This window comes from Bacillus cereus group sp. BfR-BA-01523, from assembly GCF_022662615.1.
GTDB classification, from domain to species: Bacteria; Bacillota; Bacilli; order Bacillales; family Bacillaceae_G; genus Bacillus_A; species Bacillus_A mycoides.
In genome coordinates this window covers 461372-516034 of record NZ_JAKUDX010000003.1, presented here as the reverse complement: position 1 = coordinate 516034, position 54663 = coordinate 461372, and the positions used below count along the sequence as shown (strand labels likewise).

The window sequence follows — 54663 nt, the reverse complement described above, 5'->3', positions numbered from 1 at the left end:
GAGCAATGCCTTTATGCAAAGGAAAAATAAAAAAGAAGCGGGATTTACATTAATAGAAATGATTGCATGTTTGTTGCTTTTATCAATGTTCTTTTTACTTTTACCGCGTCTTCATATTATGGGGATAGAAAATACACATTCAAAAGGATTAAATGACTGGGAGTGGGATGTGTTTTTAGGACAAATGCAATTAGAGTTTCGTGAAGTATTAAGTGGGAGGAAGATAGAGCTAGAAAACGGTGGGAATATTTTACGCTTCCAACTTCGTAATGGTGATCAGGTGACGTATGAAAAGTTGAATAGTAATTTAATAAGAAAAGTAAATATGCGCGGAAGGGAATTTATATTACAAAGGATTGAAGCGATTTCGTATAAATTAACACCTCATTTGTTATATATATATGTGAAAGATATAAGTGGTGAAATATATGAAGGCGTGGCTGTGCGCTATAGTGAAATTGAGATAGAAACATGAGAAAACAAAATGGATTTGTAATGCCAGGAACAATTATTTTTCTTATTTTATTCATTTCATTTTTGATGTACGAAACGAATATGTTACTTTCGGATAAAAAATTTTATTCTGAAATAGAACAAAGTTTTTTCATGGAGGAACTTGTTGATCGAGCTATTTCAGATATAAAAAGAGACTTACAGCAAAAAGAAAAAGAGGATGTTTTTTTATTTCAGTATGAAAGAGGAGAAGTGAGTGGAAAGTACGTCTTTGAAAATGATGTTATTATCATTTCGTTGCAATGTGTTACAAAACAGAGAGTTTTCTATACAGTGAGCTTTCACTATAGGAAAAAGGATAATAAAATATTTGATTGGGTAGAAGGATAATATGTAAAATATATGGAGAAGAACCATGAGTTTCTATTGTGGAGGGAGTCAATTTCTTTGAGGAAAGGGATAAGAATGATGTTCAAAAGTTTAAATTTTCTCAAAAAAGAGAAAGGTAGAAAGAATATGATATATTCATGCTATCCAATCATTTTTTCTAGGGAGATAAGAAAATGACAAATAACAATCAAATAGGTGAAAGTAAGGAACAAACTATTTTTGATCATAAAGGAAATACGATTATGACAGAGGATAGGGAAATACAAATTATTTCAAAATTCGAAGAACCTCTTATTGTTGTATTAGCAAATGTATTAAGTGATGAAGAGTGCGCTGAATTGATTGAATTGTCTAAAAATAATATGAAACGTTCTAAAGTTGGTTCATCACGTGATGTAAATGATATTCGAACGAGTAGTGGTGCATTTTTGGAAGAGAATGAACTTACTTCGAAGATTGAAAAACGAATTTCATCTATCACGAATGTTCCTGTAGCGCATGGAGAAGGATTGCACATTTTAAATTATGAAGTGGATCAAGAATATAAAGCGCACTATGATTATTTTGCAGAACATAGCAGGTCAGCTGCTAATAATCGTATAAGTACTCTTGTGATGTACTTAAATGATGTAGAAGAAGGCGGGGAAACATTCTTTCCGAAATTAAATCTTTCTGTACACCCTAGAAAGGGAATGGCAGTATACTTTGAGTATTTTTATCAAGATCAATTACTAAATGAGCTTACGTTACATGGAGGAGCACCTGTAACGAAAGGTGAGAAATGGATTGCAACGCAGTGGGTGAGAAGAGGTACTTATAAGTAAAAGTGAGCCAGCTTGTTTGATTACGAGAAAATAGTGAGTATGTTACGTTTTGTTCTTCATAGCATAAGAAGAACAAAACGTTTTTTTATTAAATAAAGTAACATCTTTCGTTATAATAACAAATAATAACGGATGATTGAGAGGAACGAAAATGAAATCTATATACATAACTGGCTATATGGGAGCTGGGAAAACAACAATTGGAAAAGTGTTAAGTAAAGAACTTCATATGGATGTTGTAGATACAGACCAAAAAATTGAAGAGAAGCAAGAGAAGGCAATTCGTGATATTTTTGCCGAAGAAGGCGAAATGGCTTTTCGGGAATATGAAAGTGAAATGTTACGTTCACTACCGGTTCAGAATGTAATTATTACAACGGGTGGAGGGATTATTGAACGAGCGGAAAATCGAAAGTGGATGAAGGAAAATGGAACTGTTGTGTATTTATATTGTGATCCACATGTAATTGCAGAAAGGCTTCGTGAAGATACGACACGTCCACTATTTCAGAAGAAAGATATAGATGCATTTATAACGAAATTTGAATCGCGCCGAGCTTATTATGAAGAGGCTGATATTCATATCGATACGACAAATAAGTCGGTAAAGCAAATTATGAATGAATTAAAGCAAAAGATTAATGAATAAAAAAGTGGACATACTAATCAAGTAGAGGTGATGATAATATGTCTACTAATGATTATGTACGCTTTGTGACACAGCAATTTGTGTCATATATGGATGCTCCAAAAGAGGATCGAAAACAACAGAAACAACAACGTCGTGCGGAGAAAGAGCCATTCTTAAATAAATGGTTTGGTGTTATGCCACTGAGCGCTGCTTTGTTTTATCGAAATGTAAAAAATAAAAGAAAAAAATCAAGCTAACTTTTTCGTAATATGTTTAGCAAAACAAAAATCCCCTAGTATAACAAGATGCTAGGGGATTTTTGTTTATTGCACAGACTCTTTTTCCTCAGTAACCGCATGTATTTTATTGTTTACCCATACAAATCCAATTCCGATACAAATAGAAATCCCCCAGCCAACAGCGGTCATAATAGCTCTCATTTCACCATATCCATCTACACCGAAAACAGAGATGAAATAGATTTTCAAGAAGCTTTTTAATATAAATTGAAGGCCGAAAAATAGTGTTAAATATTGCAGTGCTGGATATATACGACTATCACGATAAAGCTCACGACTTTTATCACGATCATGACCTTGCAGTGCTGCGATATCAGCTGCGAAATATAACATGAGTGGTTTTTTTATAAAGATTGTACATATAACGATGCAGCCAAGTACGATATGATAATATGCATCATTCCATAGCATTCGTTCAGCCGACCCAGATATTAAGTCTACCGCTGTATTAGAAATAAGTGTAATTAAAATAAAGAACCCTGTAACGTTAAGCTGTTTTTCTTTTTTAAAGGTATACAGTGTATAAATAATCCCCGGAACAGAGGAAATTAACATTGCGTAATAAGGATCGATATAAGGTTTTGCAAATTTCCAAATGAGGAATGGGAATACGAGATAAAAGACAAGATCTAATATAGCTTTTTTATTTTGATTCATACATGGCCTCCTTAAGTCATACATATATTTTATAATATAATTTCTGAAAATTGTATAAGGTTAATGAAAAAAAGAAAAGTAGATGATTAGTAGATTAAAAAATTGCCCCTAGCGTAGTAAGTTTTTTTAGTATATAATAAAGGAAACGCTTTCATTTTTGGTTTGTTCACAAAATGGACGGAAAATCACATATTTACTATTGATATGTTGCTTTATAATGAAACCAATTAAATATACATGCATACAATATTGTGAAATAAATAACATAAATAATCTATATAAATGTAAACGTTATCAAAGAGAGAGGTGGAGACAATGAGTAAATTTTTCTTCAATCATAATCCAGCAACATTAGAGGATGGAAGACTTGTTAAGTATGCTGAAATTATTTATGGAGAAGGTGGCCGTTCTGTATTAGAAAATTTAATGGTGAAGGCATCTATCAGATTGCGTGATCGTTATCCGAATAAATCTGACGAACAGATCTCGAACCTCGTAAATCAAGGCATCCATGATATGTTTCAAAAATACGTGAATGAGTAAGAGCAGCTACTGGCTGCTCTTATTTTTTTGTATAAGGATTGTGCCTCTAGCTGAAAATAAAGATGTATTTTGAAACATGCAAAAAGGAGGCGAAAAAGATGAGTAATGGAATTGGTCGTTCAAAAGAGAATCTTCCAACTGATGCAAACCATGTAAGTGCAAAGGATCGTGCATATCAGAAACGTATGACAGAGAAAAAACAGCAAGAGCGCAATGAAGATAGAGAATAGGCTGGGAACATATTTTAAAAGAAGCTCCTTCAATCTGAAGGAGCTTTCTTTAAGATAGAAAATGATTTGCGGTAACATAAAAGAGACCACCGTTTATAATTTGTATTGTAATGCGTGGTTCGTATTGTTCTTGTAATGCTTGCTTTTCAATTTCATAGCTTTCTGGAAGTTCATCGCTATCTTCGTAAAATCGATTTAAAAGGTCTAAATCGTGATTCCAACGCACTCTCGCTTCTTTTGCCCACGTGTGGTCATCTTCAGCGATTATACTTTTTAAAGCATCCTCTATACGTTGTAAGCCACTTTGTGGCTTAATGATAGGTGAGAGGGTAAAACAAAAGTCAGGTATTTTCGGTGTGAGTTTGATCTCTGCTAAAGTGTCATGAAAGTTTGCAATCATTGTCCCGGAAATAAGATGAATACCGATGGAATGAAGTATGTCTTTTTTTCGGTCGCATTGATAAGATACTTTTATATTTACACCAAGCCAAGGATGAAGGGGAGTATGAGTTGCCCCGCTATGTTTCACTTCCTCATATAAACGTATGTATGAACCTAGTTCTTTTGTTGTTTCAAATATTTGATGCAAACGGGGTGAACCGTAATGAATAAGTTCACCGTCGTTTTCTTCGTTTTCTGGATTTGTAATAAGAGTAAGGCGCATCGGGTTCGGAACGCCTCCTGTTTTTTCAAGATAGTGCCAATAGAAAGGGCGGTTCATTAATAATTTATCCATTTCAATTGTTAACTGCACGTCTAATAGGTGAGGGGAACGTTCTAAAATTTCGCAGTTATTCGCCTCAAAAAAGTTATATAAGTAATTATGAATTTCATTTTGCTGCATAGTCCTGCACCTCTGCTTCATTGCGCTTCGCAAAATCGATAATAGATGTTAAATTTTCCATCTTGATTCGAATTTCACCTTCGCTTTTTGACTGCGCGAAAATTTCTTGAATATGCGCATCAATATTTTTCATGTTGATTCTCGTTAAAATTTCATCGAGTTCACCGATTACACGTTCAAATAAATTAATTTTTTCATATAGTAGTTTTAAAATGTGCTCTTCAACAGTGTGCTTTGTTGCTAAATTATAAATATGAACATCATTTTTTTGTCCAAGGCGGTGAATACGTCCAATCCTTTGCTCGAGTCGCATTGGATTCCACGGTAAGTCGTAATTAATCATATGGCTACAAAATTGTAAGTTAATTCCTTCACCACCAGCTTCGGTCGCAATTAATACTTGGGCACGATTTTGGAAAAGCTCCTTCATCCAATCTTTCTTCCCGCGCTTAAATCCACCGCGAAATGGAACAGAGGAAATGCCATGTTGTTGTAAGAACCATTGTAAATACATTTGTGAAGCTCTATATTCAGTGAAGATAATGACTTTATCGTCAACTTCTTTTATAAGCTCTAGTGCTTTATTTGCTTTGGAGTTGAACGGAATATGATTAATTTTGTCCATCAGCACATCAATATGTGGGTCCTTTATGTAGTGCTCATTTTCTTTCTGTCTTTTTTCTACATGTTTTTTTAATGAATAGTAAACAGCTTCACGACTACTACATGCTTCCCGTTTTAAAGTTAAGGATGAGAAAGCAGATGTGACGGCATCTTGTCCACGCCAATTTTCAATTTCATTATACAAAGCTTGTTCTTCTTCATTGAATTCAACGAAGATTGTTCGTACATGCCTCTTCGGCCAATCAATGCCAGTGTTATTGCGTCTATTTCGAACCATTACTTTATTGATAAGAGCTTTTAAATCTTCATCGGATTCAGTGGAACGATTTTTTGAAGCGTAATATTCTTCAAAATTAGATTGATTGCCTAAATGACCTGGTTTTAATAAAGAAACGAGGTTGAAGATTTCATCGATTTTATTTTGAACAGGAGTTGCAGTTAGTAATAAACAAAACTTCTTTTTTAATCGCTGTGCAAATTCATAGTTTTTTGTTTTATTATTTTTTAGTTTATGTGCTTCATCGATAATAATAAGGTCATACTCTAGGTTTAAAACGATATCGCGATGCGGTGAACGTTTCGCAGTATCGATTGATGAAACGATGACATCAGCTTGTTCCCAAGAATAACTTTTCTTTTGAGCGACCGCAGGAATAAAAAATTTTGTGTTTAGTTCATACGCCCACTGAGATACGAGAGAAGCTGGAACGAGAATGAGTACCTTTTTTACAAGTCCTCGAACCATATATTCTTTTAAAATAAGTCCAGCTTCAATCGTTTTTCCAAGTCCGACTTCGTCTGCTAGAATCGCTTTACCATTCATTTGTTCAATGACATTTTGAGCGACCTCTAATTGATGTGGAAGCGGCGTGAAATGTGATAAATGTTTCGGTGCTTGCAATCCATCAAAAGTAGGGACGAGTAACGATTTCTCTGTTTTATAAGCTAAATGATATAAATCCCAATTTGTCCAAGGACCATCTTCATCAATTCTTTTTAAAAAATTGTTTTGCCACGTTCGATCTACGGAAATATCGACATTCATTAAGACTCTCCCACCTTTTATAAACTAAAGTGATTATTTAAAAAATCTTTATTATAAGCCTCGTAATAAGGCGCTATCACAATTACTAAAAGTTAAAGAATAGGCAATGATAAAGGGCTAAATTTCAAAATTTGTATTTAATAAGATTAAGAATGAAAAATTCTAAATTATTTTTTATGCTAGAATATTGATGAAATATAGCGAATAATGTTAGGATAATGGTGTGAAATGTGTGGAATCTTTCGTATTTTATCCAAGAAAGTAACTTTTTATTTACGCTTTCATAAAAAAATATACTGAGATTCCGTATAACCTTATCTTTTCAGAATGAAAATGTTTAGATATGGGAAGCAACTTTTATTGATTTGTCAGAGCATAAGGGGGAAAGAGCATGATTACATTACAACGTACACCGTTATTTGATGTATACGCGAAGTATGGTGGGAAAACAGTCGACTTCGGTGGTTGGGAATTACCAGTTCAATTTTCAAGCATTAAAGAGGAACATGAAGCTGTACGTACAGGAGCAGGTTTGTTCGATGTATCTCATATGGGAGAAGTAGAGGTAAAAGGTGTAGATAGTTTAGCATTTTTACAACGTGTTGTTACAAATGACGTATCTACCTTAAAGGTAGGGGGCGCACAATATACAGCTATGTGCTATGAAAATGGTGGCACAGTAGATGATTTATTAATCTACAAACGTGGTGAAGAAGACTATTTATTAGTAATCAATGCATCAAATATCGAGAAAGATTACGAATGGTTAGCTAGCCATGTAATTGGCGATGCGAAAGTAGTCAATGTTTCTAGTGAAGTTGCGCAGCTTGCAATTCAAGGACCAAAAGCAGAAGGCATTTTACAAAAAGTTGTGTCAGAAGATTTGAAAGAAATTAAGTTCTTTAAATTTAAAAATAATATTCTTGTAGATGGAATTCCTGCACTTGTATCTCGTACAGGTTACACAGGTGAAGATGGATTCGAAATTTACTGTAAGAGTGAAGATGCAGCAAAACTTTGGGAGAAACTTCTTGAAGTGGGAGCAGAAGAGGGCTTAAAACCATGTGGCTTAGGTGCTCGTGATACACTTCGCTTCGAAGCAACACTTCCGTTATACGGACAAGAGTTATCAAAAGATATTACACCGATTGAAGCGGGAATTGGCTTTGCGGTAAAACCAAATAAAGAAGCAGATTTCTTTGGAAAAGAAACGTTAAAAGAGCAAAAAGAAAACGGTGCATCTCGTAAATTAGTCGGCATCGAAGTAATCGAACGCGGTATTCCTCGTACGCATTACCCTGTATTTATAGGAGAAGAAAAAATCGGGGAAGTAACGAGTGGTACACAATCTCCAACGTTAAAGAAAAGCATTGGTTTAGCACTAATTGATGTAAAATACGCAGCAGTTGATACAGAAGTAGAAATTGAAATTCGTAATAAACGCGTCAAAGCAGTAGTTGTTCCAACACCATTTTATAAACGTTCAAAGTAACGGGGAGAGGGGTAGATTTCATGTTGCATCGTTATCTTCCAATGACAGAAGAAGACAAAAAAGAAATGTTACAAACAATCGGCGTTCAAACGATTGATGAGTTATTCTCTGATATTCCAGAGAGTGTTCGTTTTAAAGGGGATTTAAAAATTAAAGAAGCAAAATCAGAGCCAGAGCTTTTAAAAGAGCTATCTCAAATGGCTAGCAAAAATGCGAACTTAAAAGAATATGCTTCTTTCTTAGGAGCAGGTGTATACGATCATTACGCTCCAGTAATTGTTGATCATGTTATTTCTCGTTCAGAGTTTTATACAGCTTACACACCATACCAACCAGAAATTTCACAAGGGGAATTACAAGCAATTTTTGAATTCCAAACAATGATTTGTGAATTAACAGGAATGGATGTAGCAAACTCTTCTATGTATGACGGAGGTACAGCTTTAGCTGAAGCGGCAATGCTAGCAGCTGGTCATACTCGTAAAAAGAAAATTCTTGTATCTAAGGCAGTTCATCCAGAATCAAGAGCAGTACTTGAAACATATGCAAAAGGTCAAAATCTTGAAGTTGTTGAAATTGATCATAAAAACGGTGTAACAGATTTAGAAGTATTACAAAGTGAAGTAGATGATACAGTTGCTTGTGTAATCGTTCAATATCCAAACTTCTTCGGACAAGTGGAAAAGTTAGCTGATATCGAAAAAATCGTTCATCAACAAAAATCATTATTTATCGTTTCTTCAAATCCATTATCATTAGGCGCATTAACACCGCCAGGAAAATTCGGTGCTGATGTTGTAATCGGTGATGCACAACCATTCGGTATCCCAACGCAGTTTGGTGGACCGCACTGTGGTTACTTTGCAACAACGAAAGCATTTATGCGTAAAATTCCAGGACGTCTTGTCGGACAAACTGTAGATTCAGATGGTAAACGTGGATTTGTATTAACGTTACAAGCACGTGAACAGCATATTCGTCGTGATAAAGCGACGTCTAACATTTGTTCAAACCAAGCGTTAAATGCATTAGCAGCTTCTGTTGCAATGACGGCACTTGGCAAACAAGGTGTAAAAGAAATGGCACGTCAAAACATTTCTAAAGCACAATATGCAAAACGTCAATTTGAAGCGAAAGGTTTCACAGTAACGTTCGCTGGACCATTCTTTAATGAATTTGTTGTAGATTGTAAACGTCCAGTTAAAGAAATAAATGATGTATTAATACAAAAGAATATTATCGGTGGTTACGACCTAGGCCGTGATTATAAAGAGCATGAAGACCATATGCTTGTAGCGGTAACAGAGCTTCGTACAAAAGAGGAAATTGACACACTTGTAAACGAAATGGGGGCTATCCAATGAAGAACCAAGACCAAGCACTTATTTTTGAAGTGACTAAAGAAGGACGCGTAGGATATAGCTTACCCAAATTAGATGTAGAAGAAGTAAAATTAGAAGATGTGTTTGAGAGTGATTATATTCGAGTAGAAGATGCAGAGCTTCCAGAAGTATCTGAACTTGATATTATGCGCCATTACACAGCGCTTTCAAACCGTAACCACGGTGTGGATTCTGGATTCTATCCACTTGGGTCTTGTACGATGAAATATAATCCGAAAATTAATGAAAACGTAGCTCGTTTCGCAGGCTTTGCAAATATTCATCCACTTCAAGATGAAAAAACAGTGCAAGGTGCAATGGAATTAATGTATGACTTACAAGAACATTTAATTGAAATTACAGGTATGGATACTGTTACGTTACAACCAGCAGCTGGTGCACACGGAGAATGGACAGGATTAATGTTGATTCGTGCATATCATGAAGCGAACGGTGACTTTAACCGTACGAAAGTAATTGTTCCTGACTCTGCTCACGGAACAAACCCGGCGTCTGCAACAGTAGCTGGTTTTGAAACAATTACGGTGAAATCAAATGAACATGGTCTTGTTGACTTAGATGATTTAAAACGTGTTGTAAACGAAGAAACAGCAGCACTTATGTTAACAAATCCAAATACATTAGGCCTATTCGAAGAAAATATTTTAGAAATGGCAGAAATCGTCCATAACGCAGGCGGTAAATTATACTATGATGGTGCAAACTTAAATGCGGTATTAAGCCAAGCACGCCCAGGAGATATGGGATTTGACGTTGTGCATTTAAACCTTCATAAAACATTTACAGGTCCGCATGGCGGCGGTGGTCCAGGTTCTGGTCCAGTAGGTGTGAAAGCTGATTTAATTCCGTACTTACCAAAGCCGATTTTAGAGAAAACGGAAAATGGCTATCACTTTAACTATGATCGTCCAGAAGCAATTGGGCGTGTGAAACCATTCTATGGTAACTTCGGAATTAACGTTCGTGCATACACATATATTCGTTCTATGGGCCCAGATGGCTTGCGTGCAGTAACTGAGTATGCTGTATTAAATGCGAACTATATGATGAGAAGATTAGCACCATTCTATGATCTTCCGTTCGATAGACATTGCAAGCATGAATTCGTATTGTCAGGTCGTCGTCAAAAGAAACTTGGTGTACGTACATTAGATATTGCAAAACGTCTGCTTGATTTCGGTTACCATCCACCAACAATTTACTTCCCATTAAATGTGGAAGAATGTATTATGATTGAGCCAACAGAAACAGAATCAAAAGAAACATTAGATGGTTTCATTGATAAGATGATTCAAATTGCTAAAGAGGTAGAAGAAAATCCAGAAGTTGTACAAGAAGCACCACATACAACAGTAATAAAACGTTTAGATGAAACATTGGCTGCTCGTAAACCAGTTTTACGTTATGAAAAGCTAGCACCTGTACAAGTGTGATTGGAAAAAAAAGAACTCGCTACATGCGGGTTCTTTTTTTTTGCAAAATTGGTGTGGCTAGAATGAAAAAAATGTTAAAAATTTATATTTTTTGTTTCATATTGCTGTAAAGATGCGGTTTTATAGGTGATTTTGTTGAAAAAGTCGGTTTGATAAAAGTATTTATTTTTGTTAGAATTTTATTGAAATTAAGAAGATGTGATGAGGTAGAAATTACTCATTTTTATGTATATGTGAAAAAACGAGCAAGACGGGGGTGGAAGCGTGGGATATCGATGTTATAGAATGGTATACCATTTAGAAAATGGAGAAACAATTAAAGATGTAAAAGAATTTTGTTACCGAGACCAAGGGAAAGTGTTAGAAAGAGTAGCACACCGTGTAATGGATAATAGAGAAGTGACAGCGATTGATAAACAAGGAACAATCATTTCAATAGCGTGTGAGGACATTGTAAAGGTAGAACTTGATTACATAACAGAAAGTTAACCTTGAGTCATATCGAATTATTCGATACAATATACTGTTGAATGGTGAAGAGAGAAGAGAGGAGTTTATCATGGGTAATACACGACACTTTTATATGTTTATTTTAGCGTTTGTTCTTGTTGTGGCGTTAACGATTTATTTAATTGTTGATAGCAGCTGGTACAATACAGTTCATCCAGCATTCCTTCTTTTTATGTATGTAGGAATTGCGGTTGTTAGTTTCGGAATGAGAGACGAAATGTTAGATCGCTTTGAAAAGTGATACATATACGAAAGACCAACAGGAAAATGTTGGTCTTTTTTTCTTGCCAAAAATAGGATGTTGTGTATATACTGTGTATATAAAGTATATACAGTATATACACAAACTGGAGGAAAACATGAATATTATTATTTCGAATTCTTCCCAAGACCCTATTTATGTGCAAATAAGAAAACAATTAAGCCGGCTTATTTTAAATGGTGGTTTAAAGGGTGGAGACCAATTACCGTCTATTCGTAGCTTAGCGAAGGAATTACAAATTAGTGTAATTACAACGAAGCGTGCATACGAGGAGCTTGAAAAAGAAGGATATATAGAAACTGTTGCTGGGAAGGGGACCTATGTTTCACGTAAAAATAATGAACTATTAAAAGAACAGCGGCTACGTCTATTGGAAAGTAAAGTAGAAGAGATTGTGAATGAAAGTAAAGTGTTGCAGCTTTCACTTGAAGATTTACAGCAGATGATTGCGTGTTTATATGAGGGGGAATAAGGGATGTTAGAGCTAAAAAACGTTTGTAAAAGTTATCAAGATTTTGCAGTGAAAAATGTAAGTTTTACATTACCACGAGGATATATTATGGGATTTATCGGACCGAATGGAGCTGGGAAAAGTACGACGATCAAAATGATTATGAATTTAATCAGAAAAGAGAGCGGTGATATAAAAATTTTTGGTAAGGACAATAAGAAAGCCGAAAAGGAAATAAAACAAAATATTGGTTTTGTATATGATGAAAATCATTATTACGAAGATTTAACGTGTGAGCAAATGAAACGGATTATTGCACCGTTATATAAAAAGTGGGACGAAAAGCAGTATCAATCGTATATGCAGAGATTACAAGTTCCAAAGTCTAAAAAAATTAAAGAGTTATCCAAAGGGATGAAAATGAAATTTGCGATTGCAATCGCACTTTCACACCATGCGGAATTCATTATTATGGATGAACCAACAGCAGGATTGGATCCAGTTGTTCGAAGTGAATTACTTGATATTTTGCAAGAAATTGTAATGGAGGATGAAGTATCTGTATTATTCTCAACGCACATTACAACTGACTTAGAACGCATCGCAGATTATATTACGTTCATTAATGAAGGAGAAATAATATTTACTGGTGAGAAAGATGAATTAATGGAAAACTACGTAATCGTAAAGGGAAGTAATGATTTATTAGATCAAGAAGGAAAAGAGCTATTTGTTGGATTACGAAAAAATAAGTTTGGTTTCGAAGGTTTAGCGAAGGATAAACAAGCAATTATCGATTGGTTTGGAAATGAGGTTGTAATAGAAAAGCCTACATTAGATGATATTATCGTTTACACCGCGAAAGGGAGAGGTGCTTATGCGTCAGCTCATATATAAAGATTTGTTCTTTTTTCGGGTAACTTGGTTAGTGAATCTTATTGTGCCCCTTGTGTTATTTATGTTAGATCCAAGTGGTGAATTGTTAGTTCCGATGAGTTGTCTATTTATAACTCTTTCCTCCGTTATGACGTTAATCTTTATGGATGAAAGGAATAAAAGTGACATTATTATAAATAGTTTACCGGTAAGTCGAAAGGATATCATTATTGCTAGATATATTTCCAGTGCAATATTCATTGTAGGTGGCATGATCTCTACTATGCTAGTTGTTTTTCTTATAAGAGGTATTGTAGTCATTGGTGATATCGGTGCATATCATCCTAATCTATACATTGAAATTCCATGGTATGAAGTAATAAATGGAGCTGTTTACGCCGTATTTTTTGTTGTAACATTCTTTCCTAGTTATTATGTTACAAGGTCAAAGATAGCACGAAGTATAGTGTCAGGAGCATCAATGGTAGTTGGTGGAATTGCTTGGATATTCATAGGAGATGGATTGGATGAAACAACACCTTCATTCATTGAGTGGATTATGAATCCAGTGCATATCGGTGTATTTATAATTGGATTCATTACATTAGTTAGTATGTATATCGCTTCTATGTTTCTTACAATTAAAATTTATGGAGCACGTGATTTGTAGAGAGGAGAATTCATATGCAACAGTTGATTTTGAAGGAGTTTTTCTTACATAAGAAGATGTTTCCTTTATATTTTTTAATACCTATTTTCTCTGTTTTTAGGAATCCCGTCCAACCAATGGGGATTGCAATAGGATTATTTATAACATGTAGTACGATTATATATATTTCTTTTTATTATGACGAGAAAAGTAAAGCAGAAAAAGTATTAGTGAGTTTGCCTATAACGAGAAAAGAGATAGTTATAGCTAAATATATTTCAAGCTCATTATTTATTATGGCTGGTTTGAGTACAACTTTTATAGTCGTAATATTAGGAAATATTTTATTGAACAGAGACATAGCTATTCCTGGATATGCAATATTTTCGGCAATAGTAGCTACTTTGATCTATTGTGTTGTAACGATACCTGCTAATTACGTTGGAGGATATAAAGCTACTTCTGTTTTGAATGTTATTATGGTTTTGCCTTTAACGGGTATGATTGGCCTTATGTGCAATGTTTTTGGTGATAAAATAATTATGTCAAAAGTACTTCAATCTGAAGATGCTACACTAGCAATGGGTATGCTTGGCATCGGAGTGTTAGTAAGTATGGTTATATCAATGTTTCTCTCAATGAAAATGTTTCAGGAAGCAGAGTTATAGAAGGAGCATTTTCATATTAGGAGGTGTAATACATGATCAAGCAATTAATTTTAAAAGATTTCATCATTCAATGGAAATTTTTAATTTGGTACATACTCTATCCTATTCTCTTTTATATGGCTTTAACAGATACGGAAAATCTATTCATAATTATGTCAGTAATTATTACAATTGGGGCAACAGTAAAAACATTTGAAGCAGATAGTAAAAATGAGAGTGAAGTTATAGTAAATAGTTTACCAATATTGAGAAAACAAATTGTATTTGCGAAATATATAGTAGCAATTATTATTCTTTTTATAAGCGTAACGGTCGGTTGTTTCACGATGGGAATGAAGAATGGGGTTAACCTATTTGAGTTTATTGAAACGACAATGGTTGCTAGTATTAGCTTTATTTTAGTGTATTTAAGCTTTGTTTTACCGATATCGTTTTGGCTAGGGTATAAAAAAACTATTTTTATTACGATAGTAATATTCATGGCGCCAATTGTTATTTTAGAAACTTTGTTTCAAATCAACCTGGAACAAATTCAACTATACAACAGCGTGTTATTCGTTAGTTCAATTTGCATGTTCATAGTATCTATCTTCGTTTCAGTGAAATTGTATGAGAAGAGAGAATTTTAAAAGGTGCCTCGTAAAAGGCACCTTCTTCAATAACGGCAATACGAGAGCAAAAGTTTATAAACAGAAAGGCTATTAGGCACATCTTTCGGAGTATGTAATATAAAGCTGAAAACGATAACGAAAATGAGAAAGAGGAAAAATAAAAATAGGATCTGCTTATGTATAGAATTTTGCATATAACCCACTCCTTTTTTAGGTAGTATGTCCAAAAGAAAGAAGGATATGAAAAATTTTAGGAGGGAGAATGATGAACAAAAGAAAGTGGTTATATAGAATTGGGGTACTTTTATTTTCAATTGGTCTCATATTAGCAAATTTTTACTCGGATATACCACCGCCATTTCCTAATTTGCATAAAGGGATTGGTATAAGTATTGTCATAGCTGGTCTGCTTTGTCTGATCGCATCAAATTTCTATAGAAAATCAGAATGAATATAAAGTGAAACTTTAATCAGTGGGGGTCTTACTGCCCGCGAATAGCGGGATAAAAAAGGACAGTTACTTCTTTTCAGAAGAACTGTCCTTTTTAAATAACTTGTTCCATAGCTTGGCGATACTCCATATAATCACGATTGTAATGGAGGCAATAATTGACCAAGCGATAGATGCAATTTCAAGTGCCATGTTAGGAAGGAATGTAAGAATGGATAATACTTTATGAAACAGCCATTCTATTATATGAAAACTGATTTGTAATAGAATGACGATCCCGAGTGTAATCCATGCTAAGATTTGTTTTCCTTTTTCTTTCCACATGACATTCACCTCACGTTAGCCTAATAATTTTAAGCCAACAGCGCCGCACAGAATGCAGCTTAAGAAGGCAAGGCGACGCCAATCCGCTGACTCGCGGAAAATAAGAATACCGAGAAGTGCACTTCCGGCAGTTCCGATTCCAGTCCAAATTGCGTAAGCAGTTCCCATCGGTAATGTGTTCATTGCAAGAGATAAGAAGAAGAAGCTTACGCCAAAGTTAGCGATTAAAATAATTTTTGGTGCCCAGCCTTTCTTTTCAGTGGCTACTTTCATAAAGAGTACACCAACAATTTCACAAATACCAGCTAGAATTAAAAATACCCAAGCCATTTTATGCGGCCTCCTTCGCTTCTTTTTCTTCTGTTACTCGTTTTAAACCAATTACTCCGAAGAAGATTAAACCGATTAATAATACTTTTACGATAGAGAAAGGTTCTCCGAAGATGAAAATCTCTGTAAGAACGATTCCACCAGCTCCAATTCCTGTAAAGACTGCGTATACAGTGCCGACAGGTAAATCTTTATATGCTCTAAATAATAAGACGAAACTAATTGTAATTAATAGAGCAACACCAGCCCACTCAAGTGGTGCCTCCGCTTTTTTAAGTCCAATAACCCAAAAGATTTCAATAATACCAGCTATGATTACATAAATCCATGCCATATGTCATTTCTCCTTCCTACCAGTCGTTAGGTAAAGGGCTTAAAAACGACGCATTGCAAAGGAGCAATCCGTCAGTTTGAAAGGCCGCGCCAAAATACTTTCCAAGAAGCTTCTAAACGTGTCTCAAAACGATTTAAACCTGCATATAGTAGTTCAACCATAAGGCCGTCAAGTAAGCATAAAAAAGCCTCCAAAGCATCTTTTACTTCAATGTTATGCAGTTCATCTTGTTCGCTTGCTCTTTTAAACACAGGGAATAAAAGTTTTCCGACATTTTCAATGTGTACATTCGCTTTATCAATAATTTGTTCGCGAAATGCATCCGGCGGAAAATAAGAAGTTCGTAACCAAAACATTGATTCTTCACTTTCACCAAATCGTTTTGCATAACCTTTTAACAAATTTACTAGCAATTCTTCAGTAGACGCTTTTGAAAAATTTTCGATATCGTCAGTGAAGCTTTGTAAATCTTTTTGAAGAGCGGATTCTAAGCATGTAAAATATAGCTCTTCTTTTCCTTTAAAGTGTGCGTAAATCGATGGTTTTTTAATCCCAACTTCTTGAGCAATATTTGCTAATGAAGTTCCTTCGTAGCCGTAGCGCGCGAAATGAGAAAGTGCTACAGCTTTAATGCGGTTTGCTGTCATTTTCATCCCCTACCTACCGTTCGTTAGGTTCATTATATGAGATAAAAAATATAAAGTCAATAGGTGAAGAACTGAAAAAAGAGTGCTATGGTTGGCACTCTTTTCTAGACTGTTTTTCGCTCAATTAAATGGAATGAAAGTTCTTCTGAGTTTCCAATAATGTGTTCGTTTTGTATCTGTTTATGAAATAAAGAAAAAGCACGTGATCCCATTGTGAGCCCGGGATGCTCAATAGTTGTAATTTCTAATGCTTTTGAAATTTCATGGTTATCAAATCCCAGTATAGCGAGGTCTTCAGGTATGCGAATGCCATGTTTTTTTGCCTCTGTTAATAAACCAGCAGCTACTTGATCGTTCGCTGTGAAAATAGCGGTTGGACGATTTTTCATGTTTAAAATACGATGAAGTATTTTTGCCCCGTCCTGCATCGTATAACATTGATGAAAAACCCAATCAGGGTGCACTGTTTTTCCTTCGTGACGAAGAGTATCGGCGAAAGCTTTTTCACGCTCGATTGAATTAACACTTGTTTTTCTTGCTAAACAAATGCCGATTTTTTCATGACCTTTACTGAGTAAATAGGAAGTACCAAGGCGGAATCCTTCGTAATGATCTACATAGACAGATGAAATGAGGGGATGGTTCATTTTTTCACATGAAATAATAGGGGCAAATTTTGCGAACGGTTCAATTTGTTCCCATGAACTCGTGCGAGAGCAAATAATCATCCCGTCAAATTGTTTCATTTTCATCATTTCAAGAACGCGAATTTCTTCAATACCATCGTAATTCGTTTGGCATAAATTAATATGATATCCAGCTGCTAACGCTTCGTTTCCGATTCCTTCAATGATCGTGCTAAAGTACGGAAGATTAATAAAAGGTAGCATAACGCCAATTGTATATGTTTTACCCTTTATTAAATGGATAGCATTTATATTTTTTGCATAGTTCAATTCTTCAACTGCATCTAAAACACGCTTACGCTTTTCTTCTTTTACGTAAGGATGATTATTAAGGACACGAGAAACAGTTGATATAGATACACCAGCAGTTTTTGCAATTTGTTTTATATTGGCCATATGTATCACCTCTTTCCTTAATTATAAGGGGAAAATAATAAGAATGAAAAAAATCTTGACCTGAAAAGCTTTTCACAATCTATGTTATAAGCATGACTTCTGTTGTTCGCGTAACCTTTTTATTTGGGCGTAAGAATAGTGGGGTCTTTTTTGTATGTCTGCAAAGAATTTTTGTCAGAATGTGTGAGAATAACGTGGAAAGTTTTCGGAGGAGGCGTTTGATAACGAAGCGAATAGTAGAGAGTATAAACGCTTCACTCGTTAAGAGAGCGGTATGAAAGGGCGGAAACAAATTGAAAAAAGGAATCATTTGTTTCGTGTTTTCTAGTGTAATACTTAGCTCATGTTCATTTCAGCAAACGATGCAAGAAGAAAAAACATTTGTAGGAACAACAGGAGGGGCTAAGGACCGTGTTACTGATCCGATTCCGCTAAAGGAACTTCCAAAATATTTTCCGGCAAAGTTTAAAGTTCCAACGTTTTTACCTTATGACATTACGAGTGATGTGCAGGGAGAGGTAAGAACGATGGGAAAGAAGAATGCTGTCTTAACGATTAAATATAAGCAACAAGAGAAAGGAAGGCACGATTATATAGAATTAACAGTGGCCAACTTTTCTTACAGTTTTCCATACCTCGTAGAAGAAAATCGATTTCAAGAACAAATGAAATTGAATAATGGAGCACCTGCTTATTTTAAAAATAAGGATGATTACGAGCGAGGGGACGAATTTGCTACGCTTATATGGAAAGAGAAGGGGATTGAATATCAGCTATTATATCGTAATGTAGATGAGAAAGATGAAGATGTGATTAAACAAAATCTACTGTACATTGCGAACAATATGGAATAAAAAACTAGCTGTATCGTGCAGCTAGTTTTTGTATGTTATTTCTTTTTAATTTTTCCTGACCAAGATTTAAATCCACCTTTTAATTGGTAGAAATCTGTGTAGCCTTGTTTTTTTAAGTATTGAGCTGCACGACCTGTACGGAATCCGCTTTGGCAATATAAATAAACCGGTTGATCTTGGCGAAGTTCTTTGTGGCGAAGGCGAATTTGTGATAATGGAATGTTACGCGCACCTAAAATATGTCCCGCGTTAAATTCATCTGCTTCGCGAATATCGATAAGCTGTGCTTTACGGTAGCCAGCGCGAAATTCTTCTTCTGAAAGTGTTTTAATTAATTTTTTCTGATAGAAATACATCCATACAGTGTAGCCGATGAATGCTGCAATTGCGGCTAGTATAATAATCAAGTTTGTTGACACGATTCTATCGCTCCTTTTTTCTTATCCTACTTTCAATATTATAATGCCCGTATGTATTTATGCAACAGATTCATTTGTATATAAGAAGAAATTTCGTATTCTTTCACAAATTTTGTCGAATTTGGTAGACTAGAGAATGTGAAAAATAATTGGTTATATGAGGTGCAGGATGGGAAAAGAAAAATGGTGTTATATTAACTCTGGTCAATGTTCACCAGCATTTAATATGGCGTTAGATGAATGTTTATTAAATTGGCAAAGTGAAAAGAAAATGCCACCAACAATTCGTTTTTACGAATGGGAAGTACCAACATTAACAGTCGGGTATTTCCAGCGTGTTGAAAAAGATATAAATATGGATGTAGTTAACGAAAAAAAATATGGATTCGTTCGTCGTCAAACAGGCGGCAGGGGTGTACTACATGACAAAGAATTAACGTACAGTGTTATTGTGTCTGAAGATCATCCGAATATGCCAAAAACAGTTACAGAAGCATACCGAATTATTTCGCAAGGCTTATTGGACGGTTTTAAGGCATTAGGATTAGAAGCGTATTATGCAGTTCCGAAAACAGAAGCGGATCGTGAGAATTTAAAAAATCCGCGTTCAGGAGTATGTTTTGATGCGCCATCTTGGTATGAGATTGTAGTTGAAGGAAGAAAAATCGCGGGTAGTGCCCAAACACGTCAAAAAGGTGTTATCTTACAACACGGTTCTATTCCGTTAGAAATAGATTTAGATGAGTTATACGACCTATTTTTATTCCCAAATGAGCGAGTAAAAGAGCGTATGAAAAACATGTTTTCTTCTAAAGCGGTAGCGATTAATGAATTAACAGACCGCACATTTACGATTGAACAGTTAATTAAAGCGTTTGAAACTGGATTTGAAAAAGGTTTAGATATAGAGCTTGTGCCGTATGAACTAACAGAAGAACAGCTTCATGAAGTTCAAACTTTAGCAAAAGAGAAGTATGAAAGTAATGAATGGAATTATAAAAAATAAGGAGATGGCGACCGCCATCTCCTTATTTTTATAGTAAATTAAGTACTTTTTCTACTTTGATTCCTTTATCTTGTAAAGAACGAAGGCGATTTACAACGTCCATAATTTCTTTGTCGAATGTAACGCTAATACCTTGGCTTTGTAGCTCTTTTTTTAATCCTTCAATAGAATCATCTATGTCGATGCCAAGCTCGTAATCTTGACAAACTTCAATTGTCTTTTTCACAAGTTTAACATAATTTTCTTGTAGTTTTGTATTTGTTTCAGTCAAAGCAGGTTGCTTCGGTTTTATAGGAGTAACCGGTGCTGTCTCTTGCTTTGTAACTGGAGTAGGTACTGCTTTTTTCACAGGTGCTGGAGTAGATAGTTCTATAGCTGCTTCAACACTTACTGACTTCGGCGTTGGTACCGGAGTAGGTTTAGATGCAGCAGGTGTTTCTACTCGCGTAATAGGCTTTGGAGCAGGTGTAACTGCTTTTGGAGCTTCTACAACTACTTCTTTTTTCGGAGTAGCTTCTACAACTGTTTCTTCTTGCTCAGCAGCTTCTTTATTTTCTTTGCTCCACATAACGCGTTCAACTTCTAGAGAAACATTATTTTTGTTCATCGCTGTTAATGTAACTTTACCAACCTCAGCGTTCCCAGTGAAATCAACAATTTTATAAATAACACTCTTGTTCCAATCCACGTTTCCGCTCAAAAATAATTCTTCGTTACATTTCGGCGTTAAGCCCTCGATTTTAATTTCTGCGTTTACACCGTTTTCACTGTATACCATAATTAGCGAAGCATTTACATCTTCGTCTGCTAACATTAGTTCACGTACCATTTTGCCGGTGCGTACTTGCGTTTTCTTCTTAACTGACATCTAATTTCTCCTCTCAAAAATTCAGTAATAATAAAAAAATCGTATAACGAAAAATAATTGCTCACGAAGATTTATGATACCGATAATAAAAGCATCACGTCAACAATTAACTTTAATTATTTTGCATTTTTCTTATTTTCTTTATGAAATTTTTCAATTTGTAAAATTAGACAGAAGAAAAACAGCCGTTTGAAAGGCTGTTAAAATTTAGATGTTTTATATAAAAATTTGTACAGAATATAAAAAGAAAGTGTAACAAGAGCACCTTGCCAAATAGACAAATTATAAAATAAGTATGGTTGTGTTTTAAAAAATACGTTTGAAAAAACTGATAAGATAAAAGGTATAAACACTGATAATAAGAGGAGTGCTTTTTGTTTCCAGGAAACCAGTATTGTAAAAGAAAAACGTCTGAATAACGAAAAAGTTATGAAAGAACCAATTGTTAAAACGATAGCAGATAATATTGTTCCGGGAATACTAAATGGAATTCCTAAGTGATTTGTATCTGTAAATAGTTTTTGCATAAGAGTAGTAAATGTATCGTATCCAATTTGAATAGCTAACAATAAACTAACTGCAAACCCAATAAAGGCGGCTTGTTGGAAAAGATTTTGATGTTCTGAAGAATTAATTAATTCATCACAGTAAGCTTTTAAATCTTCTCCGAAAATATCATGAGCATTTTTATCATCTTCTTGTGCTTCTAAAAGATGGTCTAATATTTCTAATAGCAGTTCTTCCATTTGCTTTTGCGGAACGCTAGTAAAGCGTAAATAAATAAGCATATCACCATAAGCAGCTTCGTTTTCAGGTTTTAATAATTTTCTTTTTTCATTGTTTAACTTAACCATTTCTTTTTCGGTCATAACCTCGTTACTCCTTTTTAAATTCTAAGTATTCTTTTTTGAAGAAAAGTTTATATAGTGCATAGCAAGAGATGGCAAGTAAAGCGCCAATCCAAGGTGAAATTTGCAAAGTAGTATAGGGCTTTTTTATAAATAAAAAGGAAATACCGATTAATAGTATCCATAGGCTATGGCGTATTAAAAAACTTCCTATATGCCTCCAAATAGTTGTTGTGTTTTTAAATAAATCAGTGTTAATAAAATCGAAAATAAAACGTATCATAAGATGTACCGACAAGATAAATGCGAGCAGATAAATGAAATCAATGTGTACAAATTTAAAACGTGCTTCATTTGAAAATAAGGGAAATACCAATGCAATTACGGAAGAAATAGCAAAGTATATTGCTAACAGGTAACTAGTTATAAATAAAGGAATCGATAATTGTTCCCATAAACTTTGCTTCGGTAGAGCAGCAATTAGCTCGTCACAGTACGCCTGTAAGTCGTCGCCAAAAATGTCATAAGCACTTTTTTCTTCTTGCTGGGCTTCAATAAGGTGATCTAGAATTTCAATTAGCAGTTCTTCTGCTTGGTACTCTGGCACTTTAGCTAGGCGGATGTATATTAACATGTCACTATAGGTGGTTTCATTTTCTGCATTTAATAATTTACGCTTTTGATTATTTAATTCGATTAAATCTTTCGCCTTCATCCCCATCACTCCCCTTGTAATAAGTTGTTTACCGTCGTTGAAACCATTCCCCAACTTTTTTTAAATTCTTCAAGTTGTTCTAATCCCTTATCAGTTACGTGATAATATTTTCGCTTCGGTCCCAGAGAGGAAGCCTTTAATGTACCTTCAATAAGTTTCTCTTTTTGCATGCGTAACAATAAAGGATAGATGCTTCCTTCACTTACGAATGTAAAGCCGTGTTTATTTAATTTTGTACTTAGTTCATATCCGTACACTTCTTCTTGTGAAATGATATATAGAATGCAACCTTCTAGTACACCTTTTAACATTTGGCTGTGCATGATTTCACCACCTTTTATCCAGGTAACTTGCCTTGCAACGCAAGTTACTGAAGTGGAAAACTTTAATCTGTGTTAATTTTCATGTGCTTCCCATACTAATGAGAGGAGGGAAGTACATGAAACCATTTATGCCAAAACTCGTTTACTTTGAACCGAGGGCACTCGAATATCCGCTTGGAAAAGAGCTTTATGAGAAGTTTACGAAGATGGGATTAGAAATCCGTGAAACGACATCACACAATCAAATTAGAAATTTTCCAGGGGAAAATGAATTGCAAAAGTATCGTAATGCAAAAGCAACACTTGTCGTTGGGGTGAGGAAGACGTTAAAGTTCGATACATCAAAACCTTCAGCTGAATATGCAATTCCGCTTGCAACAGGGTGTATGGGACATTGTCATTATTGTTATTTGCAAACGACACTTGGGAGTAAACCTTACGTAAGGGTGTATGTGAATCTAGATGAAATCTTTGAGAAGGCAAAGCAATATATGGATGAAAGGGCCCCTGAAATAACAAGATTTGAAGCGGCGTGTACATCAGACATCGTTGGAATTGATCATTTGACACATGCATTAAAGCGGGCGATAGAGTTTATCGGAGAAAGTGAACATGGACGTTTACGCTTCGTTACCAAATATTCGCATGTTGATCATTTATTAGATGCAAAGCATAATGGGAAAACGCGTTTTCGATTTAGTATTAATTCACGTTATGTTATTAAAAACTTTGAACCAGGGACATCGCCATTTGAAGAGCGAATTGAGGCTGCTCGTAAAGTAGCGGGGGCTAATTATCCTCTTGGCTTTATTGTTGCGCCAATCTATATGCATGAAGGGTGGGAAGAAGGGTACCGTGAATTGTTTGAACGATTGTACAATGCGTTAAAAGACATGACGATACCAAATTTAACGTTCGAATTAATTCAACATCGTTTTACGAAACCGGCAAAAAAGGTCATTCAAGAGCGTTATCCAAATACAAAGCTTGAAATGGATGAAGAGAAGCGTAAATATAAATGGGGACGATACGGTATTGGGAAATATGTATATCAAAAGGATGATGCAGAAGTATTGGAAGAAACAATAAGAGGTTATATATATGAGTATTTTCCCGATGCAGAAATTCAATATTTTACATAAGGGGAATCTGGATTCTTTTTTTGTTTTATATATTTAGGCTCGTTTCCACCTTGTCACGTTATTCTTTCTGGTGTATCATTTTATTGATTGCTTCGTACGGAATAAGCAAAATGAAATTGGATGGAGGAAACCGATGCCTACCCCTAGTATGGAAGATTATATTGAACAAATTTATTTGTTGATTGATGAAAAGGGTTATGCCCGTGTATCTGATATTGCTGAAGCGCTTAGTGTACATCCATCCTCTGTAACAAAAATGGTACAAAAATTAGACAAAGACGAATATCTAATTTATGAAAAATATAGAGGGCTTGTATTAACATCAAAAGGTAAAAAAATCGGAGAACGTCTCGTATATCGTCATGAATTGTTAGAACAGTTTATGCGTATTATCGGTGTGGATGAAAGTAAAATTTATAATGATGTAGAAGGAATTGAACATCATTTAAGTTGGGAATCAATTGACCGTATCGGTGATTTAGTACAATACTTTGAACAAGATGAAGTTCGAGTAAAAACACTTCGTGGTGTTCAAAAAGCAAATGAAGAGAAAAGTAATTAAGGGGAACGTGTGGCGTTTCCTTTTTTATTTCAATCGAAAAGGACGGGAGAATAATGAAAGCAATTATTTTTGATTTTGATGGATTAATTGTGGACACAGAAACAATATGGTTTCACTCTTTCAGAGATGCTGTTCGTGAATACGGCGGCGAGTTACCTTTAGAGGAATTTGCAAAATGTATTGGAACGACAGATGAAGTGCTTTATGCATATTTAAAAGAGCAATTAAAAGAAAAATTTAACGAGCATGCATTAAAGGGAAAAGTAACAACTTTACATAAAGAGAAAATGAAAATACCAAAAGCGCGTGACGGGGTAAAAGAATATTTAGAAGAAGCGAAAGAACTTGGATTGAAAATCGCATTGGCCTCTAGTTCATCTAGGGAGTGGGTCGTTCGTTTTTTAGAAGAGCTACAAATTAGAGATTATTTTGAAGTGATTAAAACGCGAGAAGATGTAGAGAAGGTAAAACCAGATCCAGCTCTTTATAAAGTTACGATAGAAGAATTAGAAATTGAACCATCAGAAGCTGTTGTATTTGAAGATTCATTGAATGGATTGAAAGCAGCGGTGGCAGCAGGATTAAAGTGTGTCGTCGTACCTAATGATGTGACAAGAAATTTGCAATTTGAAAACCATCACCTTCGTATCGAAAGTATGAAAGAGAAAAGTTTGAAAGAAGTGCTTCAACATATAAAGTGAAACTTTAATCAGTAGGGTTTTTCGCATCTTCCACTGATTATTAGCCCCGCACCAACCGGGATAAAAAAAGACCGTATTTCCTAAAAGGAAGCACGGTCTTTCTTTTTGTTTTTTTTACCTTCAATGACAGTTAAATGAGATTGTTTTCTTTTTCTTTTCAACGATGGAGAATTACCCTTTTTCCCCTTGTCATCAGAAGCATTTCGTTTCAAGAAAGAATTGCTTAGGGGTGCTACATTTTGTTTCCCGTGTTTGCGGTTCGATTGTTTCGCTGCACGCTTATATGAGCTTTGCGAATTTGCAGAACCACTAGAGTTTGTAAACATTTTGTAGAGTAAGTAAAAGATACCGACGACAGCTAACATGATACCAATGTTTTTCAATACTTCCATTGGATTTGTAATAACAGATGAAACAAGGCCGAATATTGCCAATCCGATAATAAGCACAAATATAGCGAATGTAAACGAACGACCGTTCATAAGGGACACCTCCTAAAAACATATATTAAAATTAGTATATTAACGATGAGGAAAGGAGTTGAACACCATTTTTAAATAATTATTGTTTGTTTTCTAAACGTAATAATTCTTCAAACGATGCGATTGCAACTTCCGCTTGATCATCTGTTGGTTCTTTCGTTGTTAATAGTTGCAGCCATAATCCTGGATATCCAAGTACTCGTAAAACAGGGACATCTCGTAATCGATTGGTAAATTGTAATACTTCAAAAGAAATACCGAGAACAACTGGAATTAATAAAATTCGGTTTACTACCCTTGCCCAAAGCGGATCTGTAGGGACGAGGAAATAGACAAACATTCCAATAATGACTGTAAATATAATAAAGCTACTCCCACAGCGATAATGGAGGCGAGTTTGCTTTTGAACATTTTCTACAGTCAGTGGAAGATTATTCTCATAAGCATTGATTACTTTATGTTCCGCACCGTGGTACTGAAATACCCGCTTAATAAGTGGGGTTAAAGAAATGAAGTATATATAGCTCAATAATAGCATGAGCTTAATGACACTTTCGACAATGATTTGCCCTGTATGAGATGGGAAAATCGGTCTCGTTAATTCAGCTAAAAGTGCAGGAACTGCTGTGAAAATTACTTTACCAAATATGAACGATAAAACGCCAACTGCTGCAACTCCTAATACCATCGTTAATTTTGATTGTTCTTCTTTTTTATTTGCAAGTTGTTCATCTTCTTCTGGGTGGACATCAAATCGTTCTGAAGCAAAGTTTAAATGTTTCGCTCCATTCGCACTTGCATCCACAATAGCGGCAATACCTCGTAAAAATGGAATTTTCTTTAGTAGAGATAATGCTTTATTACGAACGCGTGGTAAACGATAAAATTCAATCGATTTATCTTTACGACGAACCGCTGTAACAGTATATTCTCTACCGCCAAACATAACTCCTTCTATGACTGCCTGCCCGCCATATATTTGTTTTGACTCTTTTGCCATGTTAACACCAACCTGTATTTGTTTCTCTCTTATGTAGAAAAAGAGGCAATTGTCATACTTGGTTTTGTCATCTTGAAATAAGACAATCACCGAGTTTCCTTTATTTTATCGACAAATACAGGCAGATGACAAGGGAAAATGTTACGAGAGTCGGACATTTCTTATTCTTTTTATAGACAAATTTTGCAGGATTTAAACATGCCTCAAAATAGTTTCGGGCATACTAGTGAGCGGAGGTGTCAATGTGAATCAAGAACAATCAACAATAAGAAACTTTGTACAAATTGGTTTATTTGGTGGCTTATTTTGGGGAGGTATATGGTATTTCCTTCATATATTCTCATTTACAGAAGCTGGACCTAACTATTTACTTTTACCGTTTGCATTTGGAGATTGGAAAGAAGGGGTTTGGGGAAATGTACTAGGTATCGTTTGTATGGGACTTCTTTCAATTTTAGTGGCATTTCTCTATAAAGCCCTTTTTAAAAAGTTTGAAGGAGTATTCCCTGGCGTACTATACGGTTTGTTTTGGTGGGCATTATTATTTTTGGGGATGGGGCTAATGGCACCTGTTATTAAAAGTGCACTCCATTTACCGAAAGAAACAATTGTAACGACAATATGTATCTTTATATTATATGGTGTTTTTATTTCGTATTCTGTAGCATTCGAATCGAATAATACAAATAGAGGAGAAGGGGTCGAGAAGACAAACTATTCAAATAAGTGATTCCTATGTTAAAATGTCGTATAGACATTTTTTAATATTAAGGAGTTTTAAGAAAATGAAAAAGTTACTCCTCGTAAATGGTCCTAACCTAAATCGCCTTGGCGTTAGGGAAGTAAATGTATACGGAAAAGGAACGTTAGCGACGCTTGAAACAGATATGAAACACGAAGCAGAGAAAATGGGAGTGGAGTTAGAATGTTTCCAATCGAATCATGAAGGTGCTATTATCGATCGTCTTCATGAGGCTGAAGATATATATGAAGGGATCATTTTAAATCCTGGAGCATTTACGCATTATAGCTATGCGATTCGAGATGCAATTGCGAGCATTTCGATTCCTGTTATTGAGGTACATATTTCTAACATTCACCAGCGTGAATCGTTCCGTCACGAATCTGTGACGGCGGCTGTTTGTGCGGGACAAATTGTTGGATTTGGTTTTTATGGCTATAAGTTAGCGTTATTTGCATTAATGGAGAAATTGAGGGAGGCATAAAGTAATGGAAAAGATCGAGAGATTAAGAAGTGCGTTTGATGAGGCTGGTATTGACGGTATCGTATTAACGAATGAACATAGCCGTAGATATATGGCGAATTTCACAGGAACAGCTGGTGTTGTACTAATTTCAAAAGAGCGTGCTCTATTTATTACAGATTTCCGTTATGTAGAGCAAGCTAGTAAGCAAGCGGTTGGATACGAAATAGTGCAGCATCCAGGATTAATTCTTGATGAAGTTGCGAAACAAGTTAAAGAACTTGGAATTCAAAAGCTAGGCTTTGAGCAAGATACTCTTACATATAGCTCTTACGTAACGTATAATGAAGCGATCGAAGCTGAATTCATCCCAACTTCTGGGCTTGTAGAAAAGTTACGCTTGATAAAGACTGATTCAGAGATTAAGATATTAAAGGAAGCTGCACAGATTGCAGATGCTGCCTTTGAGCATATTCTATCATTCATTCGCCCGGGAGTATCTGAAATTGAAGTGTCAAATGAACTTGAATTTTTCATGAGAAAACAAGGAGCAACATCTTCTTCGTTTGATATTATCGTTGCTTCAGGTCTTCGTTCGGCATTACCGCACGGCGTGGCATCTGAAAAAGTGATAGAAAAAGGAGATTTCGTTACATTAGACTTCGGCGCTTATTACAAAGGATATTGCTCTGATATTACTCGTACGATTGCAGTCGGTGAACCATCTGATAAATTAAAAGAAATTTATAATATCGTTTTAGAAGCACAACTACGTGGTGTGAACGGTATTAAAGCTGGTTTAACGGGTCGTGAGGCTGATGCATTAACGCGTGATTACATAACGGAAAAAGGATATGGTGAATACTTCGGACACTCTACTGGTCATGGAATCGGTCTTGAAATCCATGAAGCACCAGGTTTAGCGTTCCGTTCTGATACAGTACTTGAACCAGGTATGGCTGTAACAGTAGAACCAGGTATTTATATTCCAGGTGTTGGCGGGGTACGTATTGAAGATGATATCATTGTAACAAGTGAAGGCAATGAAGTAATAACGAAATCACCAAAAGAACTTATTATTTTGTAATACACAGGAGGATTTTTTTACATGATTTCAGTAAACGATTTTCGTACAGGTTTAACAATTTCAGTGGACAATGCCCTTTGGCAAGTAATGGATTTCCAACACGTAAAGCCAGGTAAAGGTGCTGCATTCGTTCGCTCTAAACTACGTAACCTTCGCACAGGATCTGTTCAAGAGAAAACATTCCGTGCAGGTGAAAAAGTAGAAAAAGCACACATCGAAAACCGTCGTATGCAATACTTATACGCGAGCGGTGAGTCTCACGTATTTATGGATAACGAAACTTATGAGCAAATCGAACTTGGCGAAAACCAAATCGAGCGCGAATTAAAATTCTTAAAAGAAAACATGGGAGTATCTATTATGACATACCAAGATGAAGTGCTTGGTGTTGAGCTTCCGAACACAGTTGAATTAACAGTGTCAGAAACAGAGCCTGGTATTAAAGGTGACACAGCTTCTAACGTAACAAAACCAGCTAAATTAGAAACTGGTCTTGTTGTACAAGTACCAATCTTCATTAACGAAGGCGAAATGCTTATCATCAACACTGGTGAAGGTAAATACGTTTCTCGTGCATAGTAGAAAAGCACTCGTGATTATCACGAGTGCTTTTTTTATAGGAAATAGGGCAGATAGTAAATTGCAGTTATAGCAAAACTAACTGTGACGAGTGAAAGGGTACCCATAATATATGGAGTCAAAACAATTTGAAACGGGCGTATTTCACCAGTTTCAATACCGGTAAAAGTTTTATTCGTTGCATGATCCATATTGTTATTTCTAAAGGTACTCATAATAATTAACCACGTAATTGCAAATATTGCTAGACTACCAAGGAAAAAGCTCTCCAAAAATGACCAGCCGACCATTTTTGAAAAAAGATAAATAATAGCTAATTCTACTACAATTGTTAAACTAATTTTTAATGCTTTCATATTTTCCCCCCTCATTTTGTACGTCCAGCCAATTTGAAAAATTCTTTCGTGATACGACATGTAGTGAGCAAGGTGACTTTACTTCTTTCTCAAGTGCAGCGTGTACGTCTGGAAATTGTTTTTCCACATGTAATGAAATGTAAGATAGTTTCTCTTGTGCTTTTAAAGAGCGAATGTTATTCGTTTTAGCACCGGCGAATACGTATGTGAGTTGTAAGTCTAAGAAAGCAACTTTAAAGATTTCTTTTTTAGCGGCCTCGTTATATCCTTTTCCCCAGTATGGATAGCCGATCCAACTGCCAATGTGAGATTGCTTTTTCTCATAATTAATATGTTTAAGTGTGGTGAGGCCAATTATTTCATTTTCTTCATTTACAATCACTCTTGATAAGGAGTGCTTTTTTCGTTCCTCTTCAATTGCAAAAAGAATGAATGTTTTTGTATCTTCCACTGATTCTACTTTTAGCCCTAATGCATTTTTTACATGTGGATTGCTTGATAGCTCAAAAATCACATTTGCATATCGTAAATCGAGCGGTAATAAAGTAACTTGCTTCATCATCTATGCTCCTTTTCTATTAAATATACCATAAATTAATTAGAATATTCAGTTTTAGGTTAAGTCGATAGAGAAAAATTATGTTTTTACTTCTGAAATAGACAACCTCTGCATATGGTTGTACAAATATATTCTTTTTCAGAATAAGGAAGTAGTAACTGTTATGGGAGAAGGTGGGAGAATGAAACAGTGGCTAGCGGCAATGGAAACATCCGTGCTTGTTATGGGATTACTTCGGTTGTTTTCAGGAAGCGCGGAAATATTCGCCGCTCTGCTTATGCTTTACGTGAATGATGCGAAGAAAGCATTGTTTATAAATGGTATGTTGGCGTTTGTTGGACCGACCGTATTAATTTTAACAATGACAATTGGCATAGCGAGTGTAGCAAGTGAGATTTCTTTCTTGAAACTCTTTTTTCTAGCGCTTGGAATTGGCTGCATTTTTATCGCGTTGTTGAAATAGTAAGTCGAGTATAGTGGGGAGAAGCTTATGAAAGAAGTATTAGAAGTTTTACCGAAAGCGATGAGACAGTTAGTTGAAGGCTGTAAACAATACGATACTCTAGAGGAAATTCGCGTTCGAATTGGAAGGCCACTAGAGTGTATTGCACATGGAGAAGTGTTTTTCTATGACTATATCGCTACAGCGGAAGATGCAATCCATTTATTGAATAAATTAAGTCAATTCTCAATTTATACGATGGAAGAGGAATTGAAACGTGGATATGTGACACTACGAGGAGGACATAGAATTGGCCTAGCTGGAAAAGTCATTACAGAAAAAAGCGCAGTGAAAATGATTCGAGATGTCTCTTCTTTTAATATTCGTATTGCCCGTCAAAAAATAGGGATTGCTGAGCCGCTTCTGCCATATCTTTATGAATCGCGATGGTTAAACACGATGGTAATTGGCCCACCGCAAACGGGGAAAACAACACTTTTAAGAGATGTAGCACGCTGTATGAGTCAAGGTGTAAGTGCTTCGAAAATTCCTTCATGTAAAGTGGGGATTGTTGATGAACGATCAGAAATTGCGGGCTGTGTGAAAGGAATCCCGCAATATGACTTTGGCGTGCGAGTAGATGTATTAGACGCTTGTCCAAAAGCTGAAGGAATGATGATGATGATTCGTTCTATGAGCCCAGACATATTAATCGTAGATGAAATTGGACGTAAAGAAGATAGTGAAGCGATTATGGAGGCGGTACATGCAGGTGTTCAGCTTTTTATAAGTGCACATGGATTTTCTTATGATGATGTTGTGAAACGTCCATCGTTACAGGCGGTGCTGGAACTTGGTGTATTTGATAGGTTTGTGGAATTATCAAAAGCGAGAGGGCCAGGAACAGTTATGCAAGTGAAAGATAGAGATGGAAAACCAGTATTATCCCATAGAAAGGTTCAAGGCGTATGGTGAAAATATTTGGTGCGGTATTAATAGTTGCTGTTAGCACCTTTTTCGGATTTTCATACGCTAAAAGGTACAGTGAGAGACCGCGGCAACTTAGGTTATTGAAGGCAGCATTGCAATCATTAGAAGCTGAAATTATGTATGGACACACGCCGTTATCTGAGGCTGCAGAGCGTTTAGTCAAACAAATGCCGAAGCCGTTAAATTGGATATTTCAAAGCTTTTCGAAACGGCTAGAGGACGGGGAGCAAACAGTTAGAGAAGCTTGGATTGATAGTTTGAAGGAGAACTGGACGTTAACGGCGTTTAAACAAACCGAGTATGAAATCTTACAACAATTTGGTGAAACACTTGGACAACATGATCGTGAATCACAGCAAAAACATATTCGCTTATGTATTACACATTTGGAGAGAGAAGAAGGAGAAGCGAAAGCATTACAACTACAATATGAAAAAATGATAAAGAGTTTAGGGGTACTAGCAGGGCTACTTATCGTAATTTTACTGCTATAGGGGGGAGAAAGGCGATGTCCATTGATGTTGGATTAATATTTCAAATCGCCGGAATCGGCATTGTTTTAGCTTTCATTCATACTGTACTAAAAGAATTAAAGCGAGAGGATATTGCAAATTGGGTTATCCTTGTCGGTTTTGTCGTTATTTTGTTTCATGTTGCATTTTTAATTAATACTCTATTCGACAAGATTAAAAGTGTCTTTCTCTTCCAGTAAAGGAGGCGGTTCGAATCGAAATTATACAAATTGTCGGATTAGGCCTCGTTGCTACATTTTTAGCTGCTGTTTTAAATCAGCATAAGTCTAGTATTACATCGTTATTTATTGTGTTCATTGGTAGCATGATGTTTCTTCTCTTAATCGATCAAATTCATTCTATTTTACAAATGATTGAGAGAGTGGCGAGTGAAGCGAAGGTTAGCAACGTATATGTAGAAACGTTATTGAAAATTATAGGGATTGCTTATATCGCTGAGTTTGGTGCGCAAATTACAAAGGATGCTGGTCAAGGTGCAATCGCTTCGAAAATTGAATTAGCTGGGAAAATCTTAATTCTCGTCATGGCAATTCCTATTTTGACGGTTGTAATTGAAACAATTCTCGGTTTTTTACCTACGGGATAAGGGGGAGTGAATGTTGAGGAAGTTTGGAGCTAAGCTATTATTTGCTTGCTTCCTTTTCTTTTCTTTACCGATTGTTGTACAAGCTTCTCCTATAGAAACAAACGTCGTTGATCAACAATTGGATAAGCTCGGAATTGAAGATGTGAAGCAATTTTGGGACGGGCTTGTTACAAAGTATGGAGGCTATTTACCAGAGAGTCAAAAAGGAAGCTTTATGGAGTTTGTAAAGGGAGAAAAAGAGTTCTCCATAAAAGAGTGGATGATAGGTCTACTAAAATATTTATTTCATGAGCTTGTTGCAAATGGAAAGTTACTCGGAACGCTCATTATGCTCACGATTTTCAGTGCATTGTTGCAATCGTTGCAATCTGCTTTTTCAAAGAGTAGCGTGAGTAAAATCGCTGATGCAGTCGTATACATGGTACTTATTATTTTCGCTTTAAATAGTTTTTATGTCGTTATGACATATGCAAGAGAGACGATACAAACAATGGTAGATTTTATACTAGCGTTATTACCAATTTTACTTGCACTCGTAGCAACAGGCGGCGGTGTTGTTTCTGTATCATTTTTTCATCCAATCATCATTTTCTTAATGAATACGAGTGGGCTTCTTATGAACTATATCGTTCTACCACTTTTATTACTTGCAACTATATTAAGTATTGTAAGCACGATGAGTGATCAATATAAAGTTACGAAATTGTCCAAGCTTTTGCAAAACGTTAGTGTTGGGATTATTGGTATCTTTTTGACGGTTTTTTTAGGCGTATTATCTGTACAGGGAACAGCGTCAGCCGTTGCTGATGGTATAGCTGTGAAAACGGCTAAATTTGTAACAGGAAATTTCATTCCTGTAGTAGGAAGGATGTTTACTGAGGCGGCGGATACTGTTATTAGTGCATCTGGATTATTAAAAAACACAGTCGGAATTATCGGGCTCGTTATTTTATGCTTAATTGTCGCTTTCCCAGCGATTCAAATTTTTTGTATCGCGTTTATTTATAAATTCGCAGCAGCAGTATTGCAACCAGTAGGCGGAGGAGCAATTATTCAATGTTTAGATATCATTGGACGAAGTATCATTTACGTATTTGCTTGCTTAGCTATCGTATCATTTATGTTCTTTTTAAGTATCACAATTATTATTGCTGCCGGGAACATTACTCTCATGATGCGGTAGGAGGTGAAGAGTATGCAATTTGTTACAGAGTGGATTAGAAATATTATCGTTTTTTTACTCTTAGCGACAATGCTTCATCTTATTCTTCCAAATTCAAATTTGCAAAAGTACGTTAAATTCGTTGTAAGTCTATTGTTAGTCGTATTAATTTTAACGCCTCTATTTAAGTTGTTACAAACAGATGTAAATGAAGTTATCGCAAATTTCAATGAGGAAAAGTACGTAGCAGATGGATCTGTAAAAAATTCGATAGATTCGAAGAAAAAAGAAATACAAGCTCTAACACGTGCATATAGTTTAGAAGAGATGGCTACCAAAATGAAAAAAGACGTAGGAAAAGAGTTTGAGAAAAAGTATGGTATGACAGTCTCTGAAATACAAATAGTCGCAGTGGAACATGCAGAAGAAGTAAAGTCAGCGAAAGATATTCAATCTGTTGTTGTGACGTTGAAAGAAAAAGAACGTAGTAAAAATGATGCAATCGAAACAGTAAAGCCAATTGAAATTAATATGAAAGAACCTCCAAAAAAAATAGAAGAAACGAATGTAGAAATGAAAGATTTCTTTTCAAGCAGGTGGCAACTAGAGGATAAACAAATCCAAGTTCAGATGGAAGGGAGGACAGGTAGCGTAAATGGACAATAAAGATAAAAATTCGAGGTTCTCATTTTTTCGAAACCTATTAAATGGGGATGGAAAAGAAAGTAATGAGAAGGGGAAAAAGGTAACACCTAAGTTTTTGCTTGTCCTACTCATACTTGGGATTGCGCTTATGTTTTCTAGTAATTTCTTATCACCTAAAAAAGAAGAAGTGCCTGTGTTTAAAGAAAAGACAAGTCAAAGCCAAGATAAAGATGTACCAACTTTCGGTCAAAAAAACAATGATAATATGTCAAATGTAGAAAAATACGAAAAAGCGTATGAACAAGAATTGAAAGCTTCTTTAGAAGAGATAGCCGGAGTAAAAGATGTAACTATTAAAGTGAACTTAGATTCATCTGAAGAAAAAATACTCGAGAAAAATACAGTAAAACGTTCACAAACGACAGGTGAAACTGATAAAGCAGGCGGGAAAAGGGAAGTAGAAGACGAGTCTCTTGATGAAAAGACAGTCATTATACGTGAAGGTGATAAAGAAACTCCAATTGTTTTGCGAACAGAGAAACCGAAAGTACGAGGTGTTCTTGTCGTAGCAAAGGGAGTGGATAATATACAAATAAAAGCAATGGTAAAAGAAGCTGTGACGCGATTATTAGATGTACCAGCTCATCGCGTTTCAGTATCACCGAAAAATTGATAGGGAGGAAATAAAGTGTTAAAAAAACAAACGGTTTGGCTATTAACGATGTTAAGTTTAGTGGTTGTACTATCTGTTTATTACGTAACAACTCCTGATAAAATGAATACAGCAGCACCGGCAACGGGTGAAAAGATGGGACAAGAAAAGCAAGGTGTTGATAAAGCAGTTACAAAAGAAACAACGAAAGAAACTACAAATAAAGAGACAACAAAAGAAAATACAAGCAAGGAAACTACAAATAAAGAAACAGACAAGAAAGAGAATGACAAAAAAGAAACAAGTAAAAAAGAGGCTAGCGTAACAGTTCAATCAAGCGATGAGAATTTTACAGCGCTACGTATGCAAATGGAAGATCAGCGTAGTGTAGAGAAAGAAAAGTTACAAAATGTAATGAAGTCATCAAAATCTTCAGCAGAAGAAAAGAGTAAAGCGAAAGATAATCTTGATGCAATCACTACGATGGAAACGAAGCAACAATTACTTGAGACAGTGATTAAATCTCAAGGCGGATATAAGGATGCTCTTGTAAGAGCTGATGGAACAGACATTAAAGTAACAGTTAAATCGGCAAAGCATTCACAAAAAGAAGCGAATAAAATTATTCAGCTCGTAAGAAGTGAAGGTGGTTCAAAAGATGTAGGTGTGAAATTTGATCCATCAGTAAAATAAATTGAAATTATAATAGGTGTTGCTGCTTCAAATTAGATAAAAGAATAATAGAAAAAAGCTATCGTTTTCGATAGCTTTTTTCTATTTCATCTTTGCAGTTGTATTTAGTATTTTCAATTGGAAACGGGGAAATACGCTGTGAGTAAAAGATTAATGGTTCGTGATGATGGTGATTAGTTTTTCCAGATTTGACGTGAATGAAGAGGACCAATGTCCAAATCACTACGGCAGGCAAGAACAGGATGAGCCATATCATATGTCCGCACCTCACTACAATAAATTTGCTACACTTTGAACATACTATTCTTTTATGAAGGAAGAATGAACGGCGCGTAAACAAAAAAATAATATTTGGTAAAAATATGTTTTTTTACCGTGGATAAAATGAAGAATGCTGAGGGAATTACGTTTTTACACTTTGCAGTTTTGAAAAAGTAAAGAATGTTTTTTAGGAAGTGGTCTTGCCAATTTTGTGTGAAACTTGGTATTATTACTAGGTAATAATTTTTTGGTGGAATAATATTTTTACAGGAGTTTCGATTTATAATAAAGAAATATAAATTGGAATGTTTAAAAAATTTAGCGTAAGATGGGAATAGTAAATATTTCTATTAGTAAATGTCATAGGAATAAATTTTCTAATAGAATACATCGTATTTTTACAGTAAATCAGTTTGATGCCAATCTGTAAAAACGGGACAAACAAGAGTATGGGAGTGGATTTTACATGTTTAAAATTCAAGAAGTTCGTGAATTAATTAAATTAATTGATAGCTCTAATATTGATGAATTTGAATACAAAAAAGACGGTACAACAATCAAAATGAAAAAACGTGGTAATGAAGTAGTTACTGTGCAAGCACCGGTAACGAAACAGGTAGTACAGCCAGCAGCATCTGTCGAAGTAGAAACAGCAGTAGCGGCAGCGCAAGTAGAAGCGCCAAAACAAGAAGAGAAGAAAGTTGTTCAAGATGAAAACCTACATAAAATCACATCACCGATGGTAGGGACATTTTATTCCTCTTCTTCGCCTGATACACCTCAATATGTAAGTGTTGGGGACAGAGTATCGAAAGATTCTATCGTATGTATTGTTGAAGCTATGAAATTATTTAACGAAATTGACGCAGATGTAGAGGGCGAAATTGTTGAGATTCTTGTTAATAACGGACAGCTTGTTGAGTATGGACAACCGCTATTTCTTGTAAAAGCGTAATAAGGGAGTCTTTGTGATGATAAAAAAAGTATTAATAGCCAATCGTGGGGAAATTGCTGTACGAATTATTCGTGCTTGTAAAGAAATGGATATTGAAACAGTTGCAATTTATTCAGAAGCAGACAAAGAGTCACTTCATGTGCAAATTGCAGATGAAGCGTATTGTGTTGGACCAACGATTTCAAAAGAAAGCTATTTAAATTTGACGAACATTATTAGTGTTGCGAAATTAACAGGTTGTGATGCAATTCATCCGGGATATGGATTTTTAGCAGAGAATGCAGATTTTGCAGAATTATGCCGTGAGTGTAACTTGATTTTTATCGGTCCAAGCCCAGAAGCCATTTCAAAGATGGGCACAAAAGACGTTGCACGTGATACAATGAAAGAAGCAGGGGTTCCGATTGTACCAGGTTCACAAGGGATTATTAAAAATAGCGAAGAAGCGATCGAGCTTGCTAATCAACTTGGATATCCAGTTATCATTAAAGCGACTGCAGGTGGCGGCGGAAAAGGTATTCGTGTTGCGCGCCATGAAGAAGAGCTTGTAAAAGGAATTCAAATTACACAGCAAGAAGCCAGTACCGCTTTTGGGAACCCTGGTGTATACTTGGAGAAGTACGTTGAAGATTTCCGCCATGTTGAGATTCAAATAATGGCAGATACACATGGAAATGCCATTCATTTAGGAGAGCGTGATTGTACAATTCAGCGCCGTCTGCAAAAACTATTAGAAGAAAGTCCATCACCTGCACTTGATGAGAATATTCGCAAGCAAATGGGTGAGGCGGCAGTTAAAGCGGCGGTAGCGGTTGATTATACAGGTGCTGGTACGGTTGAGTTTATTTATGAATATAAAACGAAAAGCTTTTATTTCATGGAGATGAATACGAGAATCCAAGTTGAACATCCAGTTACTGAAATGGTAACAGGGATGGATTTAATTAAAGAACAAATTCTTGTTGCTTCTGGAGAAAAGTTATCGTTACAGCAAGAAGAAGTACAATTTAATGGTTGGGCAATGGAATGTCGAATTAATGCGGAAAACCCTGCCAAAAAATTTATGCCATCTCCAGGTAAAGTAGAAATGTACTTACCACCAGGCGGATTTGGTATTCGCGTCGATTCAGCCGTATATCCGGGATATTCAATACCACCTTTCTATGATTCGATGGTTGCTAAATTAATTGTTCACGGAAAAACACGTGAAGAGGCAATTGCAAAAATGAAGCGAGCGCTCAGTGAGTTTGTCATTGAAGGCGTACATACAACAATCCCGTTCCATTTGCAATTGCTAGAGCATCCTGATTTTGTAAAAGGTGAGTTTAACACGAAATTTTTGGAAGAGCATGAACTTGTGACGCAGTGATACATTAAAGGAGGTTTTTTTCATGGCTGAACATATGTTAGATATGGGTCAAGATACAACTCTTGGAAAAGTAGAAATTGCACCAGAAGTAATCGAAGTAATTGCAGGTATTGCAGCTGCTGAAGTAGAAGGTGTAGCGGCAATGCGTGGTAATTTTGCTACAGATGTTGTTGAGAAGTTAGGTAAGAAAAATCATGGTAAAGGTGTAAAGGTTGAATTAGCAAACGAAGATATTATTGTTGACCTTTATGTTGTGATGTATTTTGGTGTAGCGATTCCGGTTGTTGCACAAAAAATTCAAGACAATATTCGCCAAGCACTCTTTACAATGACAGGACTTGAGCCAAAAGAAGTGAACGTTCACATCGTTGGCGTAACATTCGAAACACAAAAAACAGAAATCGAACCAGTGTAAGAGTGGAAAAAGGTGCCTAGTAAAATAGGCATCTTTTTTATCGTTTCATTTCTTCACAAATTAAAACCCTCTAATTATTATACTATTTCAAAAAAAAAGAAAAATAAAACGGTATGTTTCATTTTTCCAAAAAACGTACATTGTGATAAGATATGGAACTTGAAGTTAATCTTTTTATTATTTTTCAGCCTTGTACCCCGTGTGTGAAACGATAAATTGTGTTATTATCATTGTATTATAAGGTTGGAAAATCAATGAAAACTGCAAGAGTAAGTGAATTGACGGCTTATAAATTATAATAATATAACAAAACATAAGGAAAGACTTGAAGTATAAAGGAGAGTTACAATGAAACGTAGGACGGCTAGAGAAAGAGCAATGCAAGCATTATACCAAATGGATATTACAGGTGAATTAGAACCGAAAGTAGCGGTGGAAAATACGCTAGATGAAGGCGAAGAAACAAATGAGTTTCTAGAATCACTTGTTGTAGGATTTGTAGACAACAAAGAAGAGATTGACGCAGCAATTCGTCAAAATTTAAAAAAGTGGAAGCTTGAGCGTATTAGTATTGTTGATCGCAGTATTTTACGTGTAGCTGTGTGTGAGATGAAATACATGGAAGAAATTCCGCACAATGTAACAATTAACGAAGCAATTGAAATCGCAAAAACATTTGGGGATGAGGAATCTCGTCGTTTTATTAACGGCGTTTTATCTAATATAAAAGATACACTGTAATTTCTTTAAGGGGGAAACTTAAAATGGTAGCAGTAATCATCAAAGGAAATGAAGTTGCGGAGAAAAAACGAGCACAATTAAAAGAAAAAGTTGTGAAGTTAAAAGAGCAAGGGATTGTACCAGGATTAGCAGTTATTTTAGTTGGAGAAGATCCAGCATCTCGTTCTTATGTAAAAGGAAAAGAAAAAGGCTGTGAGCAAGTAGGAATCTATTCAGAGCTAATTGAACTTCCTGAAACGATTACTGAGGAGCGTTTGCTTGCTGAAATCGATCGCTTAAATGGAGACGACCGCATTAATGGCATATTGGTACAATTACCTTTACCAAAACATATTGAAGAAAAAGCTATCATTGAAAGAATTTCACCGGAAAAGGATGTAGATGGATTTCACCCAATCAGCGTAGGACGTATGATGACGGGACAAGACACATTCCTTCCATGTACACCGCATGGCATTTTAGAATTAGTAAAAGAAACGAATCTTGATATTTCTGGAAAGCATGTTGTTGTAATTGGAAGAAGTAATATTGTTGGTAAACCAGTGGGGCAACTGTTTTTAAATGAAAATGCAACTGTCACATATTGTCATTCTAAGACGCAAAATATAAAAGAATTATCGAAGTTAGCTGATATTTTAATCGTAGCCGTTGGACGACCGAAAATGGTAACAGCTGACTATATTAAAGAGGGTGCGGTTGTAATTGATGTTGGTGTTAACCGTTTAGAAACAGGCAAACTTTGTGGTGATGTTGATTTTGACAATGTATTAGACGTTGCAGGTTACATTACGCCTGTGCCAAAAGGAGTCGGCCCAATGACTATTACAATGCTTCTTCACAACACTGTGGAGTCTGCAAAGCGTGCAGGTGTTGTTTGTCAATAATTTGAATCGGCTATGAGGAGAGAGAAATGGAGAAACAATATTTAACCGTTACAGCATTAACACGCTATATTAAAACAAAAATAGAGTATGATCCGCATTTACAGTCTGTTTGGTTAAAAGGAGAAATTTCCAACTTTAAATATCATAGTCGTGGTCATATGTATTTTACATTGAAAGATGAAAATGCAAGAATTGCAGCGGTTATGTTTGCGGGTCATAATCGTAACATTAAATTCAGGCCGGAAAATGGAATGAAAGTACTTGTAAAAGGAAAGATTTCTGTTTACGAGGCGAGTGGTTCTTATCAAATTTATATTCAAGACATGCAGCCTGACGGAATTGGAAACTTGCATTTAGCTTATGAGCAATTAAAAGTTCGTTTAGAGGAAGAGGGCTTGTTTTCTCAAGTTTATAAAAAAATAATTCCTCCGTATGCTAAAACAATAGGTGTAATCACGTCGCCAACAGGAGCAGCAATTCGCGATATTATAACAACAATTAAACGTCGTTATCCAATTGGAAATGTTATTGTGTTTCCTGTACTTGTACAAGGGGAGTCAGCAGCTCCCTCGATTGTACAAGCAATTCGTACAGCGAATGAAATGGGAGATATTGATGTTTTAATTGTTGGACGTGGTGGAGGCTCTATTGAAGAATTATGGGCCTTTAATGAGGAAGTAGTTGCAAGAGAAATTTTCACAAGTGAGATTCCGATTATTTCGGCTGTAGGACATGAAACAGATTTTACAATCGCAGATTTTGTCGCGGATTTACGTGCACCAACACCGACTGCAGCAGCTGAGTTGGCGGTACCTAATACTATAGAGTTACAAGAAAAGGTATTACAAAGAACTCTGAGATTGCAAAGAGCAATGAGAGAGAGAGTACATAAAAAAGAAGAAAAACTGCAAGTGTTACAAAAATCTTATGCGTTCCGTTATCCAAGGCAAGTGTACGAGCAAAAAGAAGAGCAGTTAGACAGGGCTCTTGAACAACTTGTTTTAGCGAAAGAGCGTTATATAGATAAAAAAGTAAATCAATTAAAGCAACTTTCATTTTATTTAGAAAAGCACCACCCATCTCAAAAAATTATACAAACGAAAACGGCAATTGAAACGTTGCAAAAGCAGTTGCAACGTGAAATGCAAACATTACTTCAAACGAAGGAGTTCGTATTTGTGAGAGCGGCTCAAAAGCTTGAGGTATTAAGCCCGCTTAAAGTAATGATGAGAGGGTATGGGCTTGTATACGATGAAGAGAAACAAGTATTAAAAAGCGTGAAAGATGTTAGCCTTGGAGATGCTGTTTCGGTTCAATTACAAGATGGAATACTAGATTGTAGCGTATCAAGCATAGAGGAGCGTGAATTGAATAATGGAAAATAAGTTAAGCTTTGAAGAAGCAATTTCGCAGCTTGAGCATCTCGTTTCTAAGCTTGAACAAGGTGATGTACCTTTAGAGGAAGCAATTTCTTATTTTAAGGAAGGCATGGAATTATCTAAGCTTTGTGATGAGAAATTGAAAGATGTACAAGAACAAATGGCAGTTATCCTTGGGGAAGATGGAGAGCTTAAACCGTTTACTGCTTTAGGAGATGAAGCATAGTGACACATATAGCTTTTGATGCTTTTTTGAAAGAGAGTAAAACTTTCGTAGAAGAAAAGCTTGTAAGCTATGCAAATGAATTACAATGTCCAAATGTGCTTCGTGAAGCGATGGCATATTCTTTGGAAGCGGGTGGGAAACGTCTCCGCCCGTTACTTTTATTTGCAACGTTACAAGCGTTTGGGAAAGAAAGAAATCTTGGAGTGGGTGCAGCTTGTGCCCTTGAAATGATTCATACATATTCGTTAATTCATGATGATTTACCTTGTATGGATGATGATGATCTAAGACGAGGAAAGCCTACAAATCATAAAGTATTTGGTGAAGCAATGGCAGTTTTAGCGGGAGATGGTTTGTTGACATATGCTTTTCAAGTTATTATGGCATATGGGCAAAAAGAAATCTCTGCTGAAAAAAAAGTAAGACTTGTACTTGAGCTTGCGAAAGCAGCAGGACCTGAAGGAATGGTTGCTGGACAAGTGGCAGATATGGAAGCTGAAGGAAAACGACTTACAATTAATGAATTAGAGTACATTCATAATCATAAGACAGGTAAACTGCTTGAGTTTGCTGTACTTGCAGGCGCGATACTTTCTGATGCTACAGAAGAGCAAGAAGAGAAGTTACTTGCATTTGCGAAATATATCGGTCTAGCTTTCCAAATTAGAGATGATATTTTGGATGTAGAAGGAACAGAAGAAGAGATTGGAAAACCGATTGGTAGTGATGCTTCCAACGAGAAGAGCACATATACGACGTTATTTACTGTAGATAGAGCAAAATCTATTTTAGAGGAGAAAATTGCAAAAGCAAAAGATTCTATTAGCTCCTTACAATTACAAGATGAATATTTACTATCTATTTGTGATTTAATCGCAAAACGTAATAACTAATATAACAGCGTTTCCATTTGTTGAGTCATTCATCATTTTATGATATAAATGTAGGAAAGGTTTTTCTTTTCTTGTTATTGGCAAAAATATATGTAGATTACATTGCCGTTATCACTTCGTGTTAGCGGCTATTTTTTTCATCACGTAAAGAAATATGATGTATAATATGATAAGTGAAAAAATGGAAGTGTTTTCTGAAAGCAGGACAAGATAAAAAGAATAGAAAAGATAATTTCTTGTGTTGTGTAAATGTTTCTTATAATATTTGACATGTTGACAGATTATGAAATGAAAGTGAGTGATCCATGTGGATCTAACGCAAATTCAAAACCCTAGTTTTTTGAAAGATATGTCTATCAGTGAACTAGAGGGGTTGAGTGAGGATATTCGTAAGTTTTTAATTGAAGAGCTCTCTCAAACAGGTGGACATATTGCACCTAATTTAGGTGTAGTAGAACTCACAATTGCTCTGCATAAATTATTTGATAGTCCGAAAGATAAGTTTTTATGGGACGTAGGACATCAATCCTATGTACATAAAATTTTAACAGGGCGTGCGAAAGAATTCGGCACATTAAGGCAATACCAAGGTCTATGTGGTTTTCCAAAACGCTGCGAGAGTGAGCATGATGTTTGGGAAACTGGTCATAGTTCAACGTCGTTATCTGCTGCAATGGGAATGGCTCTAGCACGTGATTTAAAGAAAACGGAAGAATACGTTATACCAATCATTGGCGATGGTGCATTAACAGGCGGAATGGCTTTAGAGGCATTGAACCACATTGGGCATGAAAAAACGGACATGATTGTTATTTTGAATGACAATGAAATGTCAATTGCACCAAACGTCGGTGCACTTCATAATGTACTTGGTCGTTTACGTACCGCAGGGAAGTACCATTGGGTAAAAGATGAACTAGAGTATATATTGAAGAAAATCCCAGCAGTCGGCGGGAAAGTTGCTGCGACAGCAGAGAAAATAAAAGATAGTCTAAAATATTTACTAGTATCAGGCGTCTTTTTTGAAGAATTAGGCTTTACATATTTAGGTCCGGTCGATGGGCATGATTATGAAAAGTTATTCGAAACGTTGCAATATGCAAAGAAAACAAAAGGCCCAGTACTTGTTCATGTTATTACGAAAAAAGGAAAAGGTTATAAACCAGCTGAAAGTGACGTTATTGGAACTTGGCATGGAACAGGATCGTATAAAATTGAGTCAGGTGACTTCGTTAAACCGAAAGAAGTTGCACCAGCATGGAGTGCTGTTGTTAGTGAAACAGTGCTTAAGCTAGCGAGAACGGATGAACGTATCGTTGCAATTACGCCTGCAATGCCTGTTGGATCGAAACTTGAGAAATTCCAAAAAGAATTTCCGGATCGCATGATTGATGTAGGTATTGCAGAGCAGCATGCTACAACAATGGCAGCTGGTATGGCAACACAAGGGATGAAGCCGTTCTTAGCAATTTATTCAACATTTTTACAAAGAGCATACGACCAAGTTGTTCATGATATTTGTCGCCAAAATTTAAATGTTTTCATTGGAATAGATCGCTCTGGATTAGTAGGAGCAGACGGTGAAACGCATCAAGGTGTATTTGACATCGCGTTTTTACGTCACTTGCCGAATATGGTGCTTATGATGCCGAAAGATGAAAATGAAGGTCAACATTTAGTATATACAGCGATGCAATACGAAGATGGACCGATTGCTTTACGTTATGCACGCGGAAATGGACTTGGCGTTCAAATGGATGAAGAATTAAAGGCAATTCCAATCGGTACATGGGAAACGTTAAAAGAAGGCACACAAGCAGCAATTTTAACGTTTGGTACGACAATCCCGATGGCAATGGAAGCAGCTGAGCGTCTTGAACAAGCTGGAGTATCAGTGAAAGTAGTGAATGCTCGCTTTATTAAGCCGATGGACGAAGCATATTTACATGAGCTTTTAGGGAAAAATATACCGATTTTAACGATTGAAGAGGCTTGTTTAATCGGTGGCTTTGGAACGGGAGTAGTTGAATTTGCTTCTGAGAACGGATACCATAGTGCTTTAATTGAACGAATGGGTATTCCTGATCGCTTCATAGAGCATGGTAGTGTAACAAAACTGTTAGAAGAAATTGGTTTAACAACAGATGCTGTTGTAGACCGTATTCATACAATGATTCCATCAAAACAAAAAAGGGCGTAACAAATGAGCGTAAAAAAAGAAAGAGTAGATGTACTATTAGTAGAGCGAGGACTTATAGAAACGCGTGAGAAGGCTAAACGTGCTGTTATGGCAGGTCTTGTATATGCGAATGAAATGAGACTCGATAAGCCAGGGGAAAAAATCTCACAAGATACGGAGATTACGGTGAAAGGGCAAGTCATGCCGTATGTAAGCCGTGGTGGTTATAAGCTTGAAAAGGCATTAGAAACATTTCAACTTGATTTACAAGATAAGGTTATGATAGATATTGGTTCATCAACTGGTGGTTTTACAGACTGTGCGCTTCAAAATGGGGCGAAGTTATCCTACGCATTAGATGTAGGATATAATCAACTTGCGTGGAAATTGCGTCAAGATGAGCGTGTTGTTGTGATGGAACGAACGAACTTCCGTTACGTGACACCGGCAGATTTAGAGCGTGGTTTACCGCAGTTTGCAAGTATTGATGTTTCATTTATATCATTAAGGCTTATATTGCCGGTTTTAAAAACAATGCTTATGCCAAATGGTGATGTAGCTGCATTGATTAAACCTCAGTTTGAAGCTGGACGAGAACAAGTCGGGAAAAAAGGCATTGTTCGTGATAGAAAAGTACATGAAGCTGTCGTGGAAATGATTGTCGATTTTGCTCTTAAGGAAGGCTATAATATCGAAGGTTTAACATTCTCACCAATTACAGGCGGGGATGGAAATATTGAATTTTTAATTCATCTAAAGTGGCACGGTGAGCGTGAGAATGGCGAAAATCATTCTCCGGTTTCTATTGAGCAAGTTGTTACAGAAGCACATGATGTTCTAAAACAAAAAGGGAAAGGGGAATAACATATGTTGTTCCTCTTTTTGTTGTAATCGTATAATGATTGTAAAAACAATTGTGTACAAGTAATGGATTATACGGTAACATAAATAAATGAAGTATACCAATGTTTAAACTATGGTAAGAGATAGTGTGAGGTGCAAATGTATGAATAAAGGTCAGCGCCATATTAAAATCAGGGAAATTATTGCTAACAAAGAAATTGAAACACAAGATGAACTAGTTGATATTTTACGTAATGTGGGGTTTAATGTAACGCAAGCAACAGTATCGCGCGATATTAAAGAACTGCACTTAGTGAAGGTGCCATTACATGATGGCCGCTATAAATATAGCTTGCCAGCAGATCAACGATTTAATCCGTTGCAAAAATTAAAACGAAATCTAGTGGATTCATTTGTAAAATTAGACACGGCAGGACATATGCTTGTGCTAAAAACATTGCCTGGTAACGCTCATTCACTTGGGGCACTCATTGATCATTTAGAATGGGATGAGATCGTCGGAACCATTTGTGGTGATGATACTTGCTTAATTATTTGCCGTACACCTGAAGATACAGGTGTTGTCTCTGATCGTTTCTTAAATATGCTTTAACAGAAAAATCTTGTTTACTTTCCTCTGTAAAGTGGAAAGTAAACAAGATATTTTTATTGGCGAAAAATACGGATTTTCAAATACAATACATTATTTTTTTTGAATGAAGTTAGAAAATAGGTGGATTGACCCGTAAAACGAATGTTTGGTACAATGGAGCGGGTTAGAAGAGTAATTTATACATACAAACATATAGTATAACTATTTGAATGAAGAATACTGAGAAAAGCCCTTAATAGGGGATTAGTTTATAACGAGGTGAATGGGGCATTGTTATCGGAATTATCAATCAGAAACTTTGCTATTATTGAGGCATTAAATATTTCTTTTCAAAAAGGTTTAACCGTTTTAAGTGGTGAAACAGGAGCTGGAAAATCCATTATTATTGATGCAATTAGTTTGCTTGTTGGTGGCCGTGGTTCAGCAGAATTTGTTCGATATGGAACAGAAAAGGCTGAGATAGAAGGCTTATTCTATGTAGAAGATGACAAACATCCATGTATCGCAAAGGCAGAAGAGTTAGATATAGAAATAGAAGATGGCATGATTATTTTGAAGCGTGACATCGCTGCGAACGGAAAAAGTGTCTGTCGTGTAAATGGGAAACTTGTTACACTCAGCATATTAAAAGAGATTGGAAAAACGCTAGTTGATATTCATGGGCAGCATGAAACACAAGATTTAATGAATGAAGAGCGTCATATGTTTATGCTTGATCATTTTGATGGAAATCGCATTGTTAAACAATTGGGCATATATCAAAATGTATATACAGACTATGAGAAGTTAAAAAAACAGCTGAAATCTTTAAGTGAAAATGAACAACAAATGGCCCATCGTCTAGATTTAATTCAATTCCAACATGAAGAAATTCGTAAGGCGGATTTAAAAATGGATGAAGAATATGAATTGACTGAGGAACGATTAAAAATCTCCAATTTTGAAAAGATTTATAAAGCATTAGGAGATGCGTATCGTTCGTTAAGTGGAGACGGACAGGGATTGGATCACGTAAGAAATGCAATGGGACAAATGGAGAGTATTACGCACTTAGATGAAGCGTATCAAGAAAATCATGATTCTATTGCGAATAGTTATTACTTATTAGAAGAAGTTGCATACCAGCTTAGAGAAAAATTAGATATGATGGAATATGATCCGAAACGTCTAGATGAAATTGAAACACGTTTGAATGAAATCCGTATGTTAAAGAGAAAGTATGGAAATACTGTAGAAGAGATTTTAGCGTATGCTGATAAAATTGAACAAGAAATTTTTACGATTGAAAATAAAGACGTACATATTGAAACGACGAGAAAGCAGTTAACGAAATTAGAAGGTGTTATTGTAAAAGAAGCAACGTTGTTAAGTACTATGCGTCATGAGCTTGCAGATCATCTTACAAGCGCTATTCATCAAGAATTAAAAGAACTATATATGGAAAAAACGAAATTTGAAGTGAGAATTATGAAGAGGGTAGGAAATGTAGAAGAACCTCTCGTGGAAGGAACACCGGTAAAACTTACGGCGGATGGCTACGATCATGTGGAATTTTATATTTCAACGAATCCGGGTGAACCGTTAAAGCCACTTTCAAAGGTCGCTTCTGGCGGAGAGTTATCTCGTATTATTTTAGCTTTAAAAAGCATTTTTTCTAAGCATCAAGGTGTTGCATCTGTTATTTTTGATGAAGTGGATACGGGTGTGAGTGGTCGGGTTGCACAGGCTATTGCGGAAAAAATTTATCGTGTATCAGTAAACTCGCAAGTACTTTGTATTACGCACTTACCTCAAGTAGCTTCAATGGCGGACTCTCATTTATTTATTAGAAAACAAGTGGCGAATGATCGTACGATCACATCGGTTACTGTGTTAAGTACGGATGAAAAAGTAACAGAAATTGCTCGAATGATTTCTGGTGTTGAAATTACAGATTTAACGACAGAGCATGCGAAAGAGTTACTTACGCAAGCGCATCATTTCAAACAGACAGCAGAGGCTATCCAGTAATGGATAGCTTTTTTTTCTCAAATGACGATTTCTTAATTCTTCCGGTTATAAATAAAGCGCTGCAAGGAGAGATTAAAAAGTGAAGCCAAGAGGCTGAATGTGGGGTAGGAGCGAGGAGAGTGAACAAATTGAAATTAGAAAGATTTCGAAAAATAATAGGTCTTTGTCTCCTTGTTTCTCTAGTTTTTATTGGATGTTTTAAACCGCTTCGAACGTTTATTTCATCTCCGAAGCAACTTGTTGTTTTTGAAGGACAACAATCAGAAATAGCATCATTACCAGTTTTTAAGGCTGCATCTACAAATCGTAATGTGTTTACTGTAAGTTCAAATGAACAAGAACTTATGGTAAATTCTCACCAAAATGGTGAAGCTGATATGGTGTTTCAACTTGCTGGATTTCCAGTGAAAAAAGTAAATGTGAAAGTATTAAAAGATTTTAAAGTTATTCCAGGTGGACAATCGATTGGTGTAAAATTGAACACAAAAGGTGTACTTGTTGTAGGCCATCATTTAATTCAAACTGAAAAGGGTAAAGTATCTCCTGGTGAAACAGCTGGTGTACAGATTGGAGATATGATTACTGAAATCAATGGTAAAACAATTGAAAGAATGAGTGATGTAGCACCATTTATTCATAATAGTGGAGAAACAGGTGAACCGCTTAATCTTGTTTTATTAAGAGATGGAAAATATATTCGTGCTAAGCTAACACCACAAAAAGACAATGGTGAATCCTCTTACCGAATTGGACTGTATATTCGTGATTCAGCAGCTGGTATCGGAACGATGACATTTGTACATCCAGATTCCATGAAATATGGAGCGCTTGGTCATGTAATTTCCGATAATGATACAAAAAAGCCAATTCAAGTAGAAGATGGACAAATTATGCGTTCGACAGTAACGTCTATTGAAAGAGGAAGTCACGGGAACCCGGGAGAAAAATTAGCAAGATTTTCACCGGATCGTGAAGTGATTGGTAATATTACAATAAATAGCCCGTATGGTATTTTTGGGAAATTAAACACAGATATGACAAACGGCATAATGGATAAAGCAATGCCTATCGCATTATCCCATCAAGTAAAAGAAGGGCCAGCGAAAATATTAACAGTTATTGATCAAGATAAGGTGGAAGCGTTTGATATTGAAGTTGTTAGTACGGTACCACAAAAGTTCCCGGCTACAAAAGGTATGGTTATAAAAGTGACAGATAAACGTTTACTAGCAAAAACGGGTGGTATTGTACAAGGAATGAGTGGAAGTCCGATTGTACAAAATGGGAAAGTAATTGGTGCGGTTACACATGTATTTGTAAATGATCCAACGTCAGGATACGGTGTTCATATTGAATGGATGTTACATGAGGCTGGAATTAATATTTATGATCAAGAGAAAAAAGCGAGCTAATACATATTAGCTCGCTTTTCTTTTGAAAAATTCGTTGAAATTTTGTAAAAGCTCCGCAAGAGCTGTTTTTTGTTGTAAGATATAAGCAAAGGGTTGAACGTTTCGCTGTAATTCTATGATGGAATGTGTTGCGAAAGTAAAAAAATGAACGATAAACATATTTTTTTGTGATTTTATCGGAAAGTAAGAAACTTTAAAGGGAATTTTCACACAATTGTCGAACAATTCATGTAGCCTAGAAGCTTACACATGTCGGAAGAATCGATTCGGTAAGGGAGGAAAAACTGTGGAGAAAATTAAAGTATGTCTTGTGGATGATAATAAAGAATTGGTATCGATGCTAGAGAGTTATGTTGCTGCCCAAGATGATATGGAAGTTATCGGAATTGCTTACAATGGTCAAGAATGTTTAAACTTATTGAAAGAAAAGCAGCCTGATATACTCGTTTTAGACATTATTATGCCACATTTAGATGGTCTAGCTGTGCTAGAGAAAATGCGACATATTGAAAGATTAAGACAACCTAGCGTTATTATGTTGACAGCATTCGGACAAGAAGATGTGACGAAAAAAGCGGTTGATTTAGGAGCATCATATTTCATATTAAAACCATTTGATATGGAGAATTTAACAAGTCATATTCGTCAAGTTAGTGGTAAGGAAAGTGCTACTATTAAACGTCCATTACCATCTTTCCGATCAGCAACAACGATCGATGGAAAACCGAAAAACTTAGATGCGAGTATTACAAGTATCATTCATGAAATTGGTGTACCCGCTCATATTAAAGGATACATGTACTTACGAGAAGCAATCTCTATGGTGTACAATGATATCGAATTACTAGGATCTATTACGAAAGTATTATATCCAGATATTGCAAAGAAATATAATACAACAGCAAGCCGTGTCGAGCGCGCAATCCGTCACGCAATTGAAGTAGCTTGGAGCCGTGGGAATATTGATTCTATTTCGTCCTTATTTGGTTATACTGTATCCATGTCAAAAGCAAAACCTACGAATTCCGAGTTCATCGCAATGGTTGCGGATAAGCTAAGACTTGAACATAAGGCTAGCTGAGAGGAAGAGTAGTAAGGGATTTAAGTTTTAGTAGAGCTTAATAATTCTTGAAATTTATACTCGATATCAATTTTAAAACCAATAAACTTTTATTTAATGACCAATGAATTTTAGAATTCGTTGGTCTTTTTATTTTGTTGAGAAAAAGAGGGAGAAGTGATATCGATTTTATCAAAATTATTTGGGTAGATAAAAAGGGTTGTTTGATATTATGGAAAATAAAACCTGTTTTTAGTAATATTACATATAAGTGAGTTTTTTAAGGTAATTAAATAGGTATACAGAGGGAGAAGGGAAATGAAAAACAAAATATTAACTTGGCTAGGAATAGTAGCAGCTATGGGAGTTCTTGCTGTTGCAGTTACATTTGGAATGTTAGAGCTTGCCGATAATCCAGTAGATAAAGAAGTGAGTGCTCAAATAGATAAAAAAGAAGACCCAACGATAGTAGGTAGAGAGGTAGATGGAGTATTTGTTGATGTGTATGTTACTGAAAATTCTACTGAAAGCGAAGTCATTACAGCGATGTATCACATGACTCATCAAAAAGTAGTGGCAGAACGAAAATCGGGATCCATCCCAATGATTCAAAATAACGCTGAAAAATTAAAAAAAATCATAAATAAGAGTAGTTTTGCGAAGAAAAATGAGCTTGTAGCAATTGCTGATAGATGGGCGAAAAAAGATTTTAGTAAAATTGTAGAAGATCACAATTTTTTCTCGGATGCTCAAGAGGGTAATGTTTGTAAAGCCACTAGAGCGATGGATGCGGTAGAAGAGCAACATTATATTTTAACTACATTCGGGGAGGAAAAAGCGAAAGAACTATACGAATCAGGGGATACTCCGCACGTTCAATAAAAAATAATATGAAGGGCTTCTAGTTTTTTTATTACCTTGCTTTAAGGGGGCAATGGTGACTTGTGAATAAATATTCTGCTTTCTGTATGACTTGTAACAAAAAAGAAGATATATAATTCATTATTAAATGATGAAGTGAAGGCTAAATCGCATCGTAGTACATCTGTTAAAGGATTTTAGTGGGGAAGTCATCCATGATATAATAGATGATAATAAAAAGCCCTGCAAAACAGGACTATATTATTCTTCGTCTTTATTTTGTTTTTCTAATTCAACTAACTTTTGGATTAAAATATGCTGTGGCATATGCATAAGTTGTTCAAGTGGAACACCTAACGCTTTTGATAGGCGGACTGCAGTGTCTGGAGAAATTTGTAATGGTCTCATAGAAGTACCTCCTTTTTCGTATAGTATAGCATAAGATTGGGGGAGTGAGGATGACTCTTATATTTGCGCATCGTGGTGCGGCGGGAACGTATCCGGAAAATACAATGATTTCATTTGAAGCGGCGGAGGCTTTCGGGGCAGACGGAATTGAACTCGATGTTCAATTCACGAAAGATGGAAAAGTTGTTGTTATTCATGATGAAACGGTGGATCGGACAACAAATGGAAAAGGTGCGGTTCGAAATTATTTATATGAGGATTTATGTAAGTTGGATGCGAGTTATAAATTCGGTGACAAAGTAGGTTTTTGCAGAATACCTCTTCTAGAAGAGGTGTTAGAATGGCTCGCAAAAACGAAATTGCTACTCAATATTGAACTGAAAAATAATAAAATCCCATACAGAGGTTTAGAAGAAGAGGTTATAACACTTGTACGTAAGTTTAGTCTAGAGGATCGGATTGTGTTTTCTTCTTTTAATCACTACAGTATGAAGCGATGTCATATGATGGCTCCTGATATTCAAACAGCTATTTTGTATCGTGAAGGTTTGCATAGCCCGTGGGCATATGCAAAAAAGATGGGTGCTACTGCAGTACATCCGAATTATCGTTATCTTCAAGATGCTATCGCTGAATTAACGATGGGAAGTGGTGTGGAGGTTCGTCCTTACACGATAAATGAAGAAACGCTTATGCGTAAATATTTTGATATGAATATATCAGCGATTATTACTGATTATCCTGAAACAGCAAGAACTTTATTACCGATAAAAAAATGAGACCTAATATAATGGTCTCATTTTTTATTTATGATATGTGAAAACTTTGTTTTATCTTCTGAAGCGTGCTTGTACTTTATTTCTCTTACGATCTCTGTGTAAGACGAAGCCGCCGAAGATATAAAACCCGAGTGCGAAGCAAAGAGCGCCGATTAAAAATTGTAACCATAATATAGGGATTGGGGAGAACAAAATCCCAAATACAGTATCTCTCATTAGTTTAATACCAAGCACGGCTAATGAAATGGGGATGAGTGCTAATAATAGAGCGAGGTAACGCTGCATACATAACGCTCCTTTTCAGATTATTTTGTGTATTTTAATGATGTTATATGGAATGGGGGTTTGTCAAGAGGTTGCTGAACGAGTAAGATAAGAATGTGAAAAATTTTGCAGAGATACTTCGAGAGGAAGTGTAATGTATGAAACAAAATGTGTTAATTGTTGGAGCAGGTGAAGGTGGGAGTACACTGTTGAGTCTGTTGCAAAATTCGAATATATTTCAAATTATAGGAGTTATTGATAGTAATCCAATTGCGAAAGGATTACAAATCGCAAAGGAATATGGGACTCCGATTGGTGATAGTGTAACTCCGTTTCTTTCTATGCATATTGATGTAATGTTTGATATGACAGGTGATTATGATTTACATAAAGTTTTATTGGGAAGCAAGCATAAAGACACCCTTCTTATACCAGGGGATATTGCAAAAATTGTTACGAGACTAGCGCATGAGAAGGAAAGCTTAATTGGAAAGCTAGAAGAACAGACGCAACAAGGGAATTTAATTTTAAATTCAACGCATGACGGTATGATTGTTATAGACCAAGAGGGACAAGTTCGTCTGTTTAATAAAAGCGCAGAGCGTATTACTGGATATAAAAAAGAGGAAGCAATAGGGA

General features: G+C 35.8%; 75 protein-coding genes (2 of these 75 only partly in view). 54 read left to right on the top strand and 21 right to left on the bottom strand.

The features are described 5' to 3' along the window. The 6 genes from MR066_RS11075 to MR066_RS11050 form a co-directional block, all read left to right on the top strand. On the top strand, nucleotides 1–30 hold the 3' portion of the coding sequence (locus MR066_RS11075; protein WP_002088621.1) for a hypothetical protein. It extends 267 nt beyond the left edge of the window; only the last 30 of its 297 coding nucleotides appear in the window; its start codon lies off the left edge, out of view; it ends in the stop codon at nucleotides 28–30. Then, complete coding sequence (gene comGF, locus MR066_RS11070) at nucleotides 14–475, top strand: competence type IV pilus minor pilin ComGF (protein ID WP_002088620.1); 462 nt, start codon at nucleotides 14–16, stop codon at nucleotides 473–475. Before MR066_RS11075 ends, comGF begins: the two co-directional genes overlap by 17 nt. Next, complete coding sequence (gene comGG / locus MR066_RS11065; protein WP_033709423.1) at nucleotides 472–843, top strand: competence type IV pilus minor pilin ComGG; 372 nt, start codon at nucleotides 472–474, stop codon at nucleotides 841–843. The genes comGF and comGG overlap by 4 nt, the downstream gene beginning before the upstream one ends. Before the next feature lie 173 nt (nucleotides 844–1016). Continuing rightward, a complete protein-coding gene (locus tag MR066_RS11060; RefSeq protein ID WP_002088615.1) occupies nucleotides 1017–1667 on the top strand; it encodes a 2OG-Fe(II) oxygenase in 651 nt (216 codons plus the stop codon). A gap of 151 nt (nucleotides 1668–1818) precedes the next feature. After that, entirely contained in the window at nucleotides 1819–2316 is a 498-nt protein-coding gene (locus MR066_RS11055; protein ID WP_002129082.1) for a shikimate kinase, read from the top strand. 38 nt (nucleotides 2317–2354) lie between these two features. Further along, nucleotides 2355–2555, top strand: coding sequence for a YqzE family protein (locus MR066_RS11050; RefSeq protein ID WP_002015009.1), 201 nt, complete (start codon nucleotides 2355–2357; stop codon nucleotides 2553–2555). A gap of 66 nt (nucleotides 2556–2621) precedes the next feature. Here the strand turns inward: MR066_RS11050 and MR066_RS11045 are convergent, their stop codons facing one another. Together MR066_RS11045 and MR066_RS11040 are read right to left on the bottom strand one after the other, a co-directional pair. After that, nucleotides 2622–3254 (bottom strand): VC0807 family protein, encoded by a 633-nt coding sequence (locus MR066_RS11045; RefSeq protein WP_002145755.1) that lies wholly within the window; start codon nucleotides 3252–3254, stop codon nucleotides 2622–2624. A gap of 126 nt (nucleotides 3255–3380) precedes the next feature. Next, entirely contained in the window at nucleotides 3381–3497 is a 117-nt protein-coding gene (locus tag MR066_RS11040; RefSeq protein ID WP_080019198.1) for a GTP pyrophosphokinase, read from the bottom strand. A 72-nt stretch (nucleotides 3498–3569) separates the two neighbouring features. On the opposite strand from MR066_RS11040, the gene MR066_RS11035 reads away from it, so the two are divergent. Next, on the top strand, nucleotides 3570–3797 hold the full coding sequence (locus MR066_RS11035; protein ID WP_000032698.1) for a hypothetical protein: 228 nt from the start codon (nucleotides 3570–3572) through the stop codon (nucleotides 3795–3797). Between the two features lie 98 nt (nucleotides 3798–3895). Then, nucleotides 3896–4027 (top strand): hypothetical protein, encoded by a 132-nt coding sequence (locus MR066_RS27190; RefSeq protein WP_002088613.1) that lies wholly within the window; start codon nucleotides 3896–3898, stop codon nucleotides 4025–4027. A 49-nt stretch (nucleotides 4028–4076) separates the two neighbouring features. Here the strand turns inward: MR066_RS27190 and MR066_RS11030 are convergent, their stop codons facing one another. After that, on the bottom strand, nucleotides 4077–4871 hold the full coding sequence (locus tag MR066_RS11030) for a YqhG family protein (protein ID WP_002088611.1): 795 nt from the start codon (nucleotides 4869–4871) through the stop codon (nucleotides 4077–4079). Next, a complete protein-coding gene (locus MR066_RS11025; RefSeq protein ID WP_061674784.1) occupies nucleotides 4858–6540 on the bottom strand; it encodes a DEAD/DEAH box helicase in 1683 nt (560 codons plus the stop codon). Before MR066_RS11025 ends, MR066_RS11030 begins: the two co-directional genes overlap by 14 nt. Before the next feature lie 391 nt (nucleotides 6541–6931). Here MR066_RS11025 and gcvT point away from each other — a divergent pair, with 391 nt between their 5' ends. From gcvT to MR066_RS10970, 11 genes are all read left to right on the top strand, one after another. After that, nucleotides 6932–8032, top strand: coding sequence for a glycine cleavage system aminomethyltransferase GcvT (gene gcvT, locus MR066_RS11020; RefSeq protein WP_002034013.1), 1101 nt, complete (start codon nucleotides 6932–6934; stop codon nucleotides 8030–8032). Nucleotides 8033–8052: 20 nt separating this feature from the next. Beyond that, nucleotides 8053–9396 carry an aminomethyl-transferring glycine dehydrogenase subunit 1 gene (gene gcvPA, locus MR066_RS11015; protein WP_002034012.1) on the top strand — a complete coding sequence of 448 codons (1344 nt, stop codon included), beginning with the start codon at nucleotides 8053–8055 and terminating at the stop codon, nucleotides 9394–9396. Next, nucleotides 9393–10868 (top strand): aminomethyl-transferring glycine dehydrogenase subunit 2, encoded by a 1476-nt coding sequence (gene gcvPB, locus MR066_RS11010; RefSeq protein ID WP_002122485.1) that lies wholly within the window; start codon nucleotides 9393–9395, stop codon nucleotides 10866–10868. Before gcvPA ends, gcvPB begins: the two co-directional genes overlap by 4 nt. A gap of 285 nt (nucleotides 10869–11153) precedes the next feature. Continuing rightward, nucleotides 11154–11357 (top strand): DUF3929 family protein, encoded by a 204-nt coding sequence (locus MR066_RS11005; protein WP_000262495.1) that lies wholly within the window; start codon nucleotides 11154–11156, stop codon nucleotides 11355–11357. A gap of 70 nt (nucleotides 11358–11427) precedes the next feature. Beyond that, a complete protein-coding gene (locus tag MR066_RS11000) occupies nucleotides 11428–11619 on the top strand; it encodes a hypothetical protein (RefSeq protein WP_002088608.1) in 192 nt (63 codons plus the stop codon). Nucleotides 11620–11737: 118 nt separating this feature from the next. Further along, complete coding sequence (locus MR066_RS10995; protein WP_242247136.1) at nucleotides 11738–12112, top strand: GntR family transcriptional regulator; 375 nt, start codon at nucleotides 11738–11740, stop codon at nucleotides 12110–12112. A gap of 3 nt (nucleotides 12113–12115) precedes the next feature. Then, nucleotides 12116–12988 (top strand): ABC transporter ATP-binding protein, encoded by an 873-nt coding sequence (locus tag MR066_RS10990; protein ID WP_098635946.1) that lies wholly within the window; start codon nucleotides 12116–12118, stop codon nucleotides 12986–12988. Further along, the gene (locus tag MR066_RS10985; protein WP_242247135.1) at nucleotides 12969–13637 is read left to right on the top strand and encodes an ABC-2 transporter permease; all 669 of its coding nucleotides are present in this window, start codon (nucleotides 12969–12971) and stop codon (nucleotides 13635–13637) included. Before MR066_RS10990 ends, MR066_RS10985 begins: the two co-directional genes overlap by 20 nt. Before the next feature lie 14 nt (nucleotides 13638–13651). Beyond that, complete coding sequence (locus tag MR066_RS10980; protein WP_242247133.1) at nucleotides 13652–14284, top strand: ABC-2 transporter permease; 633 nt, start codon at nucleotides 13652–13654, stop codon at nucleotides 14282–14284. A gap of 32 nt (nucleotides 14285–14316) precedes the next feature. Next, complete coding sequence (locus tag MR066_RS10975; protein WP_060749616.1) at nucleotides 14317–14913, top strand: ABC-2 transporter permease; 597 nt, start codon at nucleotides 14317–14319, stop codon at nucleotides 14911–14913. A gap of 247 nt (nucleotides 14914–15160) precedes the next feature. Next, complete coding sequence (locus MR066_RS10970) at nucleotides 15161–15346, top strand: hypothetical protein (protein ID WP_002145769.1); 186 nt, start codon at nucleotides 15161–15163, stop codon at nucleotides 15344–15346. Nucleotides 15347–15412: 66 nt separating this feature from the next. Here the strand turns inward: MR066_RS10970 and MR066_RS10965 are convergent, their stop codons facing one another. The 5 genes from MR066_RS10965 to MR066_RS10945 all read right to left on the bottom strand — a co-directional run bounded on the left by MR066_RS10965 (nucleotide 15413) and on the right by MR066_RS10945 (nucleotide 18063). Next, nucleotides 15413–15670, bottom strand: coding sequence for a DUF3975 family protein (locus MR066_RS10965; protein WP_002143117.1), 258 nt, complete (start codon nucleotides 15668–15670; stop codon nucleotides 15413–15415). A gap of 15 nt (nucleotides 15671–15685) precedes the next feature. Continuing rightward, entirely contained in the window at nucleotides 15686–16000 is a 315-nt protein-coding gene (locus MR066_RS10960) for a DMT family transporter (RefSeq protein ID WP_078172826.1), read from the bottom strand. A gap of 1 nt (nucleotide 16001) precedes the next feature. Next, nucleotides 16002–16334 (bottom strand): DMT family transporter, encoded by a 333-nt coding sequence (locus MR066_RS10955; protein ID WP_000312339.1) that lies wholly within the window; start codon nucleotides 16332–16334, stop codon nucleotides 16002–16004. A 71-nt stretch (nucleotides 16335–16405) separates the two neighbouring features. Then, nucleotides 16406–16987: a TetR/AcrR family transcriptional regulator gene (locus MR066_RS10950; RefSeq protein ID WP_061674778.1), complete on the bottom strand. Its 582-nt coding sequence runs from the start codon at nucleotides 16985–16987 to the stop codon at nucleotides 16406–16408. A gap of 98 nt (nucleotides 16988–17085) precedes the next feature. Then, the gene (locus tag MR066_RS10945; protein WP_242247132.1) at nucleotides 17086–18063 is read right to left on the bottom strand and encodes a LacI family DNA-binding transcriptional regulator; all 978 of its coding nucleotides are present in this window, start codon (nucleotides 18061–18063) and stop codon (nucleotides 17086–17088) included. A 317-nt stretch (nucleotides 18064–18380) separates the two neighbouring features. On the opposite strand from MR066_RS10945, the gene MR066_RS10940 reads away from it, so the two are divergent. Further along, a complete protein-coding gene (locus MR066_RS10940) occupies nucleotides 18381–18917 on the top strand; it encodes a hypothetical protein (RefSeq protein WP_016100627.1) in 537 nt (178 codons plus the stop codon). 35 nt (nucleotides 18918–18952) lie between these two features. Here the strand turns inward: MR066_RS10940 and MR066_RS10935 are convergent, their stop codons facing one another. Then, a complete protein-coding gene (locus tag MR066_RS10935; RefSeq protein WP_002034000.1) occupies nucleotides 18953–19336 on the bottom strand; it encodes a rhodanese-like domain-containing protein in 384 nt (127 codons plus the stop codon). A 169-nt stretch (nucleotides 19337–19505) separates the two neighbouring features. Between MR066_RS10935 and MR066_RS10930 the strand changes: the two genes are divergently transcribed. Continuing rightward, the gene (locus tag MR066_RS10930; RefSeq protein ID WP_002033999.1) at nucleotides 19506–20342 is read left to right on the top strand and encodes a lipoate--protein ligase family protein; all 837 of its coding nucleotides are present in this window, start codon (nucleotides 19506–19508) and stop codon (nucleotides 20340–20342) included. A 28-nt stretch (nucleotides 20343–20370) separates the two neighbouring features. Here the strand turns inward: MR066_RS10930 and MR066_RS10925 are convergent, their stop codons facing one another. The 4 genes from MR066_RS10925 to MR066_RS10910 form a co-directional block, all read right to left on the bottom strand. Then, entirely contained in the window at nucleotides 20371–21210 is an 840-nt protein-coding gene (locus MR066_RS10925; protein ID WP_061689629.1) for a hypothetical protein, read from the bottom strand. 200 nt (nucleotides 21211–21410) lie between these two features. Beyond that, nucleotides 21411–22079 carry a DUF1048 domain-containing protein gene (locus MR066_RS10920; protein WP_242247131.1) on the bottom strand — a complete coding sequence of 223 codons (669 nt, stop codon included), beginning with the start codon at nucleotides 22077–22079 and terminating at the stop codon, nucleotides 21411–21413. A 7-nt stretch (nucleotides 22080–22086) separates the two neighbouring features. Continuing rightward, nucleotides 22087–22773, bottom strand: coding sequence for a DUF1129 domain-containing protein (locus tag MR066_RS10915; RefSeq protein ID WP_107886360.1), 687 nt, complete (start codon nucleotides 22771–22773; stop codon nucleotides 22087–22089). Nucleotides 22774–22778: 5 nt separating this feature from the next. After that, nucleotides 22779–23096: a PadR family transcriptional regulator gene (locus tag MR066_RS10910; RefSeq protein WP_000556081.1), complete on the bottom strand. Its 318-nt coding sequence runs from the start codon at nucleotides 23094–23096 to the stop codon at nucleotides 22779–22781. A gap of 116 nt (nucleotides 23097–23212) precedes the next feature. Between MR066_RS10910 and splB the strand changes: the two genes are divergently transcribed. From splB to MR066_RS10895, 3 genes are all read left to right on the top strand, one after another. Continuing rightward, nucleotides 23213–24238, top strand: a complete 1026-nt coding sequence (splB, locus tag MR066_RS10905) for a spore photoproduct lyase (RefSeq protein ID WP_002088590.1) — start codon at nucleotides 23213–23215, stop codon at nucleotides 24236–24238. A 133-nt stretch (nucleotides 24239–24371) separates the two neighbouring features. Further along, entirely contained in the window at nucleotides 24372–24800 is a 429-nt protein-coding gene (gene mntR / locus MR066_RS10900; RefSeq protein ID WP_002143106.1) for a transcriptional regulator MntR, read from the top strand. Nucleotides 24801–24853: 53 nt separating this feature from the next. Beyond that, nucleotides 24854–25501, top strand: coding sequence for an HAD family hydrolase (locus tag MR066_RS10895; protein WP_061674774.1), 648 nt, complete (start codon nucleotides 24854–24856; stop codon nucleotides 25499–25501). An 80-nt stretch (nucleotides 25502–25581) separates the two neighbouring features. Here the strand turns inward: MR066_RS10895 and MR066_RS10890 are convergent, their stop codons facing one another. Beyond that, nucleotides 25582–25983, bottom strand: coding sequence for an SA1362 family protein (locus tag MR066_RS10890; protein WP_002015046.1), 402 nt, complete (start codon nucleotides 25981–25983; stop codon nucleotides 25582–25584). Nucleotides 25984–26062: 79 nt separating this feature from the next. Beyond that, a complete protein-coding gene (locus MR066_RS10885) occupies nucleotides 26063–26983 on the bottom strand; it encodes a DUF1385 domain-containing protein (RefSeq protein WP_242247130.1) in 921 nt (306 codons plus the stop codon). A gap of 244 nt (nucleotides 26984–27227) precedes the next feature. On the opposite strand from MR066_RS10885, the gene MR066_RS10880 reads away from it, so the two are divergent. The 4 genes from MR066_RS10880 to efp are packed head-to-tail and all read left to right on the top strand — an operon-like array spanning nucleotide 27228 to nucleotide 29854. Next, nucleotides 27228–27713 carry a YqhR family membrane protein gene (locus MR066_RS10880; RefSeq protein WP_002015048.1) on the top strand — a complete coding sequence of 162 codons (486 nt, stop codon included), beginning with the start codon at nucleotides 27228–27230 and terminating at the stop codon, nucleotides 27711–27713. Between the two features lie 55 nt (nucleotides 27714–27768). Further along, a complete protein-coding gene (gene aroQ / locus MR066_RS10875) occupies nucleotides 27769–28209 on the top strand; it encodes a type II 3-dehydroquinate dehydratase (RefSeq protein ID WP_002015049.1) in 441 nt (146 codons plus the stop codon). 4 nt (nucleotides 28210–28213) lie between these two features. Next, the gene (gene pepQ / locus MR066_RS10870; RefSeq protein ID WP_242247128.1) at nucleotides 28214–29275 is read left to right on the top strand and encodes a Xaa-Pro dipeptidase; all 1062 of its coding nucleotides are present in this window, start codon (nucleotides 28214–28216) and stop codon (nucleotides 29273–29275) included. A 21-nt stretch (nucleotides 29276–29296) separates the two neighbouring features. After that, nucleotides 29297–29854 (top strand): elongation factor P, encoded by a 558-nt coding sequence (gene efp / locus MR066_RS10865; protein ID WP_002033989.1) that lies wholly within the window; start codon nucleotides 29297–29299, stop codon nucleotides 29852–29854. Between the two features lie 35 nt (nucleotides 29855–29889). Here the strand turns inward: efp and MR066_RS10860 are convergent, their stop codons facing one another. Both MR066_RS10860 and MR066_RS10855 read right to left on the bottom strand, forming a co-directional pair. Beyond that, entirely contained in the window at nucleotides 29890–30210 is a 321-nt protein-coding gene (locus MR066_RS10860; protein ID WP_061674773.1) for a hypothetical protein, read from the bottom strand. Next, on the bottom strand, nucleotides 30191–30772 hold the full coding sequence (locus tag MR066_RS10855; protein WP_002143103.1) for a GNAT family N-acetyltransferase: 582 nt from the start codon (nucleotides 30770–30772) through the stop codon (nucleotides 30191–30193). Before MR066_RS10855 ends, MR066_RS10860 begins: the two co-directional genes overlap by 20 nt. A gap of 178 nt (nucleotides 30773–30950) precedes the next feature. Here MR066_RS10855 and MR066_RS10850 point away from each other — a divergent pair, with 178 nt between their 5' ends. The 9 genes from MR066_RS10850 to MR066_RS10810 are packed head-to-tail and all read left to right on the top strand — an operon-like array spanning nucleotide 30951 to nucleotide 36472. Beyond that, nucleotides 30951–31232, top strand: coding sequence for a YqhV family protein (locus tag MR066_RS10850; RefSeq protein ID WP_000816054.1), 282 nt, complete (start codon nucleotides 30951–30953; stop codon nucleotides 31230–31232). Between the two features lie 27 nt (nucleotides 31233–31259). Then, nucleotides 31260–32186 carry a stage III sporulation protein AA gene (gene spoIIIAA / locus MR066_RS10845; protein ID WP_002143102.1) on the top strand — a complete coding sequence of 309 codons (927 nt, stop codon included), beginning with the start codon at nucleotides 31260–31262 and terminating at the stop codon, nucleotides 32184–32186. After that, nucleotides 32180–32695: a stage III sporulation protein SpoIIIAB gene (gene spoIIIAB / locus MR066_RS10840; protein WP_002088574.1), complete on the top strand. Its 516-nt coding sequence runs from the start codon at nucleotides 32180–32182 to the stop codon at nucleotides 32693–32695. Before spoIIIAA ends, spoIIIAB begins: the two co-directional genes overlap by 7 nt. A gap of 14 nt (nucleotides 32696–32709) precedes the next feature. Further along, nucleotides 32710–32913, top strand: coding sequence for a stage III sporulation protein AC (gene spoIIIAC, locus MR066_RS10835; RefSeq protein WP_000020914.1), 204 nt, complete (start codon nucleotides 32710–32712; stop codon nucleotides 32911–32913). Between the two features lie 23 nt (nucleotides 32914–32936). After that, a complete protein-coding gene (spoIIIAD, locus tag MR066_RS10830; RefSeq protein ID WP_078172833.1) occupies nucleotides 32937–33320 on the top strand; it encodes a stage III sporulation protein AD in 384 nt (127 codons plus the stop codon). 10 nt (nucleotides 33321–33330) lie between these two features. Further along, nucleotides 33331–34503, top strand: a complete 1173-nt coding sequence (spoIIIAE, locus tag MR066_RS10825) for a stage III sporulation protein AE (protein WP_002067101.1) — start codon at nucleotides 33331–33333, stop codon at nucleotides 34501–34503. A gap of 12 nt (nucleotides 34504–34515) precedes the next feature. Then, on the top strand, nucleotides 34516–35148 hold the full coding sequence (spoIIIAF, locus tag MR066_RS10820; protein WP_002015059.1) for a stage III sporulation protein AF: 633 nt from the start codon (nucleotides 34516–34518) through the stop codon (nucleotides 35146–35148). Beyond that, on the top strand, nucleotides 35138–35800 hold the full coding sequence (spoIIIAG, locus tag MR066_RS10815; RefSeq protein ID WP_002088572.1) for a stage III sporulation protein AG: 663 nt from the start codon (nucleotides 35138–35140) through the stop codon (nucleotides 35798–35800). The genes spoIIIAF and spoIIIAG overlap by 11 nt, the downstream gene beginning before the upstream one ends. A gap of 15 nt (nucleotides 35801–35815) precedes the next feature. Further along, nucleotides 35816–36472 (top strand): SpoIIIAH-like family protein, encoded by a 657-nt coding sequence (locus tag MR066_RS10810; RefSeq protein WP_002015062.1) that lies wholly within the window; start codon nucleotides 35816–35818, stop codon nucleotides 36470–36472. A gap of 58 nt (nucleotides 36473–36530) precedes the next feature. On the opposite strand, the gene MR066_RS10805 is transcribed toward MR066_RS10810, so the two are convergent. Next, a complete protein-coding gene (locus MR066_RS10805) occupies nucleotides 36531–36728 on the bottom strand; it encodes a hypothetical protein (RefSeq protein WP_012261697.1) in 198 nt (65 codons plus the stop codon). A 471-nt stretch (nucleotides 36729–37199) separates the two neighbouring features. Between MR066_RS10805 and accB the strand changes: the two genes are divergently transcribed. The 15 genes from accB to MR066_RS10730 all read left to right on the top strand — a co-directional run bounded on the left by accB (nucleotide 37200) and on the right by MR066_RS10730 (nucleotide 52594). Continuing rightward, entirely contained in the window at nucleotides 37200–37688 is a 489-nt protein-coding gene (gene accB / locus MR066_RS10800) for an acetyl-CoA carboxylase biotin carboxyl carrier protein (protein WP_002033941.1), read from the top strand. 16 nt (nucleotides 37689–37704) lie between these two features. Beyond that, complete coding sequence (accC, locus tag MR066_RS10795) at nucleotides 37705–39057, top strand: acetyl-CoA carboxylase biotin carboxylase subunit (RefSeq protein WP_242247126.1); 1353 nt, start codon at nucleotides 37705–37707, stop codon at nucleotides 39055–39057. A 22-nt stretch (nucleotides 39058–39079) separates the two neighbouring features. Further along, a complete protein-coding gene (locus MR066_RS10790; protein WP_000807630.1) occupies nucleotides 39080–39472 on the top strand; it encodes an Asp23/Gls24 family envelope stress response protein in 393 nt (130 codons plus the stop codon). 348 nt (nucleotides 39473–39820) lie between these two features. Continuing rightward, on the top strand, nucleotides 39821–40213 hold the full coding sequence (gene nusB, locus MR066_RS10785; protein ID WP_002067080.1) for a N utilization substance protein NusB: 393 nt from the start codon (nucleotides 39821–39823) through the stop codon (nucleotides 40211–40213). Nucleotides 40214–40236: 23 nt separating this feature from the next. Continuing rightward, entirely contained in the window at nucleotides 40237–41097 is an 861-nt protein-coding gene (folD, locus tag MR066_RS10780; protein WP_002067081.1) for a bifunctional methylenetetrahydrofolate dehydrogenase/methenyltetrahydrofolate cyclohydrolase FolD, read from the top strand. Between the two features lie 26 nt (nucleotides 41098–41123). Then, entirely contained in the window at nucleotides 41124–42482 is a 1359-nt protein-coding gene (gene xseA / locus MR066_RS10775; RefSeq protein WP_002015068.1) for an exodeoxyribonuclease VII large subunit, read from the top strand. Next, nucleotides 42472–42702: an exodeoxyribonuclease VII small subunit gene (gene xseB, locus MR066_RS10770; RefSeq protein WP_000428422.1), complete on the top strand. Its 231-nt coding sequence runs from the start codon at nucleotides 42472–42474 to the stop codon at nucleotides 42700–42702. The genes xseA and xseB overlap by 11 nt, the downstream gene beginning before the upstream one ends. Beyond that, nucleotides 42702–43595, top strand: coding sequence for a (2E,6E)-farnesyl diphosphate synthase (gene ispA / locus MR066_RS10765; RefSeq protein WP_061674771.1), 894 nt, complete (start codon nucleotides 42702–42704; stop codon nucleotides 43593–43595). The genes xseB and ispA overlap by 1 nt, the downstream gene beginning before the upstream one ends. A 307-nt stretch (nucleotides 43596–43902) precedes the next feature. Beyond that, on the top strand, nucleotides 43903–45795 hold the full coding sequence (dxs, locus tag MR066_RS10760; protein ID WP_002088566.1) for a 1-deoxy-D-xylulose-5-phosphate synthase: 1893 nt from the start codon (nucleotides 43903–43905) through the stop codon (nucleotides 45793–45795). A gap of 3 nt (nucleotides 45796–45798) precedes the next feature. Further along, the gene (locus MR066_RS10755) at nucleotides 45799–46638 is read left to right on the top strand and encodes a TlyA family RNA methyltransferase (protein WP_002015074.1); all 840 of its coding nucleotides are present in this window, start codon (nucleotides 45799–45801) and stop codon (nucleotides 46636–46638) included. Between the two features lie 142 nt (nucleotides 46639–46780). After that, on the top strand, nucleotides 46781–47230 hold the full coding sequence (gene argR / locus MR066_RS10750) for an arginine repressor ArgR (RefSeq protein ID WP_002015076.1): 450 nt from the start codon (nucleotides 46781–46783) through the stop codon (nucleotides 47228–47230). 270 nt (nucleotides 47231–47500) lie between these two features. Continuing rightward, nucleotides 47501–49240, top strand: a complete 1740-nt coding sequence (gene recN / locus MR066_RS10745) for a DNA repair protein RecN (RefSeq protein WP_002088564.1) — start codon at nucleotides 47501–47503, stop codon at nucleotides 49238–49240. Between the two features lie 119 nt (nucleotides 49241–49359). After that, complete coding sequence (gene spoIVB, locus MR066_RS10740) at nucleotides 49360–50652, top strand: SpoIVB peptidase (protein WP_002015079.1); 1293 nt, start codon at nucleotides 49360–49362, stop codon at nucleotides 50650–50652. 286 nt (nucleotides 50653–50938) lie between these two features. Beyond that, on the top strand, nucleotides 50939–51733 hold the full coding sequence (gene spo0A / locus MR066_RS10735; RefSeq protein ID WP_002015081.1) for a sporulation transcription factor Spo0A: 795 nt from the start codon (nucleotides 50939–50941) through the stop codon (nucleotides 51731–51733). Nucleotides 51734–52030: 297 nt separating this feature from the next. Next, nucleotides 52031–52594, top strand: coding sequence for a PRK06770 family protein (locus tag MR066_RS10730; RefSeq protein WP_002033955.1), 564 nt, complete (start codon nucleotides 52031–52033; stop codon nucleotides 52592–52594). 240 nt (nucleotides 52595–52834) lie between these two features. Here MR066_RS10730 and MR066_RS10725 read toward each other — a convergent pair whose 3' ends face one another. Next, the gene (locus MR066_RS10725; RefSeq protein WP_001247671.1) at nucleotides 52835–52981 is read right to left on the bottom strand and encodes a YycC family protein; all 147 of its coding nucleotides are present in this window, start codon (nucleotides 52979–52981) and stop codon (nucleotides 52835–52837) included. A gap of 50 nt (nucleotides 52982–53031) precedes the next feature. Between MR066_RS10725 and MR066_RS10720 the strand changes: the two genes are divergently transcribed. Continuing rightward, nucleotides 53032–53760 (top strand): glycerophosphodiester phosphodiesterase, encoded by a 729-nt coding sequence (locus tag MR066_RS10720; protein ID WP_242247118.1) that lies wholly within the window; start codon nucleotides 53032–53034, stop codon nucleotides 53758–53760. Nucleotides 53761–53811: 51 nt separating this feature from the next. Here MR066_RS10720 and MR066_RS10715 read toward each other — a convergent pair whose 3' ends face one another. Next, nucleotides 53812–54045 (bottom strand): DUF2627 domain-containing protein, encoded by a 234-nt coding sequence (locus tag MR066_RS10715; RefSeq protein ID WP_001190193.1) that lies wholly within the window; start codon nucleotides 54043–54045, stop codon nucleotides 53812–53814. 137 nt (nucleotides 54046–54182) lie between these two features. Here MR066_RS10715 and MR066_RS10710 point away from each other — a divergent pair, with 137 nt between their 5' ends. After that, a protein-coding gene (locus MR066_RS10710) for a sigma-54 interaction domain-containing protein (RefSeq protein WP_242247107.1) crosses the window boundary here: on the top strand, nucleotides 54183–54663 show its start. The gene runs 1592 nt beyond the window's last position; only the first 481 of its 2073 coding nucleotides appear in the window; the start codon lies at nucleotides 54183–54185; the stop codon falls past the right edge of the window.

Excerpts from the sequence above, each read along its gene's own strand:
- MR066_RS10925 (WP_061689629.1), bottom strand. The coding sequence starts at position 21,210 with ATGTCAGTTAAGAAGAAAACGCAAGTACGCACCGGCAAAATGGTACGT.
- MR066_RS10990 (WP_098635946.1), top strand. The coding sequence starts at position 12,116 with ATGTTAGAGCTAAAAAACGTTTGTAAAAGTTATCAAGATTTTGCAGTG.
- MR066_RS10955 (WP_000312339.1), bottom strand. The coding sequence starts at position 16,334 with ATGGCATGGATTTATGTAATCATAGCTGGTATTATTGAAATCTTTTGG.
- MR066_RS11005 (WP_000262495.1), top strand. The coding sequence starts at position 11,154 with ATGGTATACCATTTAGAAAATGGAGAAACAATTAAAGATGTAAAAGAA.
- spoIIIAC (WP_000020914.1), top strand. The coding sequence starts at position 32,710 with ATGTCCATTGATGTTGGATTAATATTTCAAATCGCCGGAATCGGCATT.
- MR066_RS11035 (WP_000032698.1), top strand. The coding sequence starts at position 3,570 with ATGAGTAAATTTTTCTTCAATCATAATCCAGCAACATTAGAGGATGGA.
- MR066_RS11055 (WP_002129082.1), top strand. The coding sequence starts at position 1,819 with ATGAAATCTATATACATAACTGGCTATATGGGAGCTGGGAAAACAACA.
- gcvT (WP_002034013.1), top strand. The coding sequence starts at position 6,932 with ATGATTACATTACAACGTACACCGTTATTTGATGTATACGCGAAGTAT.
- MR066_RS10930 (WP_002033999.1), top strand. The coding sequence starts at position 19,506 with ATGGGAAAAGAAAAATGGTGTTATATTAACTCTGGTCAATGTTCACCA.
- MR066_RS10985 (WP_242247135.1), top strand. The coding sequence starts at position 12,969 with ATGCGTCAGCTCATATATAAAGATTTGTTCTTTTTTCGGGTAACTTGG.
- MR066_RS10860 (WP_061674773.1), bottom strand. The coding sequence starts at position 30,210 with ATGAAAGCATTAAAAATTAGTTTAACAATTGTAGTAGAATTAGCTATT.
- pepQ (WP_242247128.1), top strand. The coding sequence starts at position 28,214 with ATGGAAAAGATCGAGAGATTAAGAAGTGCGTTTGATGAGGCTGGTATT.
- MR066_RS11060 (WP_002088615.1), top strand. The coding sequence starts at position 1,017 with ATGACAAATAACAATCAAATAGGTGAAAGTAAGGAACAAACTATTTTT.
- accC (WP_242247126.1), top strand. The coding sequence starts at position 37,705 with ATGATAAAAAAAGTATTAATAGCCAATCGTGGGGAAATTGCTGTACGA.
- MR066_RS11045 (WP_002145755.1), bottom strand. The coding sequence starts at position 3,254 with ATGAATCAAAATAAAAAAGCTATATTAGATCTTGTCTTTTATCTCGTA.
- gcvPB (WP_002122485.1), top strand. The coding sequence starts at position 9,393 with ATGAAGAACCAAGACCAAGCACTTATTTTTGAAGTGACTAAAGAAGGA.
- MR066_RS10965 (WP_002143117.1), bottom strand. The coding sequence starts at position 15,670 with ATGTGGAAAGAAAAAGGAAAACAAATCTTAGCATGGATTACACTCGGG.
- MR066_RS11050 (WP_002015009.1), top strand. The coding sequence starts at position 2,355 with ATGTCTACTAATGATTATGTACGCTTTGTGACACAGCAATTTGTGTCA.
- MR066_RS10850 (WP_000816054.1), top strand. The coding sequence starts at position 30,951 with ATGAAACAGTGGCTAGCGGCAATGGAAACATCCGTGCTTGTTATGGGA.
- MR066_RS10920 (WP_242247131.1), bottom strand. The coding sequence starts at position 22,079 with ATGACCGAAAAAGAAATGGTTAAGTTAAACAATGAAAAAAGAAAATTA.
- efp (WP_002033989.1), top strand. The coding sequence starts at position 29,297 with ATGATTTCAGTAAACGATTTTCGTACAGGTTTAACAATTTCAGTGGAC.
- mntR (WP_002143106.1), top strand. The coding sequence starts at position 24,372 with ATGCCTACCCCTAGTATGGAAGATTATATTGAACAAATTTATTTGTTG.
- accB (WP_002033941.1), top strand. The coding sequence starts at position 37,200 with ATGTTTAAAATTCAAGAAGTTCGTGAATTAATTAAATTAATTGATAGC.
- MR066_RS11030 (WP_002088611.1), bottom strand. The coding sequence starts at position 4,871 with ATGCAGCAAAATGAAATTCATAATTACTTATATAACTTTTTTGAGGCG.
- MR066_RS10885 (WP_242247130.1), bottom strand. The coding sequence starts at position 26,983 with ATGGCAAAAGAGTCAAAACAAATATATGGCGGGCAGGCAGTCATAGAA.
- MR066_RS10725 (WP_001247671.1), bottom strand. The coding sequence starts at position 52,981 with ATGAGACCATTACAAATTTCTCCAGACACTGCAGTCCGCCTATCAAAA.
- splB (WP_002088590.1), top strand. The coding sequence starts at position 23,213 with ATGAAACCATTTATGCCAAAACTCGTTTACTTTGAACCGAGGGCACTC.
- nusB (WP_002067080.1), top strand. The coding sequence starts at position 39,821 with ATGAAACGTAGGACGGCTAGAGAAAGAGCAATGCAAGCATTATACCAA.
- MR066_RS10895 (WP_061674774.1), top strand. The coding sequence starts at position 24,854 with ATGAAAGCAATTATTTTTGATTTTGATGGATTAATTGTGGACACAGAA.
- MR066_RS10950 (WP_061674778.1), bottom strand. The coding sequence starts at position 16,987 with ATGAAAATGACAGCAAACCGCATTAAAGCTGTAGCACTTTCTCATTTC.
- MR066_RS10980 (WP_242247133.1), top strand. The coding sequence starts at position 13,652 with ATGCAACAGTTGATTTTGAAGGAGTTTTTCTTACATAAGAAGATGTTT.
- MR066_RS10970 (WP_002145769.1), top strand. The coding sequence starts at position 15,161 with ATGAACAAAAGAAAGTGGTTATATAGAATTGGGGTACTTTTATTTTCA.
- MR066_RS10915 (WP_107886360.1), bottom strand. The coding sequence starts at position 22,773 with ATGAAGGCGAAAGATTTAATCGAATTAAATAATCAAAAGCGTAAATTA.
- xseB (WP_000428422.1), top strand. The coding sequence starts at position 42,472 with ATGGAAAATAAGTTAAGCTTTGAAGAAGCAATTTCGCAGCTTGAGCAT.
- MR066_RS10945 (WP_242247132.1), bottom strand. The coding sequence starts at position 18,063 with ATGGCCAATATAAAACAAATTGCAAAAACTGCTGGTGTATCTATATCA.
- MR066_RS10975 (WP_060749616.1), top strand. The coding sequence starts at position 14,317 with ATGATCAAGCAATTAATTTTAAAAGATTTCATCATTCAATGGAAATTT.
- MR066_RS11000 (WP_002088608.1), top strand. The coding sequence starts at position 11,428 with ATGGGTAATACACGACACTTTTATATGTTTATTTTAGCGTTTGTTCTT.
- xseA (WP_002015068.1), top strand. The coding sequence starts at position 41,124 with ATGGAGAAACAATATTTAACCGTTACAGCATTAACACGCTATATTAAA.
- argR (WP_002015076.1), top strand. The coding sequence starts at position 46,781 with ATGAATAAAGGTCAGCGCCATATTAAAATCAGGGAAATTATTGCTAAC.
- MR066_RS10855 (WP_002143103.1), bottom strand. The coding sequence starts at position 30,772 with ATGATGAAGCAAGTTACTTTATTACCGCTCGATTTACGATATGCAAAT.
- MR066_RS10805 (WP_012261697.1), bottom strand. The coding sequence starts at position 36,728 with ATGATATGGCTCATCCTGTTCTTGCCTGCCGTAGTGATTTGGACATTG.
- MR066_RS27190 (WP_002088613.1), top strand. The coding sequence starts at position 3,896 with ATGAGTAATGGAATTGGTCGTTCAAAAGAGAATCTTCCAACTGATGCA.
- MR066_RS10720 (WP_242247118.1), top strand. The coding sequence starts at position 53,032 with ATGACTCTTATATTTGCGCATCGTGGTGCGGCGGGAACGTATCCGGAA.
- MR066_RS10890 (WP_002015046.1), bottom strand. The coding sequence starts at position 25,983 with ATGAACGGTCGTTCGTTTACATTCGCTATATTTGTGCTTATTATCGGA.
- MR066_RS10910 (WP_000556081.1), bottom strand. The coding sequence starts at position 23,096 with ATGCACAGCCAAATGTTAAAAGGTGTACTAGAAGGTTGCATTCTATAT.
- MR066_RS10790 (WP_000807630.1), top strand. The coding sequence starts at position 39,080 with ATGGCTGAACATATGTTAGATATGGGTCAAGATACAACTCTTGGAAAA.
- MR066_RS10960 (WP_078172826.1), bottom strand. The coding sequence starts at position 16,000 with ATGGCTTGGGTATTTTTAATTCTAGCTGGTATTTGTGAAATTGTTGGT.
- spoIIIAG (WP_002088572.1), top strand. The coding sequence starts at position 35,138 with ATGGACAATAAAGATAAAAATTCGAGGTTCTCATTTTTTCGAAACCTA.
- comGG (WP_033709423.1), top strand. The coding sequence starts at position 472 with ATGAGAAAACAAAATGGATTTGTAATGCCAGGAACAATTATTTTTCTT.
- spoIIIAE (WP_002067101.1), top strand. The coding sequence starts at position 33,331 with ATGTTGAGGAAGTTTGGAGCTAAGCTATTATTTGCTTGCTTCCTTTTC.
- MR066_RS10755 (WP_002015074.1), top strand. The coding sequence starts at position 45,799 with ATGAGCGTAAAAAAAGAAAGAGTAGATGTACTATTAGTAGAGCGAGGA.
- spoIIIAF (WP_002015059.1), top strand. The coding sequence starts at position 34,516 with ATGCAATTTGTTACAGAGTGGATTAGAAATATTATCGTTTTTTTACTC.
- folD (WP_002067081.1), top strand. The coding sequence starts at position 40,237 with ATGGTAGCAGTAATCATCAAAGGAAATGAAGTTGCGGAGAAAAAACGA.
- MR066_RS11040 (WP_080019198.1), bottom strand. The coding sequence starts at position 3,497 with ATGCATGTATATTTAATTGGTTTCATTATAAAGCAACATATCAATAGT.
- comGF (WP_002088620.1), top strand. The coding sequence starts at position 14 with ATGCAAAGGAAAAATAAAAAAGAAGCGGGATTTACATTAATAGAAATG.
- MR066_RS10730 (WP_002033955.1), top strand. The coding sequence starts at position 52,031 with ATGAAAAACAAAATATTAACTTGGCTAGGAATAGTAGCAGCTATGGGA.
- spoIIIAA (WP_002143102.1), top strand. The coding sequence starts at position 31,260 with ATGAAAGAAGTATTAGAAGTTTTACCGAAAGCGATGAGACAGTTAGTT.
- spoIIIAB (WP_002088574.1), top strand. The coding sequence starts at position 32,180 with ATGGTGAAAATATTTGGTGCGGTATTAATAGTTGCTGTTAGCACCTTT.
- gcvPA (WP_002034012.1), top strand. The coding sequence starts at position 8,053 with ATGTTGCATCGTTATCTTCCAATGACAGAAGAAGACAAAAAAGAAATG.
- MR066_RS11025 (WP_061674784.1), bottom strand. The coding sequence starts at position 6,540 with ATGAATGTCGATATTTCCGTAGATCGAACGTGGCAAAACAATTTTTTA.
- aroQ (WP_002015049.1), top strand. The coding sequence starts at position 27,769 with ATGAAAAAGTTACTCCTCGTAAATGGTCCTAACCTAAATCGCCTTGGC.
- MR066_RS10995 (WP_242247136.1), top strand. The coding sequence starts at position 11,738 with ATGAATATTATTATTTCGAATTCTTCCCAAGACCCTATTTATGTGCAA.
- MR066_RS10715 (WP_001190193.1), bottom strand. The coding sequence starts at position 54,045 with ATGCAGCGTTACCTCGCTCTATTATTAGCACTCATCCCCATTTCATTA.